Source organism: Bacillus sp. FSL K6-1006 (genome assembly GCF_038593175.1).
In the GTDB taxonomy this organism is placed as follows: domain Bacteria; phylum Bacillota; class Bacilli; order Bacillales; family Bacillaceae; genus Bacillus; species Bacillus safensis.
Window position 1 is genome coordinate 2,416,396 of the sequence record NZ_CP151970.1, and the last position, 57,671, is coordinate 2,474,066.

The 57,671-nt window shown below is 42.8% G+C and carries 59 protein-coding genes, 1 other RNA gene, 1 riboswitch and 2 other annotated features (2 of these 63 only partly in view); of the genes, 12 read left to right on the forward strand and 48 right to left on the reverse strand.

Annotation, left to right across the window (positions count from 1 at the left end; all coding sequences use genetic code 11):
- The 12 genes from NSS65_RS12535 to NSS65_RS12590 form a co-directional block, all read right to left on the reverse strand.
- On the reverse strand, positions 1-122 hold the beginning of the coding sequence (locus NSS65_RS12535) for a U32 family peptidase (protein ID WP_065214592.1). The gene continues 1,147 nt to the left of window position 1, outside the view; only the first 122 of its 1,269 coding nucleotides appear in the window; it begins with the start codon at positions 120-122; its stop codon lies off the left edge, out of view.
- Between the two features lie 20 nt (positions 123-142).
- Entirely contained in the window at positions 143-1,072 is a 930-nt protein-coding gene (locus NSS65_RS12540) for a peptidase U32 family protein (protein ID WP_144496256.1), read from the reverse strand.
- Positions 1,069-1,734, reverse strand: coding sequence for an O-methyltransferase (locus NSS65_RS12545; protein ID WP_039180249.1), 666 nt, complete (start codon positions 1,732-1,734; stop codon positions 1,069-1,071). Before NSS65_RS12545 ends, NSS65_RS12540 begins: the two co-directional genes overlap by 4 nt.
- A gap of 211 nt (positions 1,735-1,945) precedes the next feature.
- On the reverse strand, positions 1,946-3,028 hold the full coding sequence (gene mltG, locus NSS65_RS12550; RefSeq protein ID WP_065214590.1) for an endolytic transglycosylase MltG: 1,083 nt from the start codon (positions 3,026-3,028) through the stop codon (positions 1,946-1,948).
- 73 nt (positions 3,029-3,101) lie between these two features.
- Positions 3,102-4,190, reverse strand: a complete 1,089-nt coding sequence (locus tag NSS65_RS12555) for an acetyl-CoA C-acyltransferase (RefSeq protein ID WP_144496257.1) — start codon at positions 4,188-4,190, stop codon at positions 3,102-3,104.
- On the reverse strand, positions 4,178-5,641 hold the full coding sequence (locus NSS65_RS12560) for an acyl-CoA synthetase (protein WP_144496258.1): 1,464 nt from the start codon (positions 5,639-5,641) through the stop codon (positions 4,178-4,180). Before NSS65_RS12560 ends, NSS65_RS12555 begins: the two co-directional genes overlap by 13 nt.
- The gene (locus tag NSS65_RS12565) at positions 5,638-6,204 is read right to left on the reverse strand and encodes a biotin transporter BioY (protein ID WP_326134828.1); all 567 of its coding nucleotides are present in this window, start codon (positions 6,202-6,204) and stop codon (positions 5,638-5,640) included. The genes NSS65_RS12560 and NSS65_RS12565 overlap by 4 nt, the downstream gene beginning before the upstream one ends.
- A 154-nt stretch (positions 6,205-6,358) precedes the next feature.
- Complete coding sequence (locus NSS65_RS12570) at positions 6,359-6,640, reverse strand: DUF1292 domain-containing protein (protein WP_024423112.1); 282 nt, start codon at positions 6,638-6,640, stop codon at positions 6,359-6,361.
- Between the two features lie 15 nt (positions 6,641-6,655).
- Entirely contained in the window at positions 6,656-7,072 is a 417-nt protein-coding gene (gene ruvX / locus NSS65_RS12575) for a Holliday junction resolvase RuvX (RefSeq protein WP_024427871.1), read from the reverse strand.
- Positions 7,073-7,075: 3 nt separating this feature from the next.
- The gene (locus NSS65_RS12580; protein WP_008358522.1) at positions 7,076-7,342 is read right to left on the reverse strand and encodes an IreB family regulatory phosphoprotein; all 267 of its coding nucleotides are present in this window, start codon (positions 7,340-7,342) and stop codon (positions 7,076-7,078) included.
- Between the two features lie 89 nt (positions 7,343-7,431).
- A complete protein-coding gene (gene alaS, locus NSS65_RS12585; RefSeq protein ID WP_144496259.1) occupies positions 7,432-10,068 on the reverse strand; it encodes an alanine--tRNA ligase in 2,637 nt (878 codons plus the stop codon).
- Between the two features lie 80 nt (positions 10,069-10,148).
- Positions 10,149-10,356: a binding site (T-box leader), on the reverse strand.
- Between the two features lie 44 nt (positions 10,357-10,400).
- Positions 10,401-11,465 carry an AI-2E family transporter gene (locus tag NSS65_RS12590; RefSeq protein ID WP_034279929.1) on the reverse strand — a complete coding sequence of 355 codons (1,065 nt, stop codon included), beginning with the start codon at positions 11,463-11,465 and terminating at the stop codon, positions 10,401-10,403.
- Between the two features lie 230 nt (positions 11,466-11,695).
- Here NSS65_RS12590 and NSS65_RS12595 point away from each other — a divergent pair, with 230 nt between their 5' ends.
- The 4 genes from NSS65_RS12595 (at position 11,696) to NSS65_RS12610 (ending at position 14,644) form a co-directional block, all read left to right on the forward strand.
- Positions 11,696-12,424, forward strand: a complete 729-nt coding sequence (locus NSS65_RS12595; protein ID WP_024423116.1) for an amino acid ABC transporter ATP-binding protein — start codon at positions 11,696-11,698, stop codon at positions 12,422-12,424.
- A 13-nt stretch (positions 12,425-12,437) separates the two neighbouring features.
- Entirely contained in the window at positions 12,438-13,247 is an 810-nt protein-coding gene (locus NSS65_RS12600; protein WP_070326451.1) for a transporter substrate-binding domain-containing protein, read from the forward strand.
- 77 nt (positions 13,248-13,324) lie between these two features.
- On the forward strand, positions 13,325-13,978 hold the full coding sequence (locus tag NSS65_RS12605) for an amino acid ABC transporter permease (RefSeq protein ID WP_024427868.1): 654 nt from the start codon (positions 13,325-13,327) through the stop codon (positions 13,976-13,978).
- Between the two features lie 15 nt (positions 13,979-13,993).
- Entirely contained in the window at positions 13,994-14,644 is a 651-nt protein-coding gene (locus NSS65_RS12610; protein ID WP_070326450.1) for an amino acid ABC transporter permease, read from the forward strand.
- 104 nt (positions 14,645-14,748) lie between these two features.
- Here NSS65_RS12610 and NSS65_RS12615 read toward each other — a convergent pair whose 3' ends face one another.
- The 8 genes from NSS65_RS12615 to NSS65_RS12650 all read right to left on the reverse strand — a co-directional run bounded on the left by NSS65_RS12615 (position 14,749) and on the right by NSS65_RS12650 (position 21,608).
- Positions 14,749-14,880, reverse strand: coding sequence for a YrzQ family protein (locus tag NSS65_RS12615; RefSeq protein ID WP_003216198.1), 132 nt, complete (start codon positions 14,878-14,880; stop codon positions 14,749-14,751).
- A gap of 20 nt (positions 14,881-14,900) precedes the next feature.
- Positions 14,901-15,092 carry a hypothetical protein gene (locus NSS65_RS12620; protein ID WP_003216308.1) on the reverse strand — a complete coding sequence of 64 codons (192 nt, stop codon included), beginning with the start codon at positions 15,090-15,092 and terminating at the stop codon, positions 14,901-14,903.
- 13 nt (positions 15,093-15,105) lie between these two features.
- A complete protein-coding gene (locus NSS65_RS12625) occupies positions 15,106-15,624 on the reverse strand; it encodes a PRC-barrel domain-containing protein (protein WP_081279470.1) in 519 nt (172 codons plus the stop codon).
- 73 nt (positions 15,625-15,697) lie between these two features.
- On the reverse strand, positions 15,698-18,082 hold the full coding sequence (locus tag NSS65_RS12630; protein WP_070326449.1) for an ATP-dependent RecD-like DNA helicase: 2,385 nt from the start codon (positions 18,080-18,082) through the stop codon (positions 15,698-15,700).
- A 19-nt stretch (positions 18,083-18,101) separates the two neighbouring features.
- Positions 18,102-18,755 (reverse strand): tetratricopeptide repeat protein, encoded by a 654-nt coding sequence (locus NSS65_RS12635; protein WP_034279920.1) that lies wholly within the window; start codon positions 18,753-18,755, stop codon positions 18,102-18,104.
- 59 nt (positions 18,756-18,814) lie between these two features.
- Entirely contained in the window at positions 18,815-19,933 is a 1,119-nt protein-coding gene (gene mnmA, locus NSS65_RS12640; protein ID WP_024423123.1) for a tRNA 2-thiouridine(34) synthase MnmA, read from the reverse strand.
- Positions 19,934-20,027: 94 nt separating this feature from the next.
- The gene (locus NSS65_RS12645; RefSeq protein WP_034279917.1) at positions 20,028-21,170 is read right to left on the reverse strand and encodes a cysteine desulfurase family protein; all 1,143 of its coding nucleotides are present in this window, start codon (positions 21,168-21,170) and stop codon (positions 20,028-20,030) included.
- Between the two features lie 18 nt (positions 21,171-21,188).
- Positions 21,189-21,608 (reverse strand): Rrf2 family transcriptional regulator, encoded by a 420-nt coding sequence (locus NSS65_RS12650; protein WP_024423125.1) that lies wholly within the window; start codon positions 21,606-21,608, stop codon positions 21,189-21,191.
- A 208-nt stretch (positions 21,609-21,816) separates the two neighbouring features.
- Between NSS65_RS12650 and NSS65_RS12655 the strand changes: the two genes are divergently transcribed.
- Entirely contained in the window at positions 21,817-23,082 is a 1,266-nt protein-coding gene (locus NSS65_RS12655) for a replication-associated recombination protein A (RefSeq protein WP_144496260.1), read from the forward strand.
- A gap of 33 nt (positions 23,083-23,115) precedes the next feature.
- Here NSS65_RS12655 and NSS65_RS12660 read toward each other — a convergent pair whose 3' ends face one another.
- From NSS65_RS12660 to NSS65_RS12680, 5 genes are all read right to left on the reverse strand, one after another.
- Complete coding sequence (locus NSS65_RS12660; RefSeq protein WP_024423127.1) at positions 23,116-23,880, reverse strand: tRNA threonylcarbamoyladenosine dehydratase; 765 nt, start codon at positions 23,878-23,880, stop codon at positions 23,116-23,118.
- A gap of 92 nt (positions 23,881-23,972) precedes the next feature.
- A non-coding RNA gene (gene ssrS, locus NSS65_RS12665) (6S RNA) lies at positions 23,973-24,153 on the reverse strand.
- A 76-nt stretch (positions 24,154-24,229) separates the two neighbouring features.
- The gene (gene aspS / locus NSS65_RS12670) at positions 24,230-26,008 is read right to left on the reverse strand and encodes an aspartate--tRNA ligase (protein ID WP_144496261.1); all 1,779 of its coding nucleotides are present in this window, start codon (positions 26,006-26,008) and stop codon (positions 24,230-24,232) included.
- Positions 26,009-26,026: 18 nt separating this feature from the next.
- Positions 26,027-27,301 (reverse strand): histidine--tRNA ligase, encoded by a 1,275-nt coding sequence (gene hisS, locus NSS65_RS12675; protein ID WP_041115117.1) that lies wholly within the window; start codon positions 27,299-27,301, stop codon positions 26,027-26,029.
- A 73-nt stretch (positions 27,302-27,374) separates the two neighbouring features.
- Positions 27,375-27,614 (reverse strand) — a binding site (T-box leader).
- Between the two features lie 58 nt (positions 27,615-27,672).
- Positions 27,673-27,843: a YrzK family protein gene (locus NSS65_RS12680; protein WP_003216250.1), complete on the reverse strand. Its 171-nt coding sequence runs from the start codon at positions 27,841-27,843 to the stop codon at positions 27,673-27,675.
- Between the two features lie 137 nt (positions 27,844-27,980).
- Here NSS65_RS12680 and NSS65_RS12685 point away from each other — a divergent pair, with 137 nt between their 5' ends.
- Complete coding sequence (locus NSS65_RS12685) at positions 27,981-29,561, forward strand: SH3 domain-containing protein (RefSeq protein ID WP_034279906.1); 1,581 nt, start codon at positions 27,981-27,983, stop codon at positions 29,559-29,561.
- A gap of 97 nt (positions 29,562-29,658) precedes the next feature.
- Here NSS65_RS12685 and dtd read toward each other — a convergent pair whose 3' ends face one another.
- The 8 genes from dtd to NSS65_RS12725 all read right to left on the reverse strand — a co-directional run bounded on the left by dtd (position 29,659) and on the right by NSS65_RS12725 (position 39,108).
- Positions 29,659-30,102 carry a D-aminoacyl-tRNA deacylase gene (gene dtd / locus NSS65_RS12690; protein WP_034279904.1) on the reverse strand — a complete coding sequence of 148 codons (444 nt, stop codon included), beginning with the start codon at positions 30,100-30,102 and terminating at the stop codon, positions 29,659-29,661.
- Positions 30,103-30,120: 18 nt separating this feature from the next.
- On the reverse strand, positions 30,121-32,331 hold the full coding sequence (locus NSS65_RS12695; RefSeq protein ID WP_034279902.1) for a bifunctional (p)ppGpp synthetase/guanosine-3',5'-bis(diphosphate) 3'-pyrophosphohydrolase: 2,211 nt from the start codon (positions 32,329-32,331) through the stop codon (positions 30,121-30,123).
- A 141-nt stretch (positions 32,332-32,472) separates the two neighbouring features.
- On the reverse strand, positions 32,473-32,985 hold the full coding sequence (locus tag NSS65_RS12700) for an adenine phosphoribosyltransferase (RefSeq protein ID WP_034279900.1): 513 nt from the start codon (positions 32,983-32,985) through the stop codon (positions 32,473-32,475).
- 23 nt (positions 32,986-33,008) lie between these two features.
- Complete coding sequence (gene recJ / locus NSS65_RS12705) at positions 33,009-35,333, reverse strand: single-stranded-DNA-specific exonuclease RecJ (RefSeq protein ID WP_034279898.1); 2,325 nt, start codon at positions 35,331-35,333, stop codon at positions 33,009-33,011.
- An 81-nt stretch (positions 35,334-35,414) separates the two neighbouring features.
- A complete protein-coding gene (locus NSS65_RS12710; protein ID WP_034279896.1) occupies positions 35,415-35,765 on the reverse strand; it encodes a lipopolysaccharide assembly protein LapA domain-containing protein in 351 nt (116 codons plus the stop codon).
- A gap of 101 nt (positions 35,766-35,866) precedes the next feature.
- On the reverse strand, positions 35,867-36,355 hold the full coding sequence (locus NSS65_RS12715) for a cation:proton antiporter regulatory subunit (RefSeq protein WP_034279894.1): 489 nt from the start codon (positions 36,353-36,355) through the stop codon (positions 35,867-35,869).
- A gap of 186 nt (positions 36,356-36,541) precedes the next feature.
- A complete protein-coding gene (secDF, locus tag NSS65_RS12720) occupies positions 36,542-38,770 on the reverse strand; it encodes a protein translocase subunit SecDF (protein ID WP_034279892.1) in 2,229 nt (742 codons plus the stop codon).
- Between the two features lie 41 nt (positions 38,771-38,811).
- Positions 38,812-39,108 carry a post-transcriptional regulator gene (locus NSS65_RS12725; protein ID WP_003216788.1) on the reverse strand — a complete coding sequence of 99 codons (297 nt, stop codon included), beginning with the start codon at positions 39,106-39,108 and terminating at the stop codon, positions 38,812-38,814.
- A 116-nt stretch (positions 39,109-39,224) separates the two neighbouring features.
- On the opposite strand from NSS65_RS12725, the gene spoVB reads away from it, so the two are divergent.
- On the forward strand, positions 39,225-40,775 hold the full coding sequence (spoVB, locus tag NSS65_RS12730; RefSeq protein ID WP_034279890.1) for a stage V sporulation protein B: 1,551 nt from the start codon (positions 39,225-39,227) through the stop codon (positions 40,773-40,775).
- 1 nt (position 40,776) lies between these two features.
- Here spoVB and NSS65_RS12735 read toward each other — a convergent pair whose 3' ends face one another.
- Positions 40,777-41,439: a DUF421 domain-containing protein gene (locus NSS65_RS12735; protein WP_034279889.1), complete on the reverse strand. Its 663-nt coding sequence runs from the start codon at positions 41,437-41,439 to the stop codon at positions 40,777-40,779.
- Positions 41,440-41,591: 152 nt separating this feature from the next.
- Between NSS65_RS12735 and NSS65_RS12740 the strand changes: the two genes are divergently transcribed.
- Positions 41,592-41,969: a TIGR04086 family membrane protein gene (locus NSS65_RS12740; protein ID WP_034279887.1), complete on the forward strand. Its 378-nt coding sequence runs from the start codon at positions 41,592-41,594 to the stop codon at positions 41,967-41,969.
- Positions 41,970-42,017: 48 nt separating this feature from the next.
- Here the strand turns inward: NSS65_RS12740 and yajC are convergent, their stop codons facing one another.
- The 7 genes from yajC to NSS65_RS12775 form a co-directional block, all read right to left on the reverse strand.
- Positions 42,018-42,284, reverse strand: coding sequence for a preprotein translocase subunit YajC (gene yajC / locus NSS65_RS12745; RefSeq protein WP_008360993.1), 267 nt, complete (start codon positions 42,282-42,284; stop codon positions 42,018-42,020).
- A gap of 47 nt (positions 42,285-42,331) precedes the next feature.
- The gene (tgt, locus tag NSS65_RS12750) at positions 42,332-43,477 is read right to left on the reverse strand and encodes a tRNA guanosine(34) transglycosylase Tgt (protein WP_024423141.1); all 1,146 of its coding nucleotides are present in this window, start codon (positions 43,475-43,477) and stop codon (positions 42,332-42,334) included.
- A gap of 31 nt (positions 43,478-43,508) precedes the next feature.
- Complete coding sequence (gene queA / locus NSS65_RS12755) at positions 43,509-44,537, reverse strand: tRNA preQ1(34) S-adenosylmethionine ribosyltransferase-isomerase QueA (RefSeq protein WP_070326445.1); 1,029 nt, start codon at positions 44,535-44,537, stop codon at positions 43,509-43,511.
- A gap of 34 nt (positions 44,538-44,571) precedes the next feature.
- Positions 44,572-44,772, reverse strand: a complete 201-nt coding sequence (locus NSS65_RS12760) for a DUF2905 domain-containing protein (RefSeq protein ID WP_012010741.1) — start codon at positions 44,770-44,772, stop codon at positions 44,572-44,574.
- Positions 44,765-45,769, reverse strand: a complete 1,005-nt coding sequence (ruvB, locus tag NSS65_RS12765; RefSeq protein WP_024423143.1) for a Holliday junction branch migration DNA helicase RuvB — start codon at positions 45,767-45,769, stop codon at positions 44,765-44,767. The genes NSS65_RS12760 and ruvB overlap by 8 nt, the downstream gene beginning before the upstream one ends.
- Positions 45,770-45,780: 11 nt before the next feature.
- Positions 45,781-46,386, reverse strand: a complete 606-nt coding sequence (ruvA, locus tag NSS65_RS12770; RefSeq protein WP_024423144.1) for a Holliday junction branch migration protein RuvA — start codon at positions 46,384-46,386, stop codon at positions 45,781-45,783.
- 148 nt (positions 46,387-46,534) lie between these two features.
- On the reverse strand, positions 46,535-47,035 hold the full coding sequence (locus NSS65_RS12775; protein ID WP_046312308.1) for an intercompartmental signaling factor BofC: 501 nt from the start codon (positions 47,033-47,035) through the stop codon (positions 46,535-46,537).
- Between the two features lie 239 nt (positions 47,036-47,274).
- Between NSS65_RS12775 and NSS65_RS12780 the strand changes: the two genes are divergently transcribed.
- Positions 47,275-47,919, forward strand: coding sequence for a serine/threonine protein kinase (locus tag NSS65_RS12780; RefSeq protein WP_034279877.1), 645 nt, complete (start codon positions 47,275-47,277; stop codon positions 47,917-47,919).
- A gap of 32 nt (positions 47,920-47,951) precedes the next feature.
- Here NSS65_RS12780 and NSS65_RS12785 read toward each other — a convergent pair whose 3' ends face one another.
- On the reverse strand, positions 47,952-48,134 hold the full coding sequence (locus NSS65_RS12785) for a hypothetical protein (protein WP_008342761.1): 183 nt from the start codon (positions 48,132-48,134) through the stop codon (positions 47,952-47,954).
- A 192-nt stretch (positions 48,135-48,326) separates the two neighbouring features.
- Here NSS65_RS12785 and NSS65_RS12790 point away from each other — a divergent pair, with 192 nt between their 5' ends.
- A complete protein-coding gene (locus NSS65_RS12790) occupies positions 48,327-48,473 on the forward strand; it encodes a hypothetical protein (protein WP_170825865.1) in 147 nt (48 codons plus the stop codon).
- 35 nt (positions 48,474-48,508) lie between these two features.
- Here the strand turns inward: NSS65_RS12790 and thiC are convergent, their stop codons facing one another.
- Positions 48,509-50,269, reverse strand: coding sequence for a phosphomethylpyrimidine synthase ThiC (gene thiC / locus NSS65_RS12795; RefSeq protein ID WP_034622399.1), 1,761 nt, complete (start codon positions 50,267-50,269; stop codon positions 48,509-48,511).
- A 125-nt stretch (positions 50,270-50,394) separates the two neighbouring features.
- Positions 50,395-50,503: riboswitch (TPP riboswitch) on the reverse strand.
- A gap of 234 nt (positions 50,504-50,737) precedes the next feature.
- On the opposite strand from thiC, the gene NSS65_RS12800 reads away from it, so the two are divergent.
- The gene (locus tag NSS65_RS12800; protein WP_024423148.1) at positions 50,738-51,370 is read left to right on the forward strand and encodes a LysE family transporter; all 633 of its coding nucleotides are present in this window, start codon (positions 50,738-50,740) and stop codon (positions 51,368-51,370) included.
- A 45-nt stretch (positions 51,371-51,415) separates the two neighbouring features.
- On the opposite strand, the gene NSS65_RS12805 is transcribed toward NSS65_RS12800, so the two are convergent.
- The 5 genes from NSS65_RS12805 to nadB all read right to left on the reverse strand — a co-directional run bounded on the left by NSS65_RS12805 (position 51,416) and on the right by nadB (position 57,058).
- Positions 51,416-52,033, reverse strand: coding sequence for a YhcN/YlaJ family sporulation lipoprotein (locus NSS65_RS12805; RefSeq protein ID WP_024423149.1), 618 nt, complete (start codon positions 52,031-52,033; stop codon positions 51,416-51,418).
- Between the two features lie 133 nt (positions 52,034-52,166).
- Positions 52,167-53,411 carry a SafA/ExsA family spore coat assembly protein gene (gene safA, locus NSS65_RS12810; protein WP_326134829.1) on the reverse strand — a complete coding sequence of 415 codons (1,245 nt, stop codon included), beginning with the start codon at positions 53,409-53,411 and terminating at the stop codon, positions 52,167-52,169.
- 131 nt (positions 53,412-53,542) lie between these two features.
- Positions 53,543-54,652 carry a quinolinate synthase NadA gene (gene nadA / locus NSS65_RS12815; protein WP_034279863.1) on the reverse strand — a complete coding sequence of 370 codons (1,110 nt, stop codon included), beginning with the start codon at positions 54,650-54,652 and terminating at the stop codon, positions 53,543-53,545.
- On the reverse strand, positions 54,639-55,502 hold the full coding sequence (nadC, locus tag NSS65_RS12820) for a carboxylating nicotinate-nucleotide diphosphorylase (RefSeq protein WP_098677001.1): 864 nt from the start codon (positions 55,500-55,502) through the stop codon (positions 54,639-54,641). The genes nadA and nadC overlap by 14 nt, the downstream gene beginning before the upstream one ends.
- Complete coding sequence (gene nadB, locus NSS65_RS12825; RefSeq protein ID WP_326134830.1) at positions 55,484-57,058, reverse strand: L-aspartate oxidase; 1,575 nt, start codon at positions 57,056-57,058, stop codon at positions 55,484-55,486. The genes nadC and nadB overlap by 19 nt, the downstream gene beginning before the upstream one ends.
- 85 nt (positions 57,059-57,143) lie before the next feature.
- On the opposite strand from nadB, the gene NSS65_RS12830 reads away from it, so the two are divergent.
- Positions 57,144-57,671 carry the 5' portion of an IscS subfamily cysteine desulfurase gene (locus NSS65_RS12830; RefSeq protein WP_269199617.1) on the forward strand. It continues 624 nt past the right edge of the window, so only the first 528 of its 1,152 coding nucleotides appear in the window; the start codon lies at positions 57,144-57,146; its stop codon lies off the right edge, out of view.

Below are 57,671 nucleotides of genomic sequence, written 5' to 3' on the forward strand. Positions count from 1 at the left end.
CCGTAATGTACAGCAATTTTCAGCTTTTCCAAGTTTCCTGCGGGTGCAAGCAGTTCTGGTTTTTTTGTAATGACACGTTTCCCATCAATCATTTCAGAAATACCATCTTTCAATAATGCCATTTCCTCTGCCTCCTCTTATCTTAATAAACCGTTTCTTTAAAGAAGAACCCTGTATCAATCGAACGATTCACTGGTTGAATCTCTTCAATCCGCTTCACCCAGTCTTCTTTCTGATCTTCATACGCGTCTTTGTCAGTCGTTAGTAAATCAATTGCTTTTCTATAAAGTGATGTCACCTCTGTCATATAAGAAAGTGACTTTAAAATTCCGTCAATTTTAAATGAGTCAATGCCTGCGTCAACAAACTCTTCTAATTCGTCAATCATACACACATCATTTGGACTCATAATATGTGTCCCGTTTGCATCCTCGAAAATAGGGTATTTGTTTTGACGCTCTTGGTCATGCAGGAATAGCCCTTCCTCCATATTTCTGCCTACGACGTCCATTTGTTTGCCCTGGTATTCAAAGTAGTTGCCGATGAGCGTACGTTTTGATTGAAACATACATGTCATGCCATGAACTTGAATTTCAATCTCCACCTCAGCATTTTCTTTGATGTCGATCACACTGTCCATATTCAGCTCTTTAGCAAGAACAGCACGCGATGCGCCTTTTCTGCCCCAATAGTTACAAGTGTAATAGTTGGTTCCAGTCGTTTCTGTACTCCAGTGAAGGTTCAGGTTCACCCCTGTTTCCTTTGCGGCCATGATCACGGCCGGGTCTCCAAAAACGACGCCGTCCACGTTTAATGAATCGAGAAAGATTAAATAATCTCCAAGCAGCTGCACGCGGTCATTATGAAAAATCGCATTCATTGCCACATACACTTTTTTGTGATGGGCATGTGCAAGCTGAACCGTTTGTTTCACATCTTCTCTTGAAAACTCACCTGCAAGACGAATACCGTATGTTTGTTCGCCTATTAAGAATGCATCAGCTCCTGCCTCAATTAATGGCAGTACGTCTGACACGCTGCTTGGCGTCACAAGCAATTCTGGTTTCTTCATGATTGGTCACCTCTTTTTGTACTAATGGCGATCCCGTCTCCAACTGGAATAATGCACGTTTGGAAATCAGGGTTTGACATGAGCCATTGATTGTATCGATCAATCTTTCCAATTAATTGTTTTTTTCGTTTATCTTCAATTTCTTCTTCATAATTTGTCGCCACTAAGCCTTTGAATAAGACATTGTCTGTAATAATCATTCCGTCATGAGCGAGCATCGGTTCAAACAATTCAAAAAAACGCTTGTACTGCCCTTTTGCGGCATCAATAAAGATCACATCATAGGGCGCCATCGTTTGAACCGTTTTAGCCGATTCCATCGCATCACCAAAAAACACGTGTATTCTTTCTTTTAACTTTAATTCCTCAATATTCCGTGTTGCTTCTTCATAGCGCTTTGCATTGCGCTCAATCGTATAAATCTCAGCATCTGGCAGAGCTGTTGCCATTCGAATGGCGGAATAGCCAATCGCTGTCCCAACCTCAAGAATTTTTTTCGGCTTTTTCATCGAAAGCAGCTGCAGTAAAAGCTCAATGCTCACCTTTTCCATAATTGGCACATGATGCTCTTTGGCATAGATCTCTAATTGAGCGATTGCATCAGGACTTGGGTGAATTAAATGTTCAATATAATCATTTATTCGATCATCTTCGATAGTCATTATCTGTCTAGCTCCTTCATGACCTGAAAAAGAAGAGTCCTGCCTATTGCAGCTCTCTTTCTCGTCAATCTTTCGTTCATCTAAGTAAAAACAACCCGATATATTTTACCACAAAGAAGTGGCAATTGCGAACCTATAAAATGGAGATTCCAACGAAAAAAACTGCAGGCAATCTCGTATTGTCTACAGTCTTTTTCGATTCACTTGTACATTAATTGCTGCCTGTGATGTATTTCGCTTTTGCTTTATTATGCTCATTTAACGTTTTCGTAAATACGACCTCTCCATTTTTCTTCGCAAGGAAGTAAACGTAATCCGTTTTCTCTGGATGCAGTGCGGCTTTCCAAGAGGATTCACCAGCATTTGCAATAGGTCCAGGCGGCAGCCCTTTATTGTTATACGTGTTATAAGGCGATTTCACTTTTAGGTCTTTGTAATACACGCGGGATTTATGCTCACCAAGTGCATAAAGAACGGTTGGATCAGTTTGAAGCGGCATGTCCTTTTTCAACCGGTTATAGAATACACTTGAGATTTTTGCCCGATCTGTCTTTTCTGTTGCTTCCATTTCAATCAGTGATGCCATCGTTAACACATCATGTATGGACATGTTTCTCTTTTTCATGTCTTTTTCATACGTTTTCACGTATTGATCTGTTTGTTTAATCATCGTTTCAATGATCGTTTCGAGCGATTCATCCTCACGATAAAATGGATACGTAGCAGGGAATAAATAACCCTCCAACGGATGTTTCACCTGTTTTCCATTCACCTGTGATGTCACGGTTTTCGGATATTTTTTCATTAGTGTTTGAATAAAATCAGGATCATCCAGCTTCGCTTCAACTTCCTTCGCTGAAAAATTCGTCTGATTTGCAATAATGGCTGCAATATCAGACAGCTGTCTTCCCTCTGGAATCACAAGCTGAAAGGCGTAATCTGTCCCGCCAGATGTCAGCTTTTTGATCAGCGTGTCTGCGTCCATTGTTTGTTTTAAATGAAAATATCCCGCTTTAAAGCCGGACGCCTTTTTGTATTTTGCATAATAAGTAAAAATCGCGTCATTCGAAATGAGCCCATTTTCTTTTAAAATGCCCGCAATTTCGCGGACAGATGTCCCATTTGGAATATGAATATTAATGGTTTGTTTACTTTTTTGATCGACCGGTCCGAGTGCTGATTTAACATATAAAAAGCCTGATAATGCTGCAATGATGATGACAGCAAGGACAGATAACAGGACGATCCCCATTTTTCTTTTGAAGAATGGTCGTTTCTTTTGTTCTGAAAACATGCATGGCCCTCCTCACATCTAGCTTTTATAGTACATGATTCGACGGAGTTCGGCAATTCCTTGCTTATGCATGTCATGACAGAACTTGCCACAAAACGGCTAAACCAACGCCGCCACCGCTTCCAATAGCAGCCATGACATAGCTTCCATTCGGTAAGGTGCGCCCTTCATAAAATAATCTCACCATCATAGCAGCTCCTGACGCGCTGTAAGGATGCCCAAGGCAAAGTGCACCGCCTCTTCTATTGATCCGGTCATATGGTATCCCCAGCGTCCGGGCAATAAGTGCAGCTTTCAGCGCAAACGCTTCATTGATTTCAAATAGCGCCACTTCCTCTGCCTTGATGTTCTCTTGATGTAAAAGCTTCTTGATCGCATCAATTGGTGAAGCAGCTGGAAAATGAGGATGTATCGCTGTCACAGCACTTCCGGCATACCGTAGCATCACCTTATATCCACTTGCTTCCGCTAGCGATCTTTCCATCACAGCGACGGCGGCTGCTCCGTCTGCTTCCTTACAGCTATTGGCGGCGGTCACAGTTCCTTTTCCCGGTAAAAATACAGGCTTTGCCCGCTTGATCAGCTTTGCCATCGGTCTTATTTTAGCAGCCGCTTCATCTATGTTCATCCCGTCAATCGAAACGATTTCTTCTGAATATGTACCATGTGTGAATGCTGCTAAACTTCTTTCCCAGCTTAAAAGGGCATAGTCATCTTGTTCTTTTCTCGTGACAGAAAATGCCGACGCGGTCAGCTCAGCTGCTTCTCCCATATGCGGATCTCCTATCCGCTCCGGTGAAAAGCGGGCTCTCTCTTTCATTGGTGATCTGGAAATGCTCTCAGTCCCGCCAGCGATATACATCGTGCCCTCCCCCGATTGAACCATGACGCAAGCTGTTCTGATCGCTTCAAGACCCGAGGCACACTGCCTGTCAATTGTCATACCGGGAACGTGTAAAGGAAGACCTGCTTCTAAGGAGGACAGACGGGCCATATTTCCACCGCCTCCGACGACATTGCCTAATATGACGTCATCCGGTGTCCTCATCTGAGACAAATGCCGAATAAGGGGAGCGGCTAATTGCTCTGGGCGATAATTTTTCAGCATCCCATTTTTGTCACCGAAGGGTGTTCGTTTTGCTTCTACGATCACTGCTTGCATGACAATTGCTCCTCCGCCCACTTTTTCATGCTCGCGCGGGCTATTTTTCCGCCGGATGTTTCAATCATTTGATCAATCACAAGCCATTTTTTTGGTACCTTGTAGGCCGCCAGCTTTTCTTTAACAGCTTGTCGAACCCCCTTTATTTGCGGCACTTGCTCCAATATGGCAACAGGGATTTCACCCCAATATGGGTCAGGAACGCCAACCACAATCGACCGTTTGACCTCTGGCTGTTCATTTAGCACACGCTCAATTTCTTCTGGGAAAATATTTAGTCCTCCATAGACAATCATGCCATTCTCACGACCGCACATATACAGATAACCGTCTTCATCCAGCCATCCCATATCGTAAACTGTCAGCCACTCCTCCGGCGGTTTCTGCTCATGCAAGTAACCTGAAAAAGTCATTGGGCTCTTTACATAAATCCTCCCTGTTTCATTTGGCTGACAGACAGATTGATCGGGCCGCCTTACTTCTACTTGAATGGAGGAGAAAAGCCGTCCAACAGAAGTAGGTTTTTGCATAAAGTCATTTGAAGACAAATAAGAGACAAAACTTAACTCTGATGTGCCATAAAAATCAAAAAAAGTGACATGTGGATAGTTGGTCACGAGCTGTTCTTTTGAAGAGATGCTCCAATCTGCTCCCGATGACATGACAAGAAGCGGATTGTCTTCTCTAAAAGCTTCAATTTGCAGTAACGTTTCTGTCATTGTTGGGACAGTATACATCACGGTGATATCACCTGCCTCTAAGGCTTTCTTCGCTTTTACTGGCACAAATTTTTCTAAAAGCGTCACTGTGCCGCCAAAGTATAATGTACTGATGGCACCATATAAAAAGTGAGAGGATAAGAGTGTACCTAATATAAGAGCATGATCTTGATGAGTGATTCCAAATGAAGCGGCGGTCATTTGAAAGCTCTCGATCCAAGACTGCTGACGCCTAATAAAGGCTTTCGGTGAGCCCGTTGATCCTGACGTAAATCCCATATAAAAGACGGGATCCTTCTCGGTATCGCAGCTGTTATATGGACTGTCTGTGAGAAGGCTCATTCTTTCCTTCCATTCTGATAAAGAAAGAAGCGGCATGTCCACGCTTCCCTGTTCAAATCTCTTTATCAATCGATCCTCTATAATGGCGAGATCCGCCTCACTTAACATGAGCTTTTCGACACATTCTTCATGACTCCATCTCGGATCAAGCGGAACGGCTGTCCATCCTGCATAAGCAGCGCCCGCAAATATTTGCAAAAAAGAGGCACCATTTGATAATAAAAAAGCGATTCTTTTTTGCTGATGAGCCGCTCCTTGTAACCACTGTGCTGATCTCTGCACACGTTCATACCAATCTTGATATGTAATGCTTTCTTGCTCATCTATGATGGCAATCTGATCTGGTTTCATTTCTGCATGTACTGCATAGCTTTCCGTTATTCTGTTCAAACTGCACGCCTCCCTTTATGCAGATCCCTTTTTCGATATGACATGGCCTGTATGATTTTGACCGTAAAGACAGCACACATTCCCGCTTTGATGAGATCACCTGGAAGATAAATCAAACTAAGGAAAGCCGCCTGCGAGACCTTCATATGCATCATCATGGCTTGAAAGGGGATGCCGCACATATACAAAATCACAATACTGCAAACCGCATAGATCACAAAAAGACGCAGTGCGGTTACTTTTTTCAGCCGGTTCACCCATAAGCTGATCATGAAGGCAGCAACAGGATAAGCAAGAAGAAAACCACCGCTTGGACCAAAAAAGACCCCTATCCCGCCTCTCCCGCCTGACAAATGAGGTGCGCCTGCTGCCACAACCAAAAGAAAAAGACATAAACTGATTAGTGCTTGTTTAGGCTTTAACAGCCCCCCAGCAAGCAAAAGACCTGCGGTTTGCAATGTAATCGGTACAGGTGTAAATGTAAGTAAAATCGGCGGGATCAAGCCTAACATCCCGATGACCGCTGTTATTAACGCTATTTGCATCATATCTTGTATTTTCAATCTCCATGCCCCTCACTCAATTTATTGTTAAAAACAGAGTAAAAGGTACAATTCATTATGTCAACATAAAATCAAATTTAGTTAACATATTGATCGTAAAAAAAGACCTGTGAAGAAAGATCAAGAAGATCTGTTCACAGGCCTTTTATTTGTTCTATTCTTCGTCTTCTTGATCTAAGAACGTATTTAACGTTTCTTCAATCATGTCCCATTCTTCATCCGTTTCAATCGGCTCTAGCTCGCCATCTTCACCGTCTTCGTTCGGTGTAAAGCTTGATGCATGAATTTCAATTTCCTCATTGTCTTGCTCAGAAATTGGGTAGTAAAGGACATAAGATTTGTTAAAATGGTCGCTTTCAAAAGTAAATAGTACTTCGCAAAGCTGTTCATTTCCATTATCATCAACGATTGTAATTTGCTTTTCTCCGTGTTCCATTTGATTCACCTCATTTTAATTTAAGCTGTCTAAATATCCTTGCAGGATCATAACAGCCGCCATTTTATCAATGACTTTTTTACGCTTTTGTCTGCTCACATCTGCAGAGATGAGCATTTTTTCTGCTGCCATAGTTGACAGACGCTCGTCCCAAAGCACAACAGGAACATTGTACGTGTTTTCTAGCACTTTCGCAAATGATTGGCTGGCTTCGCCTCTAGGACCGACCGTGCCGTTCATATTTTTTGGAAAGCCAAGTACAATTTTATCCGCTCCAAATTCTGCAACGATCTCAGACAGGCGGCTGAGACCAAAGTCTCCGCCTGCTTCATCAATTTTAATTGTTTCAATCCCTTGCGCTGTCCATCCCATTTCATCACTGATCGCAACACCAAGGGTTTTCGTGCCTAAATCTAAGCCCAGAATTCTCATGTTTTACGCCTCTTTATGTGTCTCTAAGTACGATTTAACCAATTCCTCAATTAATTCGTCTCGTTCTAGTTTACGAATTAGGTTGCGTGCATCCTGATGTCTTGGAATATAAGCAGGGTCGCCTGACAGCAAGTATCCGACAATTTGATTGATCGGGTTGTATCCTTTTTCTTGGAGTGCGTCATGAACTGTAATGAGCACTTCATTCACATTGGTTTCAGCTGAATCATCAGAGAAGTTAAACTTCATTGTCTTATCAAATGAACTCACTGCTTCTTGCACCTCTCTTCCAACATTCTACTAGCAAGCTTTTTTCTAACCGCTCATCTAATACCATTATTCTACACTACATCGCCTGATTATAAAACGGATTTGACAGATTCTTCGACAGTTGCCAGTGCTTCTTCAAGCTTTTCTGGTTGTTTTCCGCCTGCTTGTGCCATGTCTGGACGTCCGCCTCCGCCTCCGCCGCAGATTTCAGCTGCCTGCTTCACAAGCTTTCCTGCATGAAGACCTTTTTCGATCACGTCTTTTGTTACTCCTGCTGAAATGTTTACTTTTCCGTTTTGAACGGCTCCCAGGACGATGACAGCTGATCCTAATTTAGCTTTTAAGTCATCAACCATTGTTCTTAAATGGTTCATGTCTTTAGCATTTACTTTTTCAGTTAATACTTTCACTCCGCCAACTTCTGTCACTTTCTCTAAAATAGAGCCTGCTTCTGCTTGGCTTAATTTCGCCAGGAGAGATTCGTTTTCTCTTTGAGCCTCTTTTAAATCTGCCTGTAATGAAGCAATCCGTTTTGGTACATCCTTCGTATTTGACTTCAGCTCGCTTGCTGCCTGTTCTAAAATCGCCAGCTGGTCATTTAATTCTTCATAAGCGCCTTTACCAGTCACAGCTTCAATACGGCGTGTTCCAGCACCAATACCCGACTCAGACGCAATTTTAAACAAACCGATTTCCGCAGTGTTCTGCACATGACAGCCGCCGCATAGCTCGATGCTGTAATCGCCCACTTGGACAACACGGACAATATCGCCATACTTCTCGCCAAAGAGCGCCATTGCACCCATTTCTTTTGCTTCAGCAATTGGTTTCAGGTCAATGGCAACAGAGATGCCTTCCCAAATCTTTTCGTTCACGATTTTTTCAATTTGAGACAATTCTTCTTTCGTCACTTGTCCAAAGTGAGAGAAATCAAAACGAAGTCTATTTTCATTTACCAATGAACCTGCTTGGTTTACGTGGCTGCCTAATACATCTTTCAGCGCTTGATGCAGAAGGTGTGTCGCTGTATGGTTTTTCACAATGCCTTTTCGAAGAGCTGATTCCACTTCAGCAGTGACCTCGAGACCTTTTTGAGCCGTACCGCTTACGACGACTCCTTCATGGACATGCTGACCGTTTGGTGCTTTTTTCACGTCTTTGATCTCAATGATGGCTTCTGCACTTTTTAGTGCCCCTTTATCAGCCACTTGTCCGCCGCTTTCCGCATAGAAAGGTGTTTCATCTAACAAGATTTGCACCGTGTCTCCTTCATGTGCTTCAGAGACAAGTTCACCATTTTGAAGCAGTTCGATAATGCGAGTTTCCGCAGTTAAATTTTCGTAGCCAACAAAGGTACTTTCCACTTTAATATCGCCTAAAGCGCCGCCTTGAACCTGCATACTGCCGACATCTTGTCTCGCATTTCTTGCCCGTTCACGCTGCTTCTCCATTTCCGCTTGGAAGCCTTCTCGATCAACTGTCATGTTTTCATCTTCTGCGTATTCTTCTGTCAGCTCGACAGGGAATCCATACGTGTCATACAGCTTAAATACATCTTCACCTGAAATTTGTGAGCTGCCTTTGTCTCTTTCTTTTTTGATCACTTCTGACAAAATCGCTAACCCTTCGTTCAGTGTTTCGTGGAAACGTTCTTCTTCGTTTTTGATGACTTTCGCAATAAATTCTTCTTTTGCTTGTACATCTGGGTAGAAATCCTTCATGATCTCAGCAACAACTGGCACTAGATCATACATAAACGGACGGTGGATATGGATCGTTTTTGCAAAACGCACAGCGCGGCGCAGCAAACGTCTTAATACATATCCGCGGCCTTCATTGGAAGGAAGCGCACCGTCGCTTACAGCAAAGGCAACTGTCCGGATATGGTCAGCAATGACTTTAAATGCTGTATCTTTTTCCTTCGCCAAACCATAGCTTTCTCCAGAAATAGTTTCGACTGCACGAATAATCGGCATGAAAAGGTCTGTATCGAAGTTCGTTGGCACATTTTGAATGACAGATACCATTCGTTCAAGGCCCATCCCTGTATCTATGTTTTTCTTCGGCAGTGGGGTATATGATCCATCTGGATTATGGTTGAATTCAGAGAACACGAGATTCCATACTTCTAGATAACGCTCGTTTTCCCCGCCTGGATATAATTCTGGATCGTTCATGTCGTCACCGTATGATTCACCGCGATCATAGAAAATTTCTGTATTCGGTCCACTTGGGCCCTCGCCAATATCCCAGAAGTTTCCTTCAAGACGAATAATACGTTCTTCAGGCACACCAATTTTATCTCTCCAAAGAATATATGCTTCTTCGTCCTCTGGGTGGACTGTCACAGATAACAAATTAGGATCAAAGCCAATCCACTCTTCACTTGTGAGGAATTCCCACGCCCATTCAATGGCCTCTTCTTTAAAATAGTCACCAATAGAGAAGTTGCCAAGCATTTCAAAGAACGTGTGATGACGTGCTGTCTTCCCTACATTTTCAATATCATTCGTACGAATCGATTTTTGCGCGTTGCAAATACGCGGATTGTCAGGTACGACGCGGCCATCAAAGTATTTTTTTAATGTTGCCACCCCACTGTTGATCCATAAAAGTGTCGGATCGTCATGCGGTACAAGTGACGCACTCGGTTCTACAGCATGTCCTTTTTCTTTAAAAAAGTCTAAAAACATTTGACGTACTTGAGCTGAAGTTAAAGTTTTCATTCAAAAATCCTCCCTTTTCATTCATCAATCTCCACACAAACGAAAAAACACCCCGCCCTATGCAAGCACAAAACGACTTACACAGGGACGAGATGTTCTCGCGGTACCACCCTGATTATAGACAAATTCGTCTATCACCTTCACATCCGATAACGCCGGAAGAGAGCGGCAGTGTTTATCTGCACTCGGGACTAGCTTCCGTTAAAGGTCTGATAAGGCTTTTCACAGCAAATAAAGCCTCTCTCTGCAACAGCTTTTTAACGTACTCGGGTCCGTCATTGAATTTCAATATGTATGAATCGAAATTATTATAGACAACTCGGCTCGTCTTGTCAATGAACGCTTCGTCTCATCAGGATATATTGCACAATGATCACCCTGATAATCGCAGCTGCTGGTACGGCTAAAATCATCCCAATTAAGCCAAACAGCTCCCCTCCTGCAAGCAAGACAAGCATAATGACGACAGGATGCATATGAAGGCTTCGCCCTACAATGATCGGGCTGAGGACATTGCTCTCTAAAAATTGCAGCACCGCTACTGTGATCAATACAATGATGACCGATTTCACTGAGATGGTAAACGCAATAAAGATGGCAGGAACTGCGCCAATTATCGGTCCAAAATACGGAATCACGTTCGTTGCTCCTATCAGCATGCCAAGAACGAGCGGATACGGGATATGGAAAAGCCAGAGCACAATGGCTGCTGCACCCCCGATTAAAGAACAGACAAGCAGCTGCCCTCGAATATAATCACCAAGCGATTCATCCACTGCTTTGACAAAGGCATGCCCCCTCTTCCTAAATGATGGCGGCGTTAAATACCATGCCGCCCGCTTCATCGTGTTCATGTCTTTTACCATATAAAAAACAAGAAAAGGGATGAGTGCTGCGACTAATGCGTAATCAAATAAAACTTTACAGCTAAGAATCATCCGCTCAGCGCTATTGGCTGCATATGTCTCCGATTGAACAATGAAGCGGTCCAAGCGGTCGTGAAGTCCGTCAGGCCAGTGGCTCGTATGATGATGAATATGTGATAAAGCGCCATTATACGTTTCCGCGATGACAGGAATTTGTTCTGACAGCTCATTTAACTGTGCGATCATAACAGGCGCTCCTTTATAAACCGCAAAACCAATCCCGCCAAAAAACAGGACATAGATGAGTAAGAGACTGATTGTTCTCGGCAGCCCTCGTGCATGCAGTCTTTCGACAATAGGATAAAGCAGGTAAGAAATAAAAATGGCGATGAGAAGCGGAATGAGAACCGCCTTCAGCAATACAAAAACAGGCATCCATAACTCGTCGAGCTGCAGTAAAATGAGCAAGGATGCAAGGACAAGCAGGACCCCTGCAGCATATATCAGAAATTGGATCGGACGTTTCTTCACCTTTTTCACCTCTTTTCTTATTGTTTAACCATTTTCTGCAATTATCCACGTAAATAAAATTTGTCCTAACTTTGTTAAAAATGAATACACATGAAACATACAGCTCCATCCAAAGTCACTGTTTGCAGTAAAATCTCGTCAGAAAATATTCCATTATTTACTTCTTTTTACACAAGTTGTGCTAGAATCCACTTTAGCTTTAGCCAATGAAACACAAGAGGAGGTTCTTCATGATCACATTCGAAGAAGTCAACAAGCATTATGGCCAGTTCCATGTACTTAAGGACATTAACCTACATATTCAAAAAGGGGAGGTTGTTGTGATCATCGGTCCTTCAGGGTCTGGTAAAAGCACGATGCTCAGGTGTATCAATCGTCTTGAAAGCATTGATGCGGGAAAAGTTCTCGTCAACCAAGTGTCTGTTCAGCATCCGAAGACCAACATCAATCTTGTCAGGCAAAATATCGGAATGGTCTTTCAGCATTTTCACCTCTATCCGCATAAGACGGTGCTTGAAAACATTATGCTTGCGCCGATGAAGGTCAAAAAAGTGAGCAAGGAAGAAGCAAAGGAAACAGCTGAATTTTATTTAAATAAAGTCGGCATTCCTGAAAAGGCAGACACCTACCCTTCACGACTCTCTGGCGGACAGCAGCAGCGCGTTGCCATTGCAAGAGGGCTTGCGATGAAGCCGGAGGTGATGCTTTTCGACGAACCGACATCTGCACTTGATCCAGAGATGATCGGCGAGGTATTAGATGTGATGAAGCAGCTGGCCCGTGAAGGCATGACCATGGTTGTCGTCACACATGAGATGGGCTTTGCCCGCGAAGTGGCCGACCGCATTGTCTTTATTGATGAAGGCAGAATTCTTGAAGAATCAACACCGGCTGCATTTTATGAAAAACCGCAAGAAAAACGTGCTCAATTATTTTTAAGCCGTATATTAAATCACTAGGGGGAATGGTTTGATGAAAAAAATGAAACGCTTTGGCCTGATGCTCTTTATGACTTGCTGCATTGCCGCTTTGGCTGCTTGTGGATCGACTGAAAAAGGGTCAACTGATGCAAAACAAGGAAGTTCTTTAGAAGCCATTAAGAAAGACAAAAAAATCATTTTCGGTGTAAAAAATGACACACGTTTATTCGGTCTAAAAAATCCGAGCAGCGGTGATATTGAAGGATTTGATATTGACATTGCAAAAGCCATCACAAAGAAAATACTCGGCGATGAAGGAAAAGCAGAATTCAAAGAAGTCACATCTAAAACGAGAATTCCTTTACTTCAAAAAGGAGATATTCATGGGATTGTTGCGACCATGACAATTACAGAAGAACGTAAAAAAGAAGTCAATTTCTCAGATGTATACTTTGAAGCAGGACAATCACTGCTTGTGAAAAAAGGAAGCGACATTCAATCCATTGATGATCTTAAAAAAGGAACGAAGGTACTGGCCGTGAAAGGCTCTACTTCTTCTCAAAATATCCGCGAGAAAGCACCTGAAGCATCCGTATTAGAATTCGAGAACTATCAGGAGGCTTTTACAGCATTAAAATCAAACCAAGGGCAAGTGCTGACAACTGATAATGCGATCTTATTTGGTATGGCAGATGAGGATTCAAATTATGAAGTGGTCGGCGGCACCTTTACAGATGAGCCTTATGGCATTGCTGTGAAAAAAGGAGATCAAGAATTAACAGATGCGATCAATAAAGCCTTAAAAACGTTAAAAGACAATGGAGAGTATGACAAGATTCTTAAAAAATGGATCAAAGAATAGCATTTAATTCGTCAAGATCAATGCCTCAGGTGAGCCGCTCCTTGGCTCCCCTGTTGATCAGGAAGGAAGTGAACTGATTGCTGCGGTTTTCCATTCTCACTGAAAACGTTCATCTTTATTTAGAAGGCTTTAAATATACCATTGGTGCAAGTGTCATTGCTCTGATTGGAAGCTTTTTGATCGGTACACTCATTGCCATTATGAGAATTGCGCCACTCAGGCCGCTCAACTGGTTAGGGACGGCTTACGTGGAATTTATTCGGAATATTCCGTTATTATTGATCACCTTTGTTTTCTTCTTTGGTTTACCAGTCCTGGGTATAGTAGCAGATGGTTTTACTGCTGGAACGATCGCTCTTGCCATTTATACCTCTGCCTTTATTGCTGAAGCCATTCGTGCAGGGATACAAGCTGTGCCGCTTGGACAAATGGAAGCAGCCCGTGCTTCAGGTCTGTCATATGGCGGGACGATGCGGTATATCATTTTGCCGCAGGCGATTAAAATCGTCATTCCCCCTCTTGGGAATCAATTTATTAACCTTGTCAAAAACTCCTCTATTTTAGGTGTCATTGCAGGGTTTGATCTTATGTATCAGGGAGACCTCATTGCGTCTAGAACATTTGTGACGTTTGATGTCTACATCTTTGTCGCCATGTTCTATCTGCTATTAACCATTCCGCTCAGTCTAGGTGTTGGTTATTTAGAAAGAAGATTAGCAAGAAGCCACTAGAAAGGAGGAAACATCATGGATTTTATAGGTGCCTACCAGCCTGATCATCTCGCCTTTTTACTTGAAGGATTTGCTGTCACCTTAAAAGTGGCTTTTATTTCCATCATTTTGAGCTTTATCATTGGATTAATCGTTGGCACATCGCGGTTCGCTCAAATTCCGGTTTTATCAAAAGTGCTTGCGGTTGTTGTAGAAACCATTCGGAACCTGCCGCTTTTACTGATCATCTTTTTCACATATTTTGCATTGCCTGAAATCGGCATCAAGCTGAGCATCACAGCATCTGCTATTGCAGCTTTAACCGTGTTTGAATCTGCGATGCTGTCAGAAATTATTCGGAGCGGCCTTAAATCAATTGATAAGGGTCAGATCGAAGCAGCCAGGTCTTCTGGTTTAACCTATATTCAAACATTGAAAATGATTATTATGCCGCAGGCCCTGCGCCGAATGGTGCCGCCAATTGTCAGTCAATTCATATCCCTTTTAAAAGATACGTCGCTTGCTGTTGTCATTGCGCTTCCAGAATTATTACATCACGCACAAATATTAAATGGGCAAAGCCAATCCTATTTACTGCCGATATTCCTATTGGCAGCTATGATGTATTTTGTCGTCAATTTCAGCTTATCTATTCTTGCAAGACGATTAGAATACAGGCAGGCATAAAAAGAACATCCGCTCTTGACGGATGCCTCAGCGTATAGACCGGTTTTTCGATCACGCTGAAAAAAACCAAGGGCTAAAATGAAGATCATTTTAGCCCTTTTTGTTTACATCATTCTCATAACACGTTTTCTTAGCTTTTTCATATCCCGCTTTGATGGCATATCATATCGGCTTGCAAAGTGATATGCGAGTGCACCTGCACCAAGCGTTAATAGTGAAGAAGTCATTTTGCCCATTCGAAATTCCCCCTTAACACTTATAATTGAATTGAACGTTCATCGTCACTAAACAGATCATCTAAGCTGCTTAGTGTCCCGTCTTCCTCCACTTGGTGTGTAGATATTTTGCCTTTCGACAGTGTCAATTCAATAAAACAGCCCCAGCAATAATATTGATTGACCCCAATTTTTCCGATGTCTTTACATTTGCAATTTGGGCAAATGAGCATAATCAGCACCTCTTTACGTTCGGTTTAGAACCAGTGCTTCCTTTTGAACGTTCATCAAGGTTCCGGCAGCCTGCAGCTGTTTCCGAATCCCTGATAGCTCTGTAAAGAAGCCGTCCGAGAGTTCATATGCTACGATTGTGCCCGAATTTGAGCAAAAGTATACATCTTCCAAAATGCCTAAATTTTCACCATCAGGTGACTGCATCATTTTCTTTTTTAATTTTGAAAATAACAAGAATGGAGCAGAGGAATCCATGCCCACTCCCTCCTGACAGCTCACATACAAACCTTTATCTGTCAGCTGATCAAAAGCAGAGAATGGAATGAGTGCACAGTCTTTCTTTTTCCCCTCTAACACATATCCTCCGCAGCTGCCTCCGGCTAAAAAGCAAATATCTTTTATGGAACCAAGTGATTGGGACAGCTCATCTGTATAGATCGTCATTCCTTCAAGTTCTCGGCATGTTCTCAAAATGTGCTCAACCACCTTTTGCGGAACAGTCTTATCGTGTGCGTTTGCTTCATGACTCATACGAAGAAATGGCTTCCATGAACAGAATGGGAGAAGTTCTTTTCATACTAAAAGGCTTCCATATGGAAGCCTTCTACTCATGCATAAAATCAAATGGAGTGATTCCCTCCATGCCAATATTTGCGTCATGTACGCTAAACGGAAGCTCTTTTTGGAGCGCTTCAAGTTCTGCATCCATGAATTGTTCAGTTTGCACCAGCCGCATTGTTAAAGACGTTTGTCTGAGGGAATCCTCATTGTTTTTCACGCCCCACTCCAGCGCTGATTCCTCGCCGCACAGTATTAAAAACTTTTTACTGCGTGTAATAGCTGTGTACAGCAGATTCCGCCGAAGCATTCGGTAATAGCTTCTGACGACTGGCAGCACAACAATTGGGAATTCACTTCCTTGTGATTTGTGAATGGAGCAGCAATAAGCATGGGTAAATTGATGAAAATCCTTTTTTGTAAAGGTGATTTCATTCCCATCAAAGGAGATCACGGCCATGTCTTCTTTTTCTGTATTTTCTTTTGCATAAAAAATCGAGACAATTTCGCCGATATCGCCGTTAAAAATGTTGTTCTCCGGCTGATTCACAAGCTGAAGCACCTTATCACCTGTCCGGTACACCACATCACCAAACTGGATTTCTCTGCCTTTTGGTTTTTTAGGATTCAAAATGTGCTGCAGCATTTTGTTGAGCTCATTGATGCCTGCTTTTCCTTTATACATTGGTGCGAGCACTTGAATGTCCTTTGCCGAAAATCCTTTTTGAGCAGCATTGCTGACAACTTTCTCAATGACTTCTTTCATTTGATCAGCTGAACACCGAATGAAGGACCGATCCTTTGAGCGTGCAGTAATATCCTTTGGCAGCACACCATTTTTCATATCATGTGCCAGTTCAACAATGGTGGAGCCGTCTGCCTGCCGGTAAATATCTGTCAGGGTAACAGCCGGCACGGCTTTTGAGGCAAGCAAATCCCGTAAAACTTGGCCTGGTCCGACAGATGGCAGCTGATGTTCATCTCCTACCATAATCACTTGGATATGATCAGGAATCGCTTTAAACAAATGATTCGCCAGCCAAATATCCAGCATACTTGATTCATCAATGATGACAAGCTTTCCTTCTATCGGCTGTTCCTCATCATGCGAGAAGCCCTCCGAACCGTTCCAGCCTAGCAGCCGGTGAATGGTGACAGCTGGAAGCCCTGTTGATTCTGTCATCCGTTTAGCCGCCCGTCCAGTTGGTGCCGCAAGCACAAATGGGAAGGATTCATCTTTTTTATAATCACTCGGATCAAGAGAAACACCGTGAAGATCACTGTAAAGCTCGACAATTCCTTTAATGACCGTCGTCTTCCCTGTTCCAGGCCCGCCTGTTAAAAGCAGCATCGGGGACATGAGTGCCTTTTGAATCGCTTCCTTTTGTGTCGGTGCATACTGGACGCCTAACCGCTCCTCCAGCTCGCCAAGTGCTAGCAGGAATTCTGATTCAGGAAATTGATCTGCATATTCTGTTTGGGAGACGATTTTTTGAATGCGTTTGGCGACACTTTGCTCTGCATAAAATAAGGATGGATGATAGCAGCGGTCGTCTTCAATGATCATTTCTTTTCCTTCGCCAAGTGCAATGATCTGATTGGCAACATCCATTTCAGTCACTTTGTAATCATTGCCTGTTTGGTTGAGCAGTTTGCGGGTTTCGACGATCAAATCTTTCGTTTGTATGTACGTATGACCGTCCTGAAGACTAGCTGTCTCCACTGTAAATAGCAAGGCGGCGCGAATCCGCTCTGGGTCATTACCTGAGATGCCTGTTCTAGCACCAAGCTCATCCGCCTTAATAAATCCGATTCCCTCGACATCCTTGACAAGCTGATAGGGATTTTCCTCGATTTTCTGCAGCGTTTCACTCTCGTATACTTGGTAAATCTTCATGCTGAGCTGTGGACCAAAGCCATACTGATTCAGGCTGATCATGATTTGTTCCAGCCCTTGATGCTCCTGAAGCGCTGCGGCCAGCTTATCCGCCTTCTTTTTTGATAAGCGCGGTACATCATACAAAACAGCTGGGTCACGCATAATCTTATGAAGCGTCTGATTGCCAAGCTTCCCGACGATTTCTTCAGCCGTCTTTTTCCCTATCCCTTCAAATAAATCACTTGAGAGATAATGTATGATTCCTTGCTTCGTTGTTGGTACTTCCTTTTGAAAATGAGTGGCCTGAAACTGTTCACCAAATTTCGGATGGCTTGTCACTTTGCCATAAAAGGTGTAGGTTTCCTCCTCATGAAGTGCTGGGAAGTAGCCTGTGACAGATGCTGTTTTTTCCTCTAAGTTTTCCGATGTTTCAATGACTTTTACCTTTAACACCGAGTATAAATTACTTTCATTATGGAAAATAACGGCTTGAATGGTCCCCTTTAAAAACGGTTCGTCCTCAAGCTTCATTTGATCTGGATGTTCCTGCACAGGTCTTCCCTCCTTCCATCTATTCTGCCTCTTGAATCAGCTTTTGCGCATGTAGTGCCAGCATATGGTCAGGCTGCACGTCAATGGCTTTACCCAGCATCTCAAGTGCTTCGTCTTTTTTCTCTAAGTACGCATACGCAACACCTAAATTATAAAAGGCATCTGCATGCTGCGGATCACGCGTGATGACTTCACTAAAAGTTGTCACCGCTTCTTCCAGCATGTGTTCATTGGCTAAGCACATGCCAAATTGGAATCTTGCTTCATTATCTTCTTCATTTAGTTCAACAGCACGCTGAAGATACGGCATCGCAAGCTTTGGCTGCTCTAATTTGATGAGCGTCTGCCCAAGCATATAAAACAAATCACTATTTTCCATGCCCGCTTTTAGTGCTTGTTCAAAGTAGTCTTTCGCTTTCATAAAGTCTTCTTTTAATGTATATACATTTCCTGCTCCATAATAGGCTGCAGCTGCGGTATGATCAAGTTCAATTGCTTTCTGAAAAAAGTTTAAAGCGCGTTCAAATTCATTGATACTTGAAAGTAAGTTCGCAAAGTTAATATATGGAACCGGGTCCTTCGGGCTTTCTTCGATCGCTTTTGTAAAAGCTTCAGCTGCTTTTTCGATATTCCCTTGATTCAAGGCTTCTATGCCGATTTCGTTATAATTCATTCGCTCTCTCATCCTTTCATTAAAAAACCTCAACAGCGACGTTGAGGTTTTGAAACATGCTACACATACGACAGCTTTTGACCATCTTTGAAGACATCGTCAATTGTACCGCCGCCAAGACATTCGTCGCCATCATAAAAAACAACCGCTTGTCCCGGGGTAACAGCACGAACAGGTTCATCAAAGATAACCATCGCTTCTTGCTCACCTGTCATTTTGACCTTCACATGGTGATCTTCTTGACGGTATCTGAATTTTGCTGTGCAAGTTAATTCACCGTTTTCTCCGACAATATGAGGACGAGTCCAACTGATATTAACAGCTGAAATGCTTTCAGAGTATAAAAGTGGATTGTGGAAGCCTTGTTCAACAAACAAGATGTTTTTCTCCAAGTCTTTTCCAACGACAAACCAAGGATCACCGCTGCCGCCAATGCCAAGTCCTTGGCGCTGACCGATCGTGTAATACATCAGTCCATCGTGCTCCCCTTTTACTTCTCCGTCCATTGTCTGCATCACACCAGGCTGTGCAGGCAAATATTGACTGAGGAACGTTTTAAAGTTTCTTTCTCCAATAAAGCAGATACCTGTTGAATCTTTTTTCGCTGCTGTTGCGAGCTCTGCTTCTTTTGCCAATTCACGAACCCTTTTTTTCTCTAAATCACCGATTGGGAACATGACTTTATCAAGTTGTTCCTGTGTCAGCTGATTTAAGAAATACGTTTGGTCTTTGTTTGCATCAAGACCTCGCAGCATTTTGACTTCATCACCAGTTCGATCAACACGAGCATAGTGTCCTGTTGCCAAATAATCCGCACCAAGTGAAAGTGCATGCTCAAGGAATGCCTTGAACTTAATTTCTTTGTTACACATGACATCTGGGTTTGGCGTTCTGCCCGCTTTATATTCATCAAGAAAATATTGAAACACTTTGTCCCAATATTGCTTCTCGAAATTCACTGCATAATAAGGGATTCCAATTTGGTTACATACGCGGATGACATCCTCATAGTCTTCCGTTGCTGTGCAAACACCATTTTCATCGGTGTCATCCCAGTTTTTCATAAATATGCCGATGACATCATAGCCTTGCTCCTTTAACATAAGAGCGGCAACTGATGAATCGACTCCTCCGGACATACCGACCACAACTCTTGTATCTTCTGGTCTTTTTGTCATCTTCATCAACTCCAATTTCAATGAAACAACATGCGCGTTTCGTTCTTCAGGTGCTTCGCTGTTTCATTTTTCACACACGAACAAAAGGAAGCATTTATTTGGCTAGGCGTTTGACAACAGCCGCTATCTTATGTGCCGCCTGCTTCACATGATCCTCTTCATTCCCAAGACCGAAGCTTATTCTGACTGAGGATGTCAGCTCTTTTGCTTCTTCGCCATACATGGCGCTTAACACGTGCGAAGGAAGGACAGATCCAGCCGTACATGCCGATCCGCTTGAAACAGCAATTCCTTCCATATCTAAATTCACAAGCAGCGATTCAATGGAGACGCCCGGGAAATGAACATTTAAAATGTGCGGCAATGTCTCTTTCGGATGTCCATTGATAGAGAAATTGAGAGATTCCTCTTCGAATACTTGCAGCATGGTTTCTTTGAGCTTACCATAATGCATCGCTTTTTCTCTTCTATTTTGCTTCGTTAATTGAACAGCTTCTGCAAGCCCAACAATTCCTGCCACATTTTCAGTGCCGGCACGGCGCTTTCTTTCTTGTTCGCCTCCGAATATTTGCGGAGAAAGTTTCACGCCTTCGTTTACATATAAAAAACCTGTTCCCATCGGACCATTCAGCTTATGGCCAGAAGCAGATAAAAGATCAATATGGAGATCTGCTGCATCAATGGGCACTGTGCCAAACGCCTGCACTGCGTCTGTATGAAAATGAGCAGTGTGATCACGCAGAAGTTCGCCAATGGCTTTGATTGGCTGAATCACACCTGTTTCATTATTGCCGTACATGACGGTCACAAGAATCGTATCATCTCTCAATGCTTGATTTAATTGATCAAGATGAATCAATCCTGTTTCGTCCACATCTAAATATGTCACTTCAAATCCTAGTTTTTCTAGGCGTTCACATGTATGCAGCACCGCATGATGCTCTGTTTTCACTGTGATGATATGTTTTCCTTCATGCTGTCTTGCCATGGCAACACCTGTAATTGCCAGGTTGTCCGCCTCGGTTCCACCGCTTGTGAGGATGATCTCCTGCGGTTTACAGTGTAATTCTCCTGCAATGACTTCTCTTGCTTCATCGAGCCACTTTCTTGCCTCGCGCCCATATGAATGAATACTAGAGGGATTGCCAAATATCTCTGTAAAGTACGGCATCATCTTGTCCACAATACGCTGATCCATCGGCGTTGTGGCCGCATGATCTAAATAGATTCGTTCCATTTCCGGTACACCTCTGATCTAAATATAGAACATATACGAGTCTTGATCCCCGTCATCTGTGTAGCTTGCCAAGTCTTCAAGAGTTGTATTGTCTAGTACGTCTTTTACTGCATCACGAATACGAATCCATAGTTCACGCTTTGCTGGTTCTTCGTTTTCGATGACTTCAACAGGACTAATGGGTCCTTCTAATACACGAATAATATCACCTGCTGTGATCTCGTTTGGTTCATGTGCAAGAACATAGCCGCCATACGCTCCGCGGATACTTTTTACAAGACGGGCATTGCGGAGTGGTGATACAAGCTGCTCTAAATAATGCTCAGACAAATCATTGTTTTGAGCGATTGATTTTAATGATGTAGGGCCTTCGCCATGTTTTTTGGCTAATTCGATCATGATCGTCAGACCATATCTGCCTTTAGTTGATATTTTCAAGTTAAACACCTCTGCGTTTTCTATTCTATGTCATCAATTATTTTTCTGATTTCATATACGCCGATATATAGACCAGAAGCAATTATATCATACTTTCAGCCAACTTTCATTTACGGGTTCTGAGCATGATAGAAGGACGAATCCCTTTTCTATTTGAAGAAATTTCGGTACTCTATACAAACAAGACATTGCTATAGGAGAGATAATTATGAAACCTTTAGCGTACCGGATGCGCCCAAGTCATATTGAAGACATTATTGGGCAGGAGCATCTTGTTGGAGAAGGTCAAATTATTAGGCGAATGGTCGAGGCAAAACATTTATCCTCGATGATTTTATATGGACCGCCGGGCATCGGCAAAACATCGATTGCAACCGCGATTGCTGGCAGTACAAGCATTGCTTTTCGAACGTTGAATGCGGTCATTCATAACAAAAAGGATATGGAAGCTGTTGCCGCTGAAGCGAAAATGAGCGGCCAGGTGATCCTTATTTTAGACGAAGTCCACCGGCTTGATAAAGGAAAGCAGGATTTTCTTCTTCCTTATTTAGAAAATGGCATGATCATTTTAATTGGGGCAACGACGGCTAATCCCTACCATGCGATCAATCCTGCCATTCGAAGTCGGACACAAATATTCGAGCTGAAGCCGCTTGAAACAGAGCAAATCAAAGCTGCGTTAACAAGAGCCTTACAGGATGAGCATCGAGGGCTTGGCGGCTATGAGGTGACAGTGGACGATGAAGCGATGAATCATTTTGCCAATGGATGCGGAGGAGACGTGCGTTCTGCTTTAAATGCACTCGAGCTCGCTGTCTTATCGACAAAAGCTGATGAGATAGGGCATATCACAATCACTCTTGCCGCAGCAGAAGAATGTTTACAAAAAAAGAGCTTCTCACATGACAAGAATGGTGATGCTCATTATGATGTCCTCTCGGCTTTTCAAAAATCCATTAGGGGATCTGATACAGATGCGGCGCTGCATTACCTTGCCAGACTGATCGAAGCAGGAGACCTTGAAAGCATTACAAGGAGATTACTCGTGATGGCTTACGAGGACATTGGCTTAGCCAGTCCGCAGGCAGGCCCCCGCGTGTTAAGCGCAGTACAAACAGCAGAAAGAGTCGGCTTCCCAGAAGCACGGATTCCACTGGCGAACGCAGTGATTGAGCTGTGTCTTTCTCCTAAGTCTAATTCGGCATATAAGGCGATTGATGCGGCACTTGGTGACATTCGTACAGGGAAAATTGGAGAAGTTCCAGTTCATTTAAAGGATGCTCACTACAAAGGCGCCACAGCACTCGGAAGAGGCGTCGATTACTTATACCCGCATGATTACGAAAACGGCTGGGTGAAGCAGCAATATTTACCTGATCCGCTGAAAAACAAGCAATACTATGTACCGAAACAAACCGGAAAATTTGAAGGTGCATTGAAACAGGTCTATGAAAATTTAAAACGCCAGAAATAAAAAAAGCCCCCTGCATTTCAGCAGGCGGGCTGTTTATTTATCCTTCACACGTGTAATTGGAATATCTTTTAAAAGCTTCATAATGACATGACCACCCATGATCAGTCCGGCAACAGACGGAACGAATGCATTGGATGATGGCGGCATTTGCGCCTTGCGAATCTTCGCTTCATCATTTCCAACTTCTTTTCTGACATCTTCGCGAATGACAATTGGACTTTCATCAGAGAAAATGACTTCAATTCCTTTACGAATCCCTTCCTTACGCAGACGTGTTCTCACGACTTTTGCAATAGGGTCGGTATGTGTTTTTGAAATATCATCAATTTTGAAGCGTGTCGGATCTGTTTTGTTCGCAGCTCCCATACTTGAAATGATGTTCACACCTCGTTTCAGACACTCTTTCATTAAATGAATTTTATAGTGAATGGTATCTGAGGCATCAATGACATAATCAAGCGGATACTCAAAAAATTGCTCGTATGTTTCCTCTGTATAAAACATCTTCAGCGCAACAACTTCACATTCTGGATTAATATCAGCGATTCTCGCCTGCATTAAGTCAACCTTTGGCTGGCCAACTGTTGATAGCAATGCTGGAAGCTGACGATTTACATTTGTAATATCAATATCATCTTTATCAACAAGAACAATACGGCCAACGCCTGAACGAGCGAGTGCCTCAACTGCGAATGAACCAACGCCGCCCACACCAAGCACTGCAACTGTACTGTTTTTTAGTATATTTAAGCCTTCCTTGCCAATGGCAAGCTCGTTTCTTGAAAACTGATGTAACAAGTGCCTCACTCCACCTTTATTTAAAATGAATCGAAAGAATCATATCATATTCAGACTTCTCCGTCATCCTTCTCTAAAAGAAAAAAACACAAAAAAGTCCCGATGACGCCGCCAGCATTTCCTTCGTTTTGAACCCCGCACCATGCAGGTGGGTGCTTTCTTCCTGACTTTATAAGTCCTCTAAAGAGGCATTTATGCAGAAAGGAAAGGCAAGCTCCCGTATAAAAAAATGTTCGGTCAAAACTAGGTAACCACCGTACGTATCAGGACTTTATTTATTATTGATGAAAGCATATCATAGGCATATTTCTTTTTCAAGCGTTTACATACCTATAAACATGCGTCAATTTTACTGTTTTACTTTTGTTTTAATCGCTAAACTCAGCTCATCAAGCTGCGCCTCGCTTACATGGCCAGGGGCATCTGTGAGAACGCAGCTCGCACTTGCCGTTTTTGGGAATGCAATCGTATCTCTTAAGTTAGAGCGGCCTGCAAGCAGCATCACTAAACGGTCAAGACCCAGCGCGATTCCGCCATGCGGAGGAACACCATGCTCAAACGCATCCAGCAGGAAGCCAAATTGTTCGTAAGCTTCTTCTTTTGAAAAACCAAGTAAGCCAAACATTTTTTCTTGAATGTCCTTTTCGAAAATACGAATAGAACCTCCGCCAAGCTCGTAGCCATTCAGCACAAGATCGTAAGCCTGTGCCTTCATGTCTTCCGGGCTTGTTTCAATTAATTCAAGATCATCGCGAACTGGCATTGTGAATGGATGATGGGCAGCATAGAAGCGGCCTTCTTCTTCATCCTTTTCAAGCAGCGGCCAATCGACAACCCATAAGAAATTGAATACAGACTCATCGATCAGTTCAAGCTCTTTACCAAGTTTTAAGCGAAGTGCACCAAGCGCATCATGGACAACAGACGTCTTATCTGCAACAAAAAGTAAAAGGTCGCCTTCTTCAACTTGCAGCTGTTCTTTTAATTCAGCTTGCTTTGCTTCATCAAAGAATTTAGCGATCGGACCTTTTAATTCAGTCCCTTCTGCTTTTAGCCAAGCTAGACCTTTTGCACCGTAGTTCGCTGCAAATGCACCAAGTGCATCAATGTCTTTTCTTGAGTAGTTCGCTGCAGCCCCTTTTACATTGATGGCTTTCACAGACCCACCATTTTTCACAGCTCCGCTAAACACTTTGAAATCGGAGTCTTTTACCGTGTCTGAAATGTTCACTAGCTTCATCTCAAAGCGTGTATCCGGCTTATCAGATCCATAAGAATTCATCGCTTCATCGTATGTCATACGAGGTAATGGCAATGTAAGGTCTACTCCTTTGACATCTTTCATCACCTTCGCCATCATCTCTTCAGCAAGCGTCATGATATCCTCTTGACTCATAAAGGACATTTCAATATCGACTTGTGTAAATTCCGGCTGACGGTCAGCACGCAAGTCTTCATCTCTAAAACAGCGGGCAATTTGATAATAACGGTCCATTCCAGAAACCATCAGCAATTGTTTAAATAATTGCGGAGACTGAGGCAATGCATAAAATTCTCCCTCGTGTACACGGCTTGGAACAAGATAGTCACGCGCACCTTCTGGGGTACTTTTCGTTAAAATTGGTGTTTCAATGTCTAGAAAGCCGTTGTCGTCTAAGAAATGGCGGAATGCTTTTGTGACTTCATGTCGCATTTTCATTGTTTCAAACATTGCAGGGCGGCGAAGATCCAGGTAACGATATTTTAAACGAACATCTTCTGATACCTCATCTGCTTGATCTGAAATCACAAAAGGAGGAGTCTTCGCTTCATTTAAAACGCTGACCGTTTCGACTTGAATTTCAATTTTGCCCGTTTTTAAATTTGGGTTGATCGTTGCTTCTTCTCTTGCAACAACCGTTCCTTTAATATCAAGGACATATTCATTACGAATTGATTCTGCTGTCTCAAGCGCCTCTTTTGATAGGTCTGGATTGAAGACAACTTGTACAATCCCTGTACGGTCGCGCAAATCAATAAAGATTAATCCGCCTAGGTCACGCCTTTTTTGAACCCATCCTTTTAATACAACTGACTGACCGATTTGGTCTTCTGTTACTTCTCCACAATAAAAAGTTCTACCAAACACAAACATTCCACTCCTTCTTTACGCTTTCTGGTGGGCCTTCAACATTTGAATCAGCTCATCAAGCTTCACTTCAATTTGTTCACCCGTTGTCGTATCTTTCACATTCACAATTTGCTGCGCAAGCTCATCTTCACCAAGAACTGCAATAAATTTGGCTTTTAATCGATCAGCCGCTTTAAATTGTCCTTTTAGTTTCTTCCCTGTATAGTCCATTTCACTTGAGATACCTTCTTTTCTCAGACGGTTTAATAATGAAACAGAATAATCCTTCGCTTCATCTCCGAGAGCAGCAATGTATAGATCAATACCATCTTGCAGAGGAAGCTCAATTCCTTCAGCATCGATCGCAGATAAGAAACGCTCAATACTCATCGCAAATCCGATCCCTGGTGATTCAGGACCGCCAATTCCTTCAACGAGCCCATCATAACGGCCGCCGCCGGCTAATGTTGTAATCGCACCAAAGCCTTCTGCATTACTCATGATCTCAAATGCTGTGTGATTGTAGTAATCAAGACCGCGTACTAAATTTGGATCAACGACATACTCAATGCCTATATCCGATAAGTATTGTTTAACCTTTTCAAAATACGTCCGCGATTCTTCATTTAAGAAATCTTGAATGGATGGAGCTGTTGCCATCAATTCATGATCACGATCCTTTTTACAATCAAGAATACGCAGCGGATTTTGATGTAAACGCGTTTGACAGTCGTGACAGAATTCCTCAATTCTTGGTTCAAAGTGCTTGACCAGTGCTGTGCGGTAGTCTGCACGGCTCTCTTTGTCACCAAGGCTGTTAATGACAAGTTTTAAGTTGGAAAGACCTGCTTTCTCATACACACTCATCGCAAGCGAAATGACCTCAGCATCAATGGCAGGATCTTTGGAACCAATCGCTTCTATCCCAAATTGATAAAATTGACGATATCTTCCTGTTTGCGGACGTTCATAGCGGAACATTGGTCCGATGTAATACAGCTTTGTTGGCTGAGCAGGCTGTGCAAACAATTTATTTTCAACATAAGAACGGACGGTTGAAGCTGTTCCCTCTGGACGAAGTGTGATGCTGCGTCCTTTTTTATCTTCAAATGTGTACATCTCTTTTTGAACGATATCAGTTGATTCGCCTACTCCCCGTGCAAACAGCTCAGTATGCTCAAAAATCGGTGTGCGGATTTCTTTGTATTGAAAGGCTGCACATGTATCTCTCGCAATTTGTTCAACATACTGCCAGCGTTCTGACTCTCCAGGTAAAATATCCTGTGTGCCTCTTGGAATATTAAAACTCATTTTTCGTCCTCCTACGACCATCATTCATTTTTTATGTGGACATATAAAAAACCCCCGCCTCTACTATGTGTATAGTAGGGACGAGAGTTATACCCGTGGTGCCACCCTAGTTGGAACATGATCCAGCCATGTTCCCGCTCAAATCCTTAACGCAGATTCACGTTCTCCGCCTATTGACTCATTTTTAGAGCGTTCAGCAGGAAACCTACAGAGTGTTCTTTCGTGATAAATGCCATGCGGATTCGCTTTCAGCCTAAGGCGATTCCTCTCTGCTCACGCAATTTACCCTACTATTCTCTATCATCAGTTCCACATTTTAAATTTTCAAGTGTGTTGATTTATATTATAATAAGGTCGGTGCTGCCACTCTGTCAACCCTTGCCGTGCCTCTTTTTCTTTTCCAGCTCTTCTTTTGACGTACATCCGTATTCAGATGCGGTCTCTTCAAGGAAGCCTGGCTGATCCATTTCGTCGTGCTGCCAGCGGTCGATATCACGATGTCCATTATATTGCACTCGTCCTAATTTTCTGCTTAATCTCATGTTTGTACATCCTTTTATCACATTTTTATTTAGTATAAACAGATTGATTCATTTTTATTAGGGAAACTGCAAGGAATTCATCCACTACATAACGAATTAACATTCATCGGTTTTACAAGGGAGGGGAAAACACCGTTTTGAATCTGAAAAAACACAATCAAATGATGATGCTGCTTACTTGTTTTGTTCTCATCGCGAGTTCTTTGCCTATGACACATGCTACAGCACAAACAGATCAAGCTGTTGTCGCAACAGATGAAATCAATGTGAGAACGGGCCCTGGTTTAAGCTATGGAATTGCAGCTGTTGTAAAACGCGGCGAAAGCTATCCCATTCTCACTGAACAAGGAGAATGGGTGCAGATCCAATTATCAAACGGACAAAAAGGCTGGGTCGTCTCATGGCTGATTACCACATCATCCGGCGCTCAAAAATCCGCGAAGCCAAAGGCGCAAGGTCAAAGCACGGCTGGAGGCAGTACAATTACATCAACAGCTTCCGACCTTCGCATCCGGACAGGCCCTGGGACTTCCTATCAAGTGATTGGTACTTTCCCGAAAGGTGCTACCGCTAAAAAGCTCGAGACAAGCGGCGAATGGACGAAAATTTCGTATAAACAAGCAGAAGGCTGGGTTCACTCTGATTATGTTTCAGGGGGGCAGAAAACTTCTCAATCAAGCTCCGGCGAGTCCTCTCGCTCTAACCAGACAGGCACAGTTGGCGTATCGAGCTTGAATGTAAGGCAATCGGCCGCACCAAATGCACAAGTCGTCGCTTCACTTGCCCGCAACACACAGATCACCATTTTGCGAGAGCAGAACGGCTGGTATGAAATTGAGGGGAAAGGCGTAAAAGGCTGGGTTGCAAGCTATTACATTGTCACAGGCAAAGGAGCAGGCTCTGCACCTGAAAAGAGTTCATCCTCTTCGGCTTCTGAACAAAAAGCGTACATTGTCTATGATGGCACCAATATTCGAAAAAGCGCTTCTACCTCTGCTGGGATTGCAGAAAGAGCAACAAAAGGAGCTGCCTATCAAATCGTTCGGACACAAGGTGACTGGTACGAGGTGACACTATCAAACGGCGGAACTGGCTATGTGGCGAGCTGGGTCGTTCAAACGAAGAAAAATAGCAGCGACGCGCCAAGACCTCAGCACGATTCATCGTCTGGAACTGGTTCTTTAAAAGGAAAAACGATTGTTCTTGATCCTGGTCATGGCGGAAAAGACAGCGGCACAATTGGCGCAGACGGGGCTTTTGAAAAGAACATCACCATCAAAACCGCCAATTTACTGGCAGGCAAATTAAGGGCTTCTGGTGCAAATGTATATTTAACAAGAAGTGATGATACCTTTATCAGCCTTCAATCAAGGGTGGCAACATCTCATTACCGAAATGCAGATGCATTTATTAGTCTTCATTACGATAGTTTTATGGATCAAAGTGTTAGAGGAAGTACAGCGTATTATTATCAAGCAGCAAAAGATCAGCAATTAGCGTCAAGCGTTCATTCAGAAGTCGCAAAACGCTCTCAAATCCCTGATAAGGGTGTCAAATTCGGAGATTACTTTGTTTTAAGAGAAAACAAACGCCCTTCCCTTTTATATGAACTCGGGTATTTAAGCAATCCTCAGGAGGAAGCGATCATTTATAGCGCCTCTTACCAAGAACGAGTCACAGAAGGAATGACTGAAGGATTAAAACAATATTTCCGTTAAAAAGAAAGAGGCCACTGCGCCTCTTTTTTGTTTATCCGCAAAAGAAAAAGACTCTAAACAAACTCCCGCACGAGTTCATCTACAGTCTAAAGAGAATCTATTCTTTGCTGTCCATCAAGATCGTGACTGGTCCTGAATTGGTCAATGTCACGTCCATCATCGCACCAAAACGGCCAGTTTCCACATGGATGCCTTTTTCTCTAAGGGTTTTATTGAAACATTCATAAAGCGAGTTAGCTGCATCCGGCTTGGCGGCTTTCATAAAATTCGGCCGTCTGCCCTTTCTCGTATCACCATATAGGGTAAATTGTGATACAGACAGAACGCTTCCTTTTATGTCCAATAATGAACGATTCATTTTCCCATTTTCATCTTCAAAAATACGTAAATGTGCAAGCTTTTCAGCTAAGTAAAGCACATCTTCTTCTGTATCTTCGTGTGTGACACCAACAAGCACCATATATCCTTCGTTGATGGCACCTGTGATCTCTTCTTCTACCTTCACAGATGCATTTGTCACACGCTGCACAACAAGCCTCATAGACGATATACTTCCTTTCTAATTCATGAATCGGCGAACAGAGTAAATGTCTTTGATTTGTTTAATGCGTTCGACCACTTTGTGCAAGTGATTAATATTTTGGATAAAGATCGCCATATGGATCGTCGCCACTTTGTTACGATCAGACTTCCCAGAAACAGAGGAGATGTTCGTTTTGGTTTCGTTGACTGCTTGAAGCACCTCATTGAGTAAGCCGCGTCTATCATATCCTAATATTTCAATTTCTACATTGTATTCTTTACGGTTTTGAGCAGGCTGCTCATGCTCCCACTCAACGGGAATTAACCGCTCCTGCGCTTCTCCTGTCTTCACGTTCGGACAGTCGTCGCGGTGAACAGATACGCCTCGGCCCTTCGTAATAAAACCGACAATGCTATCGCCAGGAACAGGATTACAGCACTTAGATAAGCGGACAAGCAGGTTATCAATTCCTTTGACCCTTACGCCAGCTTCCCGTTTTTTCCCGTGATACGTCTTCGGTTCCACCGTCACTTCTTGAACGGTTTTCTCTTGCTCTTCTTGATCTCTTTGTTTTCTTTCTTTTTCCGTTAAACGATTGGCGACCTGTAGTGCAGTAATGCCGTTATATCCAACAGCTGCATACATGTCCTCTTCGTTTGAAAAATTAAATTTGTCAGCCACTTTTTGCAGGTTTTCAGCGGTCAGAATGTCTTTGACATCAAACTCAAGGTTTTTGATCTCTTTCTCCACGAGCTCTCGGCCTTTTTCGACATTTTCTTCACGGCGCTGTTTTTTGAAAAACTGTCTGATCTTGTGCTTCGCTTGGGAGGTTTGGGCAAGCTTGACCCAATCCTGACTTGGCCCGTAGCTGTGCTTTGATGTCAGAATTTCAATAATGTCACCTGTTTTTAGTTTGTGATCGAGTGTGACCATCTTGCCATTGACCTTGGCACCGATCGTTTTATTCCCAATTTCCGAGTGAATCCGGTAAGAGAAATCAATCGGAACTGAGCCCGACGGCAGTTCAATGACGTCTCCTTTTGGCGTAAACACAAACACCATATCAGAGAAAAGATCAATCTTTAACGACTCCATAAATTCTTCTGCATCTGTGGATTCATTTTGGAACTCAAGAATTTCTCTAAACCAAGAGAGCTTCTTCTGGAAGACTGCTTCTTCTGTTGATTCTGCTGACTCTTTGCCTTCTTTGTATGCCCAGTGTGCCGCAATTCCGTATTCTGCAATTTCATGCATTTCCACTGTACGGATCTGAACTTCAAGCGGATCGCCTTTTGGCCCAATCACCGTTGTATGAAGAGACTGGTACATGTTCGGCTTTGGCATCGCAATATAATCCTTAAACCTGCCTGGCATCGGCTTCCAGCACGTATGGATAATCCCGAGCACAGCATAACAGTCTTTAATGCTGTCAACCAAAATACGAACGGCAAGCAGATCATAAATTTCATTAAACTGCTTATTTTGCAAGACCATTTTGCGATAAATACTATAAATATGTTTTGGTCTGCCGGAAAATTCGGCCTTGATGTTTACCTCAGACACGCGGTCTTTCACTTCATTGACGACCTCGTCCAAGTATTCCTCACGTTCCGCTCGTTTGCGCTTCATCAGATTCACAATCCGGTAATATTGCTGCGGATTTAAATAGCGGAGTGCTGTATCTTCAAGCTCCCACTTAATCTTTGAAATCCCTAATCTGTGCGCAAGCGGTGCAAAGATTTCAAGTGTTTCATTTGAAATTCTCCGCTGCTTTTCCTGCGGAAGATGCTTGAGCGTTCTCATATTATGAAGACGGTCTGCCAGCTTAATCAAGATTACGCGGATATCCTGCGCCATTGCAACAAACATTTTTCGATGGTTTTCGGCCTGCTGTTCTTCTTGTGATTTATATTTAATCTTCCCGAGCTTTGTGACACCATCAACAAGCATTGCTACTTCCTCGTTAAAATGCTCTTTTAAATCCTGTAATGTCACATCTGTATCCTCAACTACATCGTGCAGGAAACCGCCTGCAATGGTTGATGGGTCCATTTCAAGATCAACAAGAATGCCCGCCACTTGAATTGGATGGATAATATAGGGCTCACCAGATTTCCGGTATTGCTCCTTGTGTGCATTTTCAGCATATTCATATGCTCGCTCTATAAATTGAATATGTTCAGCGGACAGGTATTCTCTTGCTTTGTCAATGACCTGCTGCGCCGTTAAAACTTGTTCGTTCGCCATGGAATCACCTTTTTAAATGAAAACTGTATTGTAGTTTATTATCAAGAAAAATTCGATAGATGTAAAGAGAAGAAGTCCGCTAAAAGATTTTTGATAGGAAAAAAGCACCCTTCTTACTGAGTGCTTTTTACGAAAACTCCATTAGTATTGCATTAACGTCATGATGTCGTAGCCGTCAAGCTTCTTTCTGCCGTCCAGATACGTCAGTTCAATCAAAAATGCAATCCCTGCCACAACGCCGCCTAATTCCTCTACAAGCTTAATGGACGCTTCAATTGTTCCACCAGTCGCAAGTAAGTCATCTGTAATCAGGACACGCTGACCAGGACGAATCGCATCTTTATGAATCGTTAATACATCTTTACCATATTCCAAGCCGTAATCGACTTTAACGACTTCACGAGGAAGCTTTCCTTCTTTACGAACCGGTGCAAAACCTACACCAAGTGCGTATGCTACAGGGCAGCCAATAATGAATCCACGCGCTTCAGGTCCAACAATGAGATCAATGTCTCTTTCCTTCGCGTAATCAACGATTTGATCCGTTGCATAACGGTACACTTCGCCTTTATCCATTAACGTTGTAATATCTTTAAATTGTACACCTTCCTTTGGGTAGTCAGGTACAACTGTCACATATTGTTTTAAATCCATCTTTTCCTTTTCCTCCTCGTACGTCAAAGCACAGGTGAGACTTCGCTCATCATGCTATTCAGCCATTCCTTCAGCTCTTTAGCTGAGGAATATGTTAGTGTTTGATCGAGTTCCATCAATCGTTGTTTTGCTGTATAGGATGCTGATGCCGTTAAATCTTTTTTAGGGGCATCAAGTACTATTGACAGCACACCATTCTCTATTTTAACAAAACCGAGTTCAAAAAACACCTTTGTCATAAAAATGATTGTATCTTTTGTCCAGCCTCTATGTTTGGCAAGGTCCATTCCTTGTTCTTTGATAGGAAAACTTCCCCGTTTAAACAAGAACCCATAAAACCATTTGAATTGGTCACGGCTTGGGAAAGAGGACATAAAATGATCTTCTTTTCTTTGAAAAACCGTATAAATTCTGGCAGGCTTTTGATTTTCTAAAAGCTGCTTCAGCAATTGCTCATCTGCGGGAACATCCGCAAAGACCACATATTTGCCCTGTACATCAAACGTTGATACATTTTCTGCATGAACATGATGAATGGGGATATCGACGTCCTGTTTTGTTGCTTCATCAAAACAGACAACCAAAGATTTTTCTGAATCAAGCGTCGAAACTTTCTTCTCCCAATCCTTTTTCCCGCGCAGATCAAACAGCTGCCATTCATCAACTCGTGCATCTTTTAGCATCAGCTGGGGCTTCTTCCGGTTATTCCATTCATTGACGGACATTTCTCCAATCACGGAAATGCGGCTTCCTGGAACAATTTCTTCTTTTAATTTCCCTTGGTGAAAACCGACACAGTCAAGCAGCTTGTCTTCGTCTTTCAGAGACATTTTAATATGGTTGTGATTTGCCCCAATCGTTCGGATATCTTCAAGCTTCGCATCTTCAATCATAATGAACGGTTTTGGGTTTGACATACCGAATGGTGACAGCATCCCCGCTTCCTCAATCGCTTCAACCGTCAATTCGTCTACCTTGCACACGGCATCGACCCGCTGTATTGGAATAAAATCTTCTTCCGTCAATGTTTCATTTGCATATTGATTTAATCTTTCCCTTAGTAAAGCGACATCATCCGCTCGAAGTGTCATCCCTGCTGCCATCGGGTGCCCCCCGAAATGCGGCAGGATGTCGCGGCATTTGCTTAGATGGAAAAACAGATCGAAGCCAGGAATACTCCGGGCTGATCCTTTTGCCATTTGCGTCTCTTCATCTATTCCAAGCACAATCGCCGGACGAGAAAAAGTATCCGTCAATTTAGAGGCAACAATTCCGACAACGCCCGGATTCCAGCCAGCTTTCGCTACAACGATCGCAGACTGGTCATCACCTGCCTCTTCCACCATTTGAATGGCTTCTTCTGTGATCGTACTGACAATCTTTTGACGTTCTTTATTCAGTTCCTGTACAAAACGAGCGAGCTCTTCTGCTTCATCCTTATCCTCAGTCATCAGAAGATGAACGGCAGGATCTGCCTGTTCAATTCGTCCTACAGCATTCAGCCTTGGCGCAATTTGAAAGCCGACCGTTTCCTCATTGGCTTCTTCTAGAGTGGCTCCCGCTTCTTTCAATAACGCTTTCAGCCCCGGTCTATTCGACTGCCGAAGCTGCACAAGGCCTTTTTTGGCGAGCCACCTATTCTCATCATGAAGCGGTACAAGGTCCGCAATTGTCCCGATTGCTGCAAGATCTAACAGCTGAACTGGCAGCTTCCCAAGCAGTGCATGCGCCACTTTAAACGCTACGCCTACACCAGCAAGTTCTTTAAAGGGATACTCACAGCCAGGCTGCTTAGGATGGACAATAGCAAGTGCCTCAGGCAGCTCCTCACTTGGTTCATGGTGATCTGTAATGATTAGGTCTAACCCTATTTCTTTTGCAATACGTGCTTCATTTACAGCAGCAATGCCTGTATCGACCGTGATGACAAGCGATGCTCCTTGCTCCTTGATATATCGAAATGCCTGTTCATTAGGCCCATAGCCTTCTTTAAATCGATCTGGAATATAAAAGTCTACTATCGCAGACCGCTCTTTTAATGTATGTAAAAGTACAGACGTACTTGTCACACCATCTGCATCATAGTCTCCGAAGATCACAATCGATTCCTGCTCTTCGATCGCTTTGTTGATGCGCTCTACTGCTTCTTTCATTCCTTTTAATAGAAATGGATCATGAAATTCGGCTTTTTGATCAAATAAAAAAGACCTCGCCTCTTCTACTTCTTCAATTCCTCTTTTTACGAGAAGCGATGCAGTCAGCGCTGAAATATTCAGATTTTCAGAGAGTGATTTCACTTTTTCTTCGCTTGGATGTTCATATTCCCAGCGCATTTTGGATAATAACATAAATTCACCCCTCAACCACACTATTATACTAGAGTGGCCTGAGGGGTTTCAATTTTTATTTTATGAAATTGTGCTGGAAGATTATTTTTCCTTCCGGTCAAATGATGCTGGCTGTTCTTTTAAAGGCGTGACATGAGATTTCTTTTGAAGATCTCTGTCTGCCTTTTTCGTCGCCGCAGCAGGTGCAGCGGCTGCACGCTCAGCTTTTAATGCTTTTAGTTCACGTTTCAGTTTCACAATTTGGAAGATCCCTGCAAATGCCACAATCAGCCCGCCCATTAAAACTGAACCGATAATGACAAGGATCAGCGGCCATTCAGCCGTTCCAAATAAGTAGTGTACCTCGACAGGCCGTACATTAATCACGGCAAATACTGAGACAATTAATACGAAAATAAATGCGAGTATGATGGTCCATTGTTGTTTGTTCATCTACATATCCCCCAAGCTTTTTCTTTTATTCTTCCCTTTTCGCTGCCTTTTTTAAACACCGAAAGAAAGCAGTGGAAGAAAACCTATCAGCATGGGCATCATCAGCTGCTGAGTTTTTCTTTAATCAGATTCTTTAATTCTTTTCTTTCTCCAGAAATGACAAGGGTATCCCCTTCTTCGATAATGGTATCTGGTCCTGGATTTAAAATCTTCTCATGTGATTTTCTCACAATGGCGATGACTGTTACTTGATAGTTTTGGCGAACATTGAGGTCACCGATGCTTCTTTGAACAGCTGGTGCATTCTTTTCAATTTTAAACCATTCAATCACCAGTTCATCAATTGCTACCTCTACGGTTTCAAGCGCTTTCGGCTTATAGACCATGCCGCCTAAAATAGCCGCAATTTGTCTTGCTTCTTCATCGTTTAGCAGGATGCCAGAAATCGTTTCTTCATGGTCGTCCTCATGAAAATGATACATTTCTCTTCTGCCGTCATCATGTGTAATGATGGCAAGCTTCTCATTATTTCTTGTGATCATTTCGGCTTTATGACCGATACCTGGCAGTTCAGTTTCCCGAACCTTCATAACAGCCCCTCCAATGAATAAAGCCAAATGCCTAAACAGACACTTGCTTTCTATACTGGTCTAAACGTAAGTCATTATAGCAAAAGACCATTTTAAGATCAATGAAACCCGAAATGTTTTTTCAAATCATCTTATTTTCAGAAAAATCGATAGAAAAAGACTGCCGAAAAAGGCAGTCTTTCTAGATTAAATATCTTGATCTGTATCAATCTTAGCTGGTTTTTTCAGCTCACGGCCTTTCCACATCAGCCAAATTTGTGCCGCGATATAAAGGGATGAGTACACCCCTGTTAATAAGCCGACAAGTAAGGCGATGGAGAAGTTTGTAATCGACGCTGATCCGAAGATAAGCAGTGCGACAACAACGACAAGTACAGTCAGCACCGTGTTGACAGATCGCGTAAAGGTTTGCTGTAAGCTTAAGTTCACAATGTACGATAGATCTTCAATGGTTTTCGGTTTACGTTTCTTCATTTGCTCACGAACCCTGTCGAAGGTAACGATCGTGTCGTTGATCGAGTACCCAATGACCGTGAGGATCGCGGCAATGAAGGTGACATCCACCTCTAAGCGCGTAATACTAAAGAAGGCGACAATAAAGAATGCATCGTACAGCAGTGAGATAATCGCCGCAATCGCCATCTTATACTCAAAACGGACGGATACATATAAAATGATCCCAATGGAAGCAATGATGACGGCATATAGCGCATTACGGGCAAGTTCTTTACCGACAGTCGGTGATACTGTACTTACGTTCGGCTCAGTGCCGTATTTATCTTTGAAGTAATCCTTCACTTCAGCGATTTTTTCTTTGTTCGGCACCCCGACAAATCGAGCAGCTGCCTGATTTTCTTTTTGCCCCGACAGCACAACACTGTCTGCTTCAAGACCAAGCTTTTTAAAGTCTTGCTCTACTTGTGCAGTTGTCAGCTTGTGATCGCTTTGAACATCAATTCTCGTTCCACTAGCAAAGTCAATACCAGCATTGAGCTTGAAGATCGAAAGGACGATGATTCCCGCAATAGTAACAGCTATGGAGAAAATCATAAAGCCTTTACGTTTGCTGACGAAATCCCATTTATCAAATGGCGTTTTCGGTTCGGTATTTTCTGTAGTTTCGTGGATACTCATGATGTCTTTTTTGCGGACACCAAACCAGCCTTTTTTGCGGTCGAGCGCACGGCTTTCTACAAGCAGTCCAAGAAGGAATCTTGATAGGAATACAGCCGTGATAAAGCTTGTTAAAATCGAGAGGATGAGCATTGTTGCAAATCCTTTTACAGAGCTTGTCCCGAAGAAGAACAGCACTCCGCCGGCAATAATACTTGTTAAGTTTGCATCAAAGATGGTCGCAAATGATCTGCGGTTCCCTGACCTGAAAGCAGAACGGACAGATTTGCCGAGCTTCAGCTCTTCTTTGATCCGCTCATAAGTAATAATGTTGGCATCAACAGCCATCCCTACCCCTAGAATAAGTGCGGCAATTCCAGGCAGTGTCATGACCGCGCCCATCCAGTCAAACACTTGCAGCGTAATGTAGATATAGGCTGAGAGTGTGATGACAGCTATAAGACCAGGTAATCGGTAATAAAGCAGCATGAATAAGAAGATAAATGCGATTCCTACAATTCCTGCGAACACTGTTTCGTTCAGTGCTTGTTCACCAAACTGTGCACTCACAGATGTGGAATATTTTTCTGTTAATTTTACTGGCAATGCCCCGGCATTTAAAATACTTGCGAGGTCTTTTGCCTCTTGGACAGTAAATTTCCCTTCAATTTGTACGTCACTGCTGTTAATCTCTTGATTCACATTTGGTGCAGATACATACTTGTGGTTTGATTTTGAGACTTCTTTTTTGAAGGAATCTCCTTTGTGATAATCAAGCCAAATGACAAGCTGGTTATTCGGCGCCATCGCTGCTACTTTTCTTGTGACGTCACCAAATTTTTTCGCATCCTTTAGTTTAACCGTCACAATTGGCTCATTCGTTTGACTGAATGTTTGTTTTGCACTGTTTTCGACTAGGTCAGCCCCGTTAAGAAGTTCTTTATCATTCGTATCTCTGAAGGATAGCTGTGCTTCAGTGGAAAGAATCTCCCTAGCTCTGTTTTGATCTTTTACCCCTGCAAGCTGCACACGGATACGATTATTGCCTTCAATCGAGATGTTCGGCTCACTTACACCTAGCACATTGGCTCTTCGGTTTAAAGCCTCCACTGTACTAACGAGAACACTATTTGTGATCTTGTCCTCTTTTTTCACTGGATGTACATCATACAGGACTTCAAATCCACCCTGTAAATCCAGCCCTAGCGTCATATCTTTCGCAACAGGCTTTGTCAGTAAGCCCACGCCAGTTCCGATTAACAGAACCACTAAGAAAAACGCAAGAATGCGCCCTTTTTTCATTATGTATTTCCTCCTTAAACACCTGAATCCATTAAGATGGCTTATTTCAACAGTTCATCAAGCATATTCTTGCCATCTTCACTGTCCAAAAAAGCAGACGTTTTAAACGACTGAACGGTTGCATAGTTCATAAATTCGCCTATTTTCACAGATAAAATATCTGCAACCATTTCATGAATCGGATACTCTTGTTTTTTCTTCCACTTCTTATTCTCTAAGTATGACCATAATTCCTCTAAATCTACATCTTTATAGCCCAAAACGATGAATTCTTCAAGCTTACTGAACAGAAAAGGCTTTAAATGGTCTTTGTATATAGCAGCTGGGTGTTGTGTCATTGCGTAGCTCCCCCTTTTCAGTTTTTTATCGAGAGACTTGTCATGCTTGGACGATATACACGCATATCTTATTGTATATGATTCTATGTCGTTTGAGAAGGCAGGTGATCTGTGATTTGACGAAGCAAACGTTTTTAAAGGGGACCATTATTTTAATTTTAGCAGGTTTTATCACGAGAATATTGGGTTTTGTCAATCGAATTGTCATTGCGAGGTTCATTGGCGAAGAAGGGGTCGGGCTTTATATGATGGCTGCACCTACCTTTTTTCTCGCCGTGACGCTCACACAATTCGGACTGCCTGTCGCCATTAGTAAGCTTGTCGCAGAAGCAGAAGCCCGGGGTGACAAACAGAAAACAAAACGTATTCTGGTCATGTCCCTTGCGATAACAGGAACACTCAGCCTGATATTCACTCCGCTCTTTTTATGGTTTGCGCCCATCATGGCAGAAAATATGCTGACTGATCCTAGAACGGTCTATCCACTGCTTGCCATTACACCCGTCGTACCAGTCATCGCCATTTCCAGTGTGTTAAGAGGCTATTTCCAGGGCAGACAGCAGATGAGCCCGCTTGCGATGTCTCAAGTTCTGGAGCAGGTCGCAAGAATTTCACTAGTGGCAGTATGTACAACGGCTTTCCTTCCTTACGGGATTGAATTTGCGGCAGCAGGTGCGATGATTTCATCTGTGATTGGAGAGATGATTTCACTTGCTTACTTACTGATCGCCTTCCGCTATAAAAAGACGATTCGTATTCGAAAACGATTTTTTAAGGCGATTCATGACGGGAAGGACACGTTTAAACAGCTGATGAGCATTGCCCTGCCAACAACAGGCAGCCGTTTTATCGGGAATATTTCGTGGTTTTTAGAGCCGATTGTTGTCGCGCAAAGTCTTGCCATTGCTGGTTATGCAGCTGTAGAGGCGACAAGGCAGTACGGGGAGTTGACTGGTCTTGCCCTGACCCTTTTGACACTGCCTAGTTTTATTACGTATTCACTCTCCACTGCATTAGTTCCGGCGATCAGTGAAGGAATGGAGCAGAACAAACGTAAAACGGTCGAATACCGGCTGAAGCAGGCGATGCGCCTTTGTTTACTCAGCGGAGGCATTTCATGTATTATTCTTTTCGTTTACGCAGAAGATTTAACGCTCTTTATGTATGGTTCATCGCACGCGGCCATTTATGTGAAATTCATGGCGCCATTTTTCCTTCTTTATTATTTTCAAGGGCCCCTTCAAGCCGTGCTTCAAGCACTCAATTTAGCTGGTGCGGCGATGACCAACAGCCTGATAGGTGCAATTGTGAAAACAGGGATGATTTTTGTCCTTGCTTCCCAGCCTGGCTTTGGCATTATGGGCGCAGCACTTGCGATCTTAATCGGCATCATCCTTGTCACGCTGCTCCATGCGGCAACTGTCGGAAAGGTGCTGCCTATTCATTTACCATTAAAGGAATATGGACTATGCGTCCTTGTGATTATCGGTACAGGGGCTGTCAGCCTTTGGCTGAAATCTCAAGTAGATGGACTCTTTTCTGCTCCTATTGAACTTGTGACGCTCATTTTTGTTACGTGCACGCTCTATGTCATTCTATTAATCTGCCTAGGGCTAGTGAAACGAGAAGAGCTGCGCCGCATCCCGTTCATTGGGAAGCTGTTTTAGCTCATCTCTTTTTGATCACTTCATCTTTCAAATCAATATAAAATGTTTTTTGATTAAAGCTGCAGTAAGAGATTTGATCGATATCATGATAGCCTCTTTTAGCAAGCTCATCTTTCAACCACTGTTCATTTTGATTGATTTGCTTAAGGTGGTCATGCTGCACGACACCGTCCGCAACAAGTGGAAGCTCAAGCGCTGCATGTTTGCGCTTGTTTTCTTTTTCGACAACGGCGAGCTTTCCAGACGGCTCTAAAATGGCGTAAGAGACATCCTGAATGCTGTCGATGTTATTTTCTCTTAATTGAATGAGAAGGTCATCAAAATTGTATCGCTGTTTTCTCATTGCACCCTCGTCTATTTTCCCATTGATGATGAGCAGGGCCGGTTTGCCGTCAAGAAAGCGCCGGACGCCTTGGAATTTCAGTGAGAGGTAAGCAAGTGTGATTTGAATGAAGGTTAACAGCAGGATTGGCCATACCGTATGTAACATGTGATCCTCTACTTCTTCTATGGCGAGAACCGCAATTTCTGCGATCATCATAAAAATGACTAGATCTAAAATGCTCAGCTCGCCAATTTCCCTTTTGCCCATTAAGCGAAATATAAACCAAATAAGAAAATATAAAATGATGGTTCTCATGGAAATGATTAAGATATCCTGCATGTGATGTAAACCCTCCTTCTCCAACATAGCTTGTGTCAAAACACTTTATTTATGTAGAAAAGAAACGTCTGAAACATGTCTATTTTTTCTTCACTGTGAATACATTTTAGTAAAAGACAAGCTTCGTTCAATTGGAGAGGAGACGAATCTACATGCAGGAAACGAAACATATTGGAAAAGGCATTTTATCCGGCTTAATTGCCATTTTTGTCGTGATGGTTGTCACAAGTTTACTTGTGTCGCTCATGCTTACATTCACAAGTATGCAGGAAACATCATTTAAATGGATGATTATGATTTTGTCCTTTGCTGCCCTTTTATTAGGAGGCATCATTTCTGGAGGGAAAGCAAAGGAGCGTGGCTGGCTGATTGGTGCGGTCACGTCTATCATTTTTTCCCTCACTGTATTTCTATTTCAATATTTGGGATTTGGAAAAACGTTTTCACCAGAGCAGTTTATCTATCATGGAGCATTTTTAGGCATTTGTATGCTGGGGGGAATGATTGGCGTCAATCTTCGAGGCAAATAAAAAAAGAGCGGTTATATCGCTCTTTTTTTATGGCTATGTATCAGAGGATTAGCCTTTGTCAGCTAATTCTCTAATAGCACGACGATCGAAAGTTAAACGGTTGTTTTCGCTTGTTTTGATGACCACTTTTGATTCATCAATTGAGTCGATTTCACCGTGTAAACCACCGATTGTGACGATTTTATCGCCTTTTGATAAAGATTGCTGCATCTGACGCACAGCTTTCTGTTGCTTTTGCTGTGGACGGATTAACAAGAAGTAAAGCACAGCAAACATGACAACAATCATAATGATTGAACCCATACCACCATCCATTCTATTTCACCCCTTTCTAAAGCATTGTAAAGCCTTTCGTTTATGCGTTAAAAGTTTTTCGCATTCGGTTTGTTAAAGCCGTAACGCTCAAAAAACTCTTCTTTAAAATCACCTAAACGATCCTCACGGATAGCTTCTCTCACTTGCTCCATTAATTTTAACAGAAAATGAAGATTATGATAAGTTGTTAATCGAATTCCGAACGTTTCATTTGTTCTGATGAGATGTCTAATATAGGCACGTGTATAGTTTTTACATGTATAGCAGTCACAGTTTTCATCGATTGGTCTAAAGTCACGCTCATATTTTGCATTTTTCACAACAAGACGGCCTTCACTTGTCATCAAGGTGCCGTTTCTTGCAATTCGCGTCGGCAGTACGCAGTCAAACATATCTACACCGCGAATGGCGCCGTCAATTAAGGAGTCTGGTGAGCCGACACCCATTAGGTACCTAGGCTTGTCTGCCGGTAAAAATGGTGTTGTGAACTCTAGTACACGATTCATCACATCTTTTGGTTCCCCTACAGATAAGCCTCCGATGGCGTAACCTGGGAAATCAAGTGAAACAAGGTCTTTTGCACTTTGTTTTCGAAGCTCTTCGTATTCTCCGCCTTGGACAATTCCAAACAGCCCTTGATCCTCAGGACGCTGGTGCGCTGTTAGACAGCGCTCTGCCCATCTGCTTGTCCGCTCCACAGAACGTTTCATATAATCGTACTCTGCAGGATACGGCGGGCATTCATCAAATGCCATCATAATATCAGAGCCAAGTGCATTTTGGATGTCCATAGCTTTTTCAGGAGATAGGAACAGCTTGTCTCCGTTTAAATGATTACGGAAGTGAACGCCTTCTTCTTCAATTTTTCTAAATTCACTCAATGAAAAAACTTGGAATCCGCCTGAATCTGTTAGGATTGCTCGATCCCAGTTCATAAATTTGTGCAGACCGCCTGCTTCCTTTACGATATCGTGACCTGGACGGAGCCATAGGTGGTACGTATTGCTTAAGATGATGCCTGCATCCATAGCCTTTAATTCTTCAGGCGCCATTGTTTTGACTGTAGCCAGTGTACCTACTGGCATAAATACAGGTGTTTCAAAGGAGCCGTGCGGTGTATGAACGCGGCCAAGACGTGCACCTGTCTGTTTACATGATTTAATGAACTCATAACGTATCGGTAATTGCGACAAAAATGAGCCCTCCTGTCTTTGTTGTATGATGTTATTGAATCAGCATGGCATCGCCAAAGCTGAAGAATCGGTATTCCTCTTTAACAGCCTCATTGTACGCTTTAAGTACGTGCTCTCGTCCAGCTAATGCGCTGACAAGCATAATTAACGAAGATTTTGGCAGATGGAAATTCGTGATCATGCCGTCAATTGCCTTGAATGTGTAGCCAGGGTAAATAAAGATCGACGTCCAGCCGCTTGAGGCTTTGAACTCACCATCATGTGCACTTGCAATGGTTTCAAGCGTTCTTGTTGACGTTGTGCCGACTGAAATAATCCGCCCGCCTTCCTTGCGAATGCGGTTAAGCTCATCAGCTGTTTCTTCATTCATTTCATAAAACTCTGCGTGCATTTCATGTTCTTCAATACGTTCTGCACTTACCGGACGAAATGTGCCAAGCCCTACGTGCAGCGTAATGAAAGCAATGTGTACACCTTTCGCTTTCAGCGCATCCAGCAGCTCGGTTGTAAAGTGGAGACCGGCAGTTGGCGCAGCAGCGGAGCCAATCTCTTTTGAATAAACGGTTTGATAGCGTTCACGGTCGTCAAGCTGCTCTTTAATATATGGAGGCAGCGGCATTTCACCAAGGGATTCAAGCACTTCATAAAAAATGCCTGTATATTGAAACTCGACTTTTCTTCCGCCATGTTCCATTTCCTCTGTGCATACTGCTTTGAGCCGTCCATCACCAAACGTGATAACCGTCCCTTTTTTCACCCGTTTGGCTGGTTTGACAAGTGTTTCCCAGTTGTCTCCCTCTTCTTGTTTCAATAGAAGCAGCTCTACTTTGGCACCTGTATCCTCTTTCATACCAAACAGACGTGCAGGCAGAACGCGCGTATTGTTTAGAACGAGACAATCACCCTTTTGAAAATAATTGATGATTTGTGAGAATGTATCATGTGTAATCGCACCCGTTTGTTTGTTTAAGACCATCAGTCTTGATGCATCTCTTTTTTCAAGCGGCACTTGTGCAATCAATCTTTCTGGTAAATCAAAATCAAATAGTTCTAGCTTCATTTCCTTCACCTATTCTGTAGTTAACTAGTTAACGTTATTTCATCCGTCCAAAGATATTAAGTAATATGGTTAGTACGATGCTAATGACAATGCATGTAATGACAGGAAAAAAGAACGTTACATTTCCTTTTTTCACAAAAATATCACCTGGAAGCTTACCAACCAATTGAAATACTAATCCTGCGGCAAAAAGGACACCACCTAAAATCATTAATATTTTAGGGAATTCAGTCACGAATCGGAACCTCCATTTGAAAATGTTCATACGCTTCTCTTGTGACGACCCGCCCTCTTGGTGTTCTTTGCAGGAAACCAATTTGCAGTAAGTACGGTTCGTACACATCTTCAATCGTATGTGATTCTTCTCCAATTGTCGCTGAGATCGTATCAAGCCCAACAGGACCGCCTCTAAATTTTTCGATCATACTTAAAAGCAGCTTATGGTCTATATGATCAAGGCCAAGCCTGTCGACTTGAAGACGCTCTAGGGCATCTTCCGCAATATCCTGCGTAATGGCATGATTCCCAAGCACCTGCGCAAAATCTCTTACTCTTCTGAGCAAACGATTGGCAACCCTCGGTGTTCCCCGGGAACGTCTCGCAATCTCTTCAGCAGAGCGAATATCGATCCCAATCTCAAACAGCTCGGCTGTTCTTGCCACAATGTGAGCCAAATCTCTTTGTTCATAGTATTCCAATCTTGCATGTACCCCAAACCTATCACGAAGCGGCGCTGTTAACAGCCCGACACGGGTTGTTGCACCTACAAGCGTAAATGGCGGTAAATCAAGCCGTACAGAGCGTGCTGTATCTCCTTTTCCAATGACAATATCTAAACAAAAGTCCTCCATTGCTGGGTACAGCACTTCTTCAATTGAGCGCTGCAAGCGGTGAATTTCATCAATAAACAATACATCACCTGGCTCAAGAGATGTTAAGATGGCCGCCAAATCACCAGGACGTTCAATCGCTGGTCCTGACGTTGTACGCAGCTGAACATTCATTTCATTGGCAATGATCGACGCAAGCGTTGTTTTCCCAAGTCCAGGAGGTCCATATAAAAGGACGTGATCAAGCGTTTCCTGCCTCATGCGGGCAGCTTCAATAAATACGCTGAGGTTATCCTTTACTTTTTGCTGACCGATATATTGGCTAAGTGTCTGTGGCCGCAGACTTTGCTCAATGGCTGATTCATGGTTGTCTGCTTCAGTTGAGACGAGCCGTTCATCCATGAGACATCACCCTATTTCAACATTTTTTGTAAAGCTTTTTTCACATATTGATCGGTTGTGAGATTCTTTTCTTCTTTTAATAATGGAAGAACCTTTTTGATTTCACGATCACCGTATCCAAGGACACTTAAGGCTTCAAGCGCTTCATCTAATGCAGTTTGCTGCGTTTCGACCTGAATGTGGTCCTCGTGATTAAATAAGTTGCCAATCATTTCTGGCACCACATCTGCAAGTTTACCTTTTAGATCCAGAATGATTTGGCGTGCTGTTTTTTTGCCCACACCAGGGAATTTAATCAGGAACGCTTCATCTTCACGTTCTATCGCTGAAATGACAGCGCCAGGATCCCCGGAAGCAAGAATGGCGAGTGCGCCCTTTGGCCCAATTCCTGTGACATTTAACAGTTTTGTGAACAGCGCTTTTTCTTCTCGTGTTTGAAAACCGTATAACGAAAAGGCGTCTTCCTTTATGTAATGATACGTATAAATCGTTTCTTGTTTATTTACTCGATAGATAAACGGGTTTGGGGTATAGACTTGATATCCCACTCCGCCGTTTTCAATGACAACATATTGCGGGCACACATAATCAATGGTCCCTTTTACAAACTCTATCACCGTTTTCACCTCTTTGACTGTTCTTCATTGTAACATAAATCGAAGAGAAAACCGCAATAAAAGTTAACATACGTTCGCTCAGTACATTTTTATGATGAAACCACGAAAAACAGCTTGTGGCCTTCACACCAGCAAGCTGTTACACGCTTTAAAACGATACTTCATTTCGATAAGGCTTCATGACTTCAAGCACATGCTCAAATTCATCCTTTGTTCGAAAAGGAATGCCTTGCTCAAGCTGCTTTTCCACATGACTTTCTAAACGGGACGTATCAATTTGAAAAAAGAGATGAATAGGCTCCGCCCAGCCGTCAGGCCTTCCATGAAACGTAGAAATCACACCGTCCTCTGATAATCCGATATATCCATTTGCTTTACTTAATGGAGAGATATCATCAATTTGCTTTCTAAAAAGGGCAAAATCCTCTTTTTGTTCTACGAGCGTCCAGCCTTTATACTGCGCCCAGAATGTGTCTTTGTCTTCTAATGATGCCCGGTGTCTTTCAATACTCACATCGCCGTCTAGATAGACTTTTTCAAGCTGGACGGTAATAGAGTTTGACTGCTTTTGCAAGTGTTCTTTCCCTTCCATATCCGCAGCAAAAAAAAGCACACTTGTCATGATAAGTCCTGTAACGAAACATTTCATCTTCACTTTCACTATTTACACCTCTTTAGAACATGAGATCGATGCATGACATATGTAGTTTGACCCATTTTTCTAAACATTAACCAAATCGTTCATTCAAATGTATGGTAAGAGTCTTTCGTTGTATCCTTCATTCGTAAATGTTATGTTTTATACAATCCATTGCTTTATCGAATGACACGGTTTTTTCATCATTCGTTTTTCAGCCGCATAAACTGAAACCAAAGAAGGTGAAGTCAATGTCAGATGTCAAAAGATTAGCCGAATCGATTCAATATCATGAAGAGAAACGTTTTCATAAGCTTGCCTATAAACCGGCAGAGCTTGAACTGTGCGGCAAAGGAAGAAGTGCCTATGTCTTTTTATACAAAAAAGACGGCAAGAAAATGGCACTAAAAGTCTTTTTCCCTTCTTATCAGCATATTGCCCGCAAAGAGGCTGCCATTTACGAAAAACTTTCTGGTTCGTCTTACTACCCTGAGATTTATGAGTCTGGGGATCAGTATATTTTAATGGAATATATTAAAGGCTACACATTCTATGAATGCCTTACAAAAGGAATTCCTATTAAAAAACAAATGATTGAACAAGTCGATGATGCGCTGGAGGAAGCGCGCGAGAAAGGATTGAATCCTTCTGATATTCATCTGCGCAATTTGATCTTAACAAAAGAAGGACGGATCAGGGTCATTGACGTTGCCAGATTCACGCAAACGAAAGCATGTCATCAATGGGATGATTTAAAAGCCGCTTATGCCTATTACCAAAAACCTTTTTTCCCTAAAAAAGCACCGCGTCTGTGGCTTGAAGTCATTGCATATTTGTATAAAAAGAACTGGCTGTCCCGCGGGCAGCTTAATAATCGAAATGATTTTTCTGCATAATGAAAGCCGCTCTCTTTGAGCGGCTTTCTGCGTTATTCTGTTTCTACATGGATACTATTGACGTTTAATAGGTTAATGATTTCATTATTCAGCTTAAACCAATGATTGGCTTCTTCAATTTTTTTATACACATCATAGGTAGCTGGACGTTTGAGCTCGAAATCAAGCACTTCCCCATTGTTCATATGAAATGTTACCTTAAATACTTTCATCATAAAGATCACCTTCCACTCTTCTTGTTCGCTGGTCAAATAGATCAGCTCTTTTCATTCATTCTCTATTCAACTCGTTTCCCCTCCTTGTTTCCATTCAAACCCAAGAAGTTTAAATTTTGTTTAAATTCACACAACATATCTATCTCTCAGATCTGCAAAGAAGTATATTGATTAAAAAGGAGGCTGCCCTTAATGAAGCAGAAAAAGAAACGAACATCTCCCAAAAAACAAACAGTCTTTTTTCATTTAACAGATGCTCTCATTCCAAGTGTGGACATGCTGGCATATGCAGCAAAGGCATTTGTTCACCTTTTAAGAAAAGCCTTCTCAGCCGTTTGATAAAACCCCGCACAGCATGCGTGCGAGGTTCTTTTTTAGGGCTGATAAATTTGACTTCCCTGACTGACAAACTCCTTCGCCTTCTTTTCCATCTCTCTTTTCACTTCTTCAGATTGATTGCGGATATCATGAGAAATTTTCATACTGCAAAACTTCGGTCCGCACATCGAGCAAAAGTGAGCGGTTTTAGCGCCTTCGGCAGGCAATGTCTCATCATGGAACGCCAAGGCTCTTTCTGGATCAAGTGACAGGTTGAATTGGTCCCGCCATCTAAATTCAAACCTTGCTTTCGATAAAGCATCATCACGCTTTTGAGCCGCAGGATGTCCTTTTGCTAGATCAGCGGCATGTGCGGCAATTTTATAGGCGATCACGCCTTCTCTCACATCTTCTTTGTTCGGCAGACCTAAATGCTCTTTTGGTGTTACATAGCACAGCATGGCTGTTCCGTACCAGCCGATCATGGCCGCACCGATGGCGGATGTAATGTGATCATACCCCGGCGCAATATCTGTTGTAAGAGGCCCTAACGTATAAAATGGGGCTTCCTTGCAAATGTCCATTTGCTTGTCCACATTCTCTTTAATTTTATCCATTGGGACATGGCCGGGTCCTTCAATCATCACCTGCACATCATGTTTCCAAGCGATCTCTGTTAACTCACCTAACGTTTCCAGCTCTGCAAACTGCGCCTTATCATTGGCATCAGCAATCGAACCTGGTCTAAGTCCATCTCCAAGTGAAAAGGCAATATCATACGTTTTCATAATTTCACAAATGTCTTCGAAGTGCGTGTAGAGGAAATTCTCTTGATGATGAGCAAGACACCATCTTGCCATAATTGCCCCGCCTCTTGAAACAATTCCGGTCACCCGATCAACTGTGAGCGGAATATATCTTAACAGCACGCCCGCATGAATTGTAAAATAATCTACACCTTGTTCTGCTTGTTCAATTAATGTGTCTCTGTACACGTCCCACGTCAAATCTTCTGCGACTCCATTCACTTTTTCAAGGGCCTGATAAATAGGAACGGTTCCTACTGGAACTGGGCAATTCCGAATGATCCATTCTCTCGTTGTATGAATATCCTTTCCAGTAGACAGATCCATCATTGTGTCTGCCCCCCATCTGATCGCCCACGTCATCTTTTCTACCTCTTCATTAATGGATGACGTGACAGCTGAATTGCCAATATTCGCATTGATTTTGACATGAAAATTCCTTCCGATAATCATTGGTTCACTTTCTGGATGGTTAATATTCGAAGGAATAACGGCTCTTCCGCTCGCTACTTCCTCTCTAACAAACTCAGGGCTTAGCTCTTCTCTTATTGCGATAAACTCCATTTCAGGCGTAATGATGCCTTTTTTGGCATAATGCATTTGCGTCACGCGCGCTCCTTGTTTCGCGCGGAGCGGCTTATGATGAAAATCAGTTTGGACAGAATGGAAGGACTCCTTCTCCCTTGAACGATATCCGTTATCTTCCGGTTTTACATGACGCCCTTCATAGCTTTCTGTATCTCCTCTTTCTTCAATCCATGCTGCCCTAAGACGCTTTAATCCTTTTGTGACGTCAATATGAACGTTCTCATCAGTGTACGGTCCACTCGTATCGTATACACGGACTGGTTCATTTTTTATGTCGCCCGCCTCTGTCACAGTATGTGAGAGCGCAATCTCTCTTTTCGGCACTAAGATATCGGGCCTTGATCCTTTCTCATACACCTTTCGGCTTCCGTCAAAGCTGGATAATAATGATTGGTTGGATGGGACACTTTTCTTTTCCTTCATTTGCTGTTCTCTCCTTTTCTTCTTGTCACGGACAGGATGGAATCAGCACCAGCAAAAAACCAGGCTCTATTTAAAGAACCTGGTTTCGTCGTCAGAAATAAACATGCATATCATTGATAGGATACATGCATCATCTTCAACTTCCCCACGCTGGTACGAGCCAGATCAGGTCCAAAGGGTTAAGAAGCTTATGCTTCTCTCTCAGCCCATTTACGGGCACCCCTAGTCACTTTTATTGATTTCCACATCAGTGTAGCATAGAGACATCATGAAGAAAAGAAGATTCAGGAAAATAGTTCCTTTCCCCTACAAGCGTTATGGATCATGTTGATATACAGTCTTCATACATCATCTATCTCTATCATTTCAATCAAATCTGAAATAAACATTGATCCTTTCCTCCTATTATGTATAATTAATCTAAACGGAGAATTTTTATACAATTTAATCAAAGGAAGTTCTAGTCGATTGCAAACATTTCTCACATTTATCGTCGTAGGATTCTCAATTGCTCTGCCTGTTGGAGCAATCACGGTTGAAATGACAAAACAGGGACTCAAAAACGGATTCTTTCATGGTTTAACTGTCGGAGCAGGCGGTATGACCATAGACTTATTACTTATTTTGGCTTTATATGCTGGATTTGCTCAGTTTTTATCTTTGCCGTTTGTTCAAATCCCGCTCTGGCTGATCGGAGCTGTATTTTTAATGATTCTCGCATACGATTCCATTAAAAATGCGGATCAAGATATCCATTTAGCAGGAGAAAAGGTCAATAAATCATTCGCAAAAACATATCGAAACGGCTTGCTCGTGGCGGTATCTCCTGGAAATCTTGTGTTCTGGGTTTCTGTTTTTGGTGCTGTACTTGCGGATGCGTATACAAAAACAGATTCATCTGAATTTATGCTGGCTGCCGGCGGTATTTTGGCAGGGATTCTCCTTCATGACATCGGTCTTCTCACACTTGTATCCTTAACAAGAAAAGTGATGAATCGAACGATGATCAAGTGGACATCCATTATTGCTGGTATTTTATTACTAGGGTTTGGCTGTTATTTCTTTTACGAATTTTATATAGGCATCAAGGTTTATTTTTAAGAAAAGGCTAAAGTTCGTAATGAACTTTAGCCTTTTTGTGTCAAACTATCGGGTCATGCCTGTTTGGCCTGTTTCAAATTGCGTTCTTCTCATGTCTCTAAAGCGTGTGAATGCACCTTCATCTTTTATGACTTGGACTGCTCTTCCATCCGCATAACGAGTCGCTGCTTCTTCTACTTGTGATACGCCTTCTGACGTCAGGCGGCCATCTGATTTAATGGCAATATACACATTCTCATCCGTCACCATGACTTGAGAGTCTGCCACGTGATTCATTTTATTGATGCGGTTGGCAATTTTTCTTGAACGCTGGATGTTCTCTTGTTTATCGTAGCCCGAGAACGACATTTGGTTATGATAGTTCATATCTCCATGACTGTAGCGTCCATCTCCACCTGTGAGAGGCATTCGATCATCAGCTTGAGGACGTGTACGGTAATCAACATTTGTTGTATTTCTCCCGTTCATTCCCTCCATAAGTTCAGAAACTGGTCCTTGATGATCTTGGTTGTTGTCTTCTGCTCGTTGATTTGAATGATAACCAACCGGCTGGCCTGATTGATTATGACGTGTATCGACACCTGCGTTATTATTTGCACCACATGCCGTTAAACCAATAGGAAGAAGCACTAATGCGATTGTTTTTTGCCATTTTTGTCTCAAACGAAAAACCCCCTGTACAAATTCAATCTCATGAGCGCGAAACAGGCTCTGTTTTAGCATGTACAGTTAGGAAAAAAATCAAGCTGTCAGTTATAAACAAAAAAAGGAACGATTGAGATCGTTCCTTCTGTCATTAATCTTCTTCCTCTTCCTCCGGCCTTGCAAAAACGGATTGACCTGGATATGGCTGCATATAAGGCTGAGCTGGATAAGCCCCCATTTGGGCATAAGGAACAGGATTCGGATCATGTCCTGGCCAAGGCTGATGATGCTTCATGCCATCATCGCATCCGCAGTCTCCCTTTCCATATGCTGGATTTGAAACATTTGGATAAAACCCTTGATTTGCGTTGGCATTTGCGTTGGCGTTTGAATGCATATGGTGATGCCAGTGATGTCCGTCGTTTGCATGGTGCTCATGATTCTCTCCGTAGTAAGCTGGCGCTTGATACGCAGGATAATACGGATGAGCCGGGTATGGATATGGCATCATATGATGATGATAATATGGCTGGATTGGATAACATAGGCCTGATCCCGGTAAAATTGGCGATGCCGGCACCATTTGCTGCGGATATGGATACATCGCCGGCATGTAATGACCATAACCAAAATAAGGATCATATGGTTCATGATGATGGTGCTGATGATGATGCTCGTTATTTTCAGCCACTCCCCCTACCGCTGCCCCTCCCATATTTGGCATTTGCGGGAAGTTAGGAAGGTTCGGATAATTGCCATGCTCCATGTCTTTTCCCTCCTCTTTTTGATGCGGAATATGAATAAACGGATCATACCCCTTCGCTACTTCTTCTTTTAGATGACCTTTATTTTCATGATGAAAATGGTCCTTGTTATCTTTATGTTCCTTATTTTCATGATGAAAATGATCCTTGTTATCTTTATGGTCTTTATTTTCGTGATGAAAATGATCCTTGTGATCCTTTTTGTGATGAACGTGATCTTTTTTCTCATGATGATCTTTTTTGGGAGGAGGCGTGAATGGCTGGTAGAGATTGGTCTGATAATAGTTCACATCGACTTGCGGAAAAACTGGCTGCTCGATCTTTGGCACTGGCGGTACATATGGTACCGGTTCATTTGGCTTTTCCTTCGGTTTCGTATCTTGCACTTGCACAACATCTTTTGGCTTTTCTTTCACATACGGATGTTCTTTCGTTTTTAGCATTTCTTTTGCTTTGTGATGATCTGTTTTCACAGGAACACCACTAGATGGAATTTTAATCTTCATACCCGGCATGATCAAATCAGGATTACTGAGCTGTGAATTTAGTTTTTTCAATTCTTGAAAGTCGACTCCGTATTTCTTTGAAATTTTCCAAAGGGAGTCTCCTTTTTGCACAATATGAATTTTCAACGTTTTCCCCTCCTATGCAAAACGTGAACGTAACGGTTATGTCAGAAGTACAATATGTTTCAACATAAATTTATGCCTATTTACAAGCCGATATGATAAAAACTTGTTTTCTGATAGGAGGGGCTGATTCATTATTTAATGGTGAGCATTTTCTTGAGTGCAAGCAATGCGTCTTTCGTGATGTCTTCATTGACCTGTATCAACCCGGCCGGCTGACCCTTCTCAATGCTTTCAAGTGACCATAACAAATGAGGCAGATCAATCCGGTTCATAGTCAAACATGGACACATATCTGGGTTAAGGGATTCAATTTGTTTATCTGGGTGCTGCGCTATGATCCGTTTGACTAAATTCATCTCTGTTCCAATCGCCCATTTGCTTCCTGCTGGTGCCTGTTTGATCGTATCAATAATAAATTTCGTTGAACCTGCTAGGTCAGAAGCCCTTACGACCTCATGCGTGCATTCAGGATGGACAAGAATTTGAATGTCACGGTCTTTTTTTCTCATTTCTTCTATATTCTGAACGGTAAACTTCTCGTGTACGGAGCAATGGCCTTTCCATAAAATCATCTTAATACGAGAAAGCGGCTGATCGGTGATGAGCTTTTCTTCTATCTGATCCCACACAGCCATTTCTTCTAGCGGAATACCTAAATCAAAAGCCGTATTACGCCCTAGATGCTGATCAGGGAGAAACAGAATCCGCTCTTTTTGTGTCAGTGCCCACTCGAGTACTTTTTTAGCGTTTGACGAAGTAACAGTCGCCCCGCCATGCTTGCCGACAAATGCTTTAATATCTGCTGTTGAATTGACGTACGTAAGCGGAAGTATTGTATCCCCAAACAGATCAGTGAGCTGCTCCCATGCTCTGTCTGTTTGTTTCATGTTCGCCATATCTGCCATTGAACAGCCCGCCCTCATATCTGGCAAAACGACGCTTTGATTCTTGTTTGACAGCATATCTGCCGTTTCTGCCATAAAGTGAACACCGCAGAACACAATGTATTCAGCCTCGTGATTGTCGGCAGCTATTTGTGCCAGCTGCAATGAATCTCCTGTGGCATCTGCAAATTCGATGACCTCATCCTTTTGATAATGGTGGCCCGGTATAAAAAGCTTTGAACCAAAAGCCCGCTTAATTTCTAACACTCGCTGCTTCATCTCATCATCAGAGCGGTGTTTATATTCATCTGGCATCATGACTGCATGTTGATTGGCTAATACATTAAGCATAGACATGAGTCGTTCCCCCTTTATGACTGAATTCCATATTCATACTAAAATCAAACGCTGGAGCAGAATGAGTCAGAAAACCAAGTGAAATAAGATCGACTCCTGTCCCCCTGTAGCTTGGCAATGTCTCTAACGTGATGCCCCCTGAAGCCTCTGTCAGAATGGACTCTGGCGTCATTTGTTTAAAACGTTTTACCTCGTCCGGAGAGCAGTTATCAAACATGATGACATCCGCTTTTGCTTCAATGGCTTCCATTAGCTGCGTTTCTGATTCAATTTCCACTTCAATTTTCACCATATGACCGGCATATGCTCTTGCTTTCTCTACAGCTTCACGGATAGAACCGCATGCGGCAATATGATTATCTTTAATCATCACCCCATCTGATAAGCCAAAGCGATGATTCTTTCCACCGCCTGTCTTTACTGCGTATTTTTCTAACATACGCAAGCCGGGTGTCGTTTTTCTCGTATCACAAATCGTAATAGACGGGTCACCTAATCGCTGCACCGCCTCATGTGTTAAGGTGGCGATACCTGTCATTCGCTGCAATAGATTTAAAATGACCCTCTCTCCCTTTAATAAGTCGTTGACTGGGCCCTTTATTTTCGCCAGTACAGCGCCTGAATGAATCCAATCACCTTCTTGAAAAAACAGCTCAGTTTGAATCTGTTCATTCAACAGGCGGTACCCTGTATCAATCAGTTGTGACCCTGCCAATACACCAGATTGTTTCGCAATGATAAGAGCTGTTCCTTTCTTGTCTCCAAAGATGGCATCAGCTGATACATCTCCAAAACCAATATCCTCTGTGAAAAAATGAGTGAGCATTTGTTTTAACTGTAAACGTTCCATTTGGCACCGATCCTTTCATTTTTCATAATGTGAATGTGGCCTTTTTCATGAACAATCTGCCTGCCCTGCCACAACGCATCACTCCGCTCTGGATAATCCATTCGATAATGGCCGCCTCTGCTTTCTGTACGAAGTAATGCAGATTTAGCAAGGCAAACCGCTAATGCCCATTGATTGCTTAATTCGATCTGTTCATTTGTGATATCCTTCACATTAATTTGCTGAAAATTGACATGTTGCAGCGAATGAAGCAAAGTCTGCAAGCCTTTTTCATCTCTCACAATGGCCGCAAATGTAGTCATCCATTGTCTTAGCTGAGCTGTTGAAATCATTGGGACCATCCATATTTCTTGAATAGAAAAAGGTGGACTTGTTTCTTTCAGTTTAGGCAGCTGTTCAATTCTCTGTGCCGCTTTGCTGCCTAACACGAGACCTTCCAGAAGAGAATTACTCGCCAATCGATTCGCACCGTGTAAGCCAGTGCAGGCCGCTTCTCCAATGGCAAATAGTGCTGGAACAGTCGTTTCTCCATATTCATTCACGCTGATACCGCCCATTAAAAAGTGCATACCTGGGGAAATTGGCAGCCTGCCGCTTGCCATATCGACGCCTGCACGCTGGCACATCGCATCTATTGCTGGAAAACGAGCTGAAAAATGCGGAATATCATGGATGTTAAGATACAATTGATGACCTAATTGCTGCTCATGAAAAATCGCTCTAGCGACCACATCTCTAGGTGCTAAATCAGCTTGCGGGTGAATATCTTTCATGATCCGCCTGCCTGTTTCATCTTCTAAATAAGCTCCCTCTCCCCGTACTGCCTCTGAAATGAGACCAGCTGCTTTTCCCGCGATTGTTAAAAGAGTAGGATGGAATTGAACAAATTCGAGATCCACTAATTGCGCCCCGGCTCGATAGGCCATCATCAGTCCGTCGCCTGTTACAGAAGGATCATTTGTGTTTGTCTCATATAGGGAGCCGCAGCCGCCAGTTGATAAAACAACGGCATCTGCGGTCATCGTATGTACGTGTCCTGTCTCGTCTTTCCACACAACACCCGTACATGTCCCTTCATGAATAAATAGATCAATGACATGATGATATTCGTATAAATGAATATGTGAGCCGAGCTGACTTTTCAGAAACTGTACAAGAGTTTTACCTGATTGATCTCCTCCCGCGTGCAAGATGCGATGAGTAGTATGTGCTCCCTCTTTGCCTAATTGCGGATCTCCCGTCTCATCTTGATCAAATGGACAGCCTTCTGCTACGAGCTGCTCCACAAGATGTTTTCCAAGTTTCACGATTTCTTGTACAATTCTTTCATCATTGTGGTCACAGCCGGCAGCTAGTGTATCCTGCACATGCTGCTGAACTGAATCATGTGCTGAAAAGGCAGCAGCGATTCCTCCTTGTGCCAGCATGGAATTACTAGATGAAAATTGTTTTTTTGTCATCATGATGACCTGGCAGCTTTTCGAAATGGTTTTTGCAAAGGAAAGCGCTGCAATGCCTGATCCCACCACAATGACTTTTTTGATTGATGACACCATCGCCCCTCCTGTCATTTACACCTGTCTTGACACATATCATTACACAACACTAAAATAAATACAAGAAAAAATTTTCACACGGGAGATGGATGGGTTGGTTTATTTAGATTACGCAGCTTCTACACCTGTTTCAGAGGAAGCGCTGCATGTTTTTCAGCAGCTGAGTAAAAATTTCTACGGAAATGCAAGCAGTCTTCATGATGCCGGGGGAAAAGCAAATGACATATTGACTTACAGCAGACAATCACTCGCTGACATGATCGAGGGTGAACCAGATGGGGTCTACTTTACAAGCGGTGGAACTGAATCCAATCTCCTTGCGATTCAATCGATCATCAATGGACTGCCAGCACATCAACAGCATGTCATCACAACTTCAGTTGAGCATCCTTCTGTTCATCATGCAGTTAGCAGCTTAGAGCGTCTTGGCGTAAAAGTCACGATCATTGAACCGAATCAGGATGGAATCATAACAAAGGACATTCTCAAAAAAGCATTATTGTCTGAAACAGGACTAGTATCTATTCAGCATGCTAATTCAGAAACAGGAATTATCCAGCCGCTTGCTGAATTAGCCCCTCTTTTAAAAGAAAGGAACATTCTTTTTCATACA

Bases quoted from the DNA above. Each gene is read 5' to 3' on its own strand.
- yajC (WP_008360993.1), bottom strand. From the start codon at position 42,284: ATGGATGGTGGTATGGGTTCAATCATTATGATTGTTGTCATGTTTGCT.
- nadA (WP_034279863.1), bottom strand. From the start codon at position 54,652: ATGTCTATGCTTAATGTATTAGCCAATCAACATGCAGTCATGATGCCA.
- NSS65_RS12700 (WP_034279900.1), bottom strand. From the start codon at position 32,985: ATGGATTTAAAACAATATGTGACAGTTGTACCTGACTACCCAAAGGAA.
- dtd (WP_034279904.1), bottom strand. From the start codon at position 30,102: ATGAGGCTTGTTGTGCAGCGTGTGACAAATGCATCTGTGAAGGTAGAA.
- NSS65_RS12600 (WP_070326451.1), top strand. From the start codon at position 12,438: ATGAAAAAAATGAAACGCTTTGGCCTGATGCTCTTTATGACTTGCTGC.
- NSS65_RS12545 (WP_039180249.1), bottom strand. From the start codon at position 1,734: ATGACTATCGAAGATGATCGAATAAATGATTATATTGAACATTTAATT.
- NSS65_RS12695 (WP_034279902.1), bottom strand. From the start codon at position 32,331: ATGGCGAACGAACAAGTTTTAACGGCGCAGCAGGTCATTGACAAAGCA.
- NSS65_RS12780 (WP_034279877.1), top strand. From the start codon at position 47,275: ATGTCAGATGTCAAAAGATTAGCCGAATCGATTCAATATCATGAAGAG.
- secDF (WP_034279892.1), bottom strand. From the start codon at position 38,770: ATGAAAAAAGGGCGCATTCTTGCGTTTTTCTTAGTGGTTCTGTTAATC.
- NSS65_RS12725 (WP_003216788.1), bottom strand. From the start codon at position 39,108: ATGACACAACACCCAGCTGCTATATACAAAGACCATTTAAAGCCTTTT.
- queA (WP_070326445.1), bottom strand. From the start codon at position 44,537: ATGAAGCTAGAACTATTTGATTTTGATTTACCAGAAAGATTGATTGCA.
- NSS65_RS12710 (WP_034279896.1), bottom strand. From the start codon at position 35,765: ATGAACAAACAACAATGGACCATCATACTCGCATTTATTTTCGTATTA.
- NSS65_RS12775 (WP_046312308.1), bottom strand. From the start codon at position 47,035: ATGAAATGTTTCGTTACAGGACTTATCATGACAAGTGTGCTTTTTTTT.
- alaS (WP_144496259.1), bottom strand. From the start codon at position 10,068: ATGAAAACTTTAACTTCAGCTCAAGTACGTCAAATGTTTTTAGACTTT.
- NSS65_RS12680 (WP_003216250.1), bottom strand. From the start codon at position 27,843: ATGAGATTAAGCAGAAAATTAGGACGAGTGCAATATAATGGACATCGT.
- NSS65_RS12625 (WP_081279470.1), bottom strand. From the start codon at position 15,624: ATGAGTCATGAAGCAAACGCACACGATAAGACTGTTCCGCAAAAGGTG.
- NSS65_RS12655 (WP_144496260.1), top strand. From the start codon at position 21,817: ATGAAACCTTTAGCGTACCGGATGCGCCCAAGTCATATTGAAGACATT.
- nadB (WP_326134830.1), bottom strand. From the start codon at position 57,058: ATGGTGTCATCAATCAAAAAAGTCATTGTGGTGGGATCAGGCATTGCA.
- NSS65_RS12715 (WP_034279894.1), bottom strand. From the start codon at position 36,355: ATGAAGGTTCGGGAAACTGAACTGCCAGGTATCGGTCATAAAGCCGAA.
- NSS65_RS12740 (WP_034279887.1), top strand. From the start codon at position 41,592: ATGCAGGAAACGAAACATATTGGAAAAGGCATTTTATCCGGCTTAATT.
- NSS65_RS12645 (WP_034279917.1), bottom strand. From the start codon at position 21,170: ATGGAACGAATCTATTTAGATCATGCGGCCACAACGCCGATGGATCAG.
- hisS (WP_041115117.1), bottom strand. From the start codon at position 27,301: ATGAGTTTTAATATTCCAAGAGGCACACAGGATATTTTACCTGGAGAG.
- NSS65_RS12785 (WP_008342761.1), bottom strand. From the start codon at position 48,134: ATGATGAAAGTATTTAAGGTAACATTTCATATGAACAATGGGGAAGTG.
- recJ (WP_034279898.1), bottom strand. From the start codon at position 35,333: ATGTTATTATCCAAAATGCGCTGGGAATATGAACATCCAAGCGAAGAA.
- mnmA (WP_024423123.1), bottom strand. From the start codon at position 19,933: ATGACAAAAAGACCAGAAGATACAAGAGTTGTGGTCGGTATGTCCGGA.
- thiC (WP_034622399.1), bottom strand. From the start codon at position 50,269: ATGAAGGAAAAGAAAAGTGTCCCATCCAACCAATCATTATTATCCAGC.
- NSS65_RS12735 (WP_034279889.1), bottom strand. From the start codon at position 41,439: ATGCAGGATATCTTAATCATTTCCATGAGAACCATCATTTTATATTTT.
- NSS65_RS12615 (WP_003216198.1), bottom strand. From the start codon at position 14,880: ATGGGCAAAATGACTTCTTCACTATTAACGCTTGGTGCAGGTGCACTC.
- NSS65_RS12595 (WP_024423116.1), top strand. From the start codon at position 11,696: ATGATCACATTCGAAGAAGTCAACAAGCATTATGGCCAGTTCCATGTA.
- NSS65_RS12790 (WP_170825865.1), top strand. From the start codon at position 48,327: ATGAAGCAGAAAAAGAAACGAACATCTCCCAAAAAACAAACAGTCTTT.
- NSS65_RS12555 (WP_144496257.1), bottom strand. From the start codon at position 4,190: ATGCAAGCAGTGATCGTAGAAGCAAAACGAACACCCTTCGGTGACAAA.
- nadC (WP_098677001.1), bottom strand. From the start codon at position 55,502: ATGGAACGTTTACAGTTAAAACAAATGCTCACTCATTTTTTCACAGAG.
- mltG (WP_065214590.1), bottom strand. From the start codon at position 3,028: ATGTTTTCAGAACAAAAGAAACGACCATTCTTCAAAAGAAAAATGGGG.
- NSS65_RS12570 (WP_024423112.1), bottom strand. From the start codon at position 6,640: ATGGAACACGGAGAAAAGCAAATTACAATCGTTGATGATAATGGAAAT.
- NSS65_RS12620 (WP_003216308.1), bottom strand. From the start codon at position 15,092: ATGCTCATTTGCCCAAATTGCAAATGTAAAGACATCGGAAAAATTGGG.
- NSS65_RS12635 (WP_034279920.1), bottom strand. From the start codon at position 18,755: ATGAATTATAACGAAATCGGCATAGAAGCCTTGAATCAAGGGAATATC.
- NSS65_RS12540 (WP_144496256.1), bottom strand. From the start codon at position 1,072: ATGAAGAAACCAGAATTGCTTGTGACGCCAAGCAGCGTGTCAGACGTA.
- NSS65_RS12610 (WP_070326450.1), top strand. From the start codon at position 13,994: ATGGATTTTATAGGTGCCTACCAGCCTGATCATCTCGCCTTTTTACTT.
- ruvB (WP_024423143.1), bottom strand. From the start codon at position 45,769: ATGGATGAACGGCTCGTCTCAACTGAAGCAGACAACCATGAATCAGCC.
- ruvX (WP_024427871.1), bottom strand. From the start codon at position 7,072: ATGAGAATTCTGGGCTTAGATTTAGGCACGAAAACCCTTGGTGTTGCG.